Source organism: Paraliobacillus sp. JSM ZJ581 (genome assembly GCF_044383835.1).
GTDB lineage: Bacteria > Bacillota > Bacilli > Bacillales > Amphibacillaceae > Paraliobacillus.
Genome location: NZ_JBISEP010000010.1, coordinates 1 through 57,671 on the forward strand (window position 1 = coordinate 1; position 57,671 = coordinate 57,671).

57 protein-coding genes, 1 pseudogene and 2 other annotated features (1 of these 60 running past the window's edge) are annotated in these 57,671 nt (G+C 34.2%); of the genes and pseudogenes, 50 read left to right on the forward strand and 8 right to left on the reverse strand.

Features of this window, described 5'->3' with window-relative positions; all coding sequences use genetic code 11:
- Window positions 1-83: 83 nt before the first annotated feature.
- The gene (gene rpsD, locus ACH6CY_RS07685) at window positions 84-686 is read right to left on the reverse strand and encodes a 30S ribosomal protein S4 (RefSeq protein ID WP_374066750.1); all 603 of its coding nucleotides are present in this window, start codon (window positions 684-686) and stop codon (window positions 84-86) included.
- Window positions 687-1,082: 396 nt separating this feature from the next.
- Between rpsD and ACH6CY_RS07690 the strand changes: the two genes are divergently transcribed.
- Window positions 1,083-2,954, forward strand: a complete 1,872-nt coding sequence (locus ACH6CY_RS07690) for a sensor domain-containing diguanylate cyclase (protein ID WP_374066751.1) — start codon at window positions 1,083-1,085, stop codon at window positions 2,952-2,954.
- 378 nt (window positions 2,955-3,332) lie between these two features.
- Here the strand turns inward: ACH6CY_RS07690 and ACH6CY_RS07695 are convergent, their stop codons facing one another.
- Window positions 3,333-3,812, reverse strand: a complete 480-nt coding sequence (locus ACH6CY_RS07695) for a GAF domain-containing protein (protein WP_374066752.1) — start codon at window positions 3,810-3,812, stop codon at window positions 3,333-3,335.
- A gap of 365 nt (window positions 3,813-4,177) precedes the next feature.
- On the opposite strand from ACH6CY_RS07695, the gene ezrA reads away from it, so the two are divergent.
- The 5 genes from ezrA (at window position 4,178) to ACH6CY_RS07720 (ending at window position 9,058) form a co-directional block, all read left to right on the forward strand.
- Complete coding sequence (gene ezrA / locus ACH6CY_RS07700) at window positions 4,178-5,872, forward strand: septation ring formation regulator EzrA (protein ID WP_374066753.1); 1,695 nt, start codon at window positions 4,178-4,180, stop codon at window positions 5,870-5,872.
- A gap of 16 nt (window positions 5,873-5,888) precedes the next feature.
- A complete protein-coding gene (locus tag ACH6CY_RS07705) occupies window positions 5,889-6,215 on the forward strand; it encodes a hypothetical protein (protein ID WP_374066754.1) in 327 nt (108 codons plus the stop codon).
- 168 nt (window positions 6,216-6,383) lie between these two features.
- Window positions 6,384-7,523: a cysteine desulfurase family protein gene (locus ACH6CY_RS07710; protein WP_374066755.1), complete on the forward strand. Its 1,140-nt coding sequence runs from the start codon at window positions 6,384-6,386 to the stop codon at window positions 7,521-7,523.
- Window positions 7,524-7,528: 5 nt separating this feature from the next.
- Window positions 7,529-8,728: a tRNA uracil 4-sulfurtransferase ThiI gene (thiI, locus tag ACH6CY_RS07715; protein WP_374066756.1), complete on the forward strand. Its 1,200-nt coding sequence runs from the start codon at window positions 7,529-7,531 to the stop codon at window positions 8,726-8,728.
- 129 nt (window positions 8,729-8,857) lie between these two features.
- Complete coding sequence (locus tag ACH6CY_RS07720) at window positions 8,858-9,058, forward strand: alpha/beta-type small acid-soluble spore protein (RefSeq protein ID WP_374066757.1); 201 nt, start codon at window positions 8,858-8,860, stop codon at window positions 9,056-9,058.
- Between the two features lie 124 nt (window positions 9,059-9,182).
- Here ACH6CY_RS07720 and ACH6CY_RS07725 read toward each other — a convergent pair whose 3' ends face one another.
- A complete protein-coding gene (locus ACH6CY_RS07725) occupies window positions 9,183-9,977 on the reverse strand; it encodes an NAD kinase (RefSeq protein WP_374066758.1) in 795 nt (264 codons plus the stop codon).
- 129 nt (window positions 9,978-10,106) lie between these two features.
- Between ACH6CY_RS07725 and ACH6CY_RS07730 the strand changes: the two genes are divergently transcribed.
- The 4 genes from ACH6CY_RS07730 (at window position 10,107) to ACH6CY_RS07745 (ending at window position 13,557) form a co-directional block, all read left to right on the forward strand.
- On the forward strand, window positions 10,107-10,682 hold the full coding sequence (locus ACH6CY_RS07730; protein WP_374066759.1) for a DUF2953 domain-containing protein: 576 nt from the start codon (window positions 10,107-10,109) through the stop codon (window positions 10,680-10,682).
- Between the two features lie 21 nt (window positions 10,683-10,703).
- On the forward strand, window positions 10,704-11,123 hold the full coding sequence (gene ytfJ, locus ACH6CY_RS07735) for a GerW family sporulation protein (protein ID WP_374066760.1): 420 nt from the start codon (window positions 10,704-10,706) through the stop codon (window positions 11,121-11,123).
- Between the two features lie 126 nt (window positions 11,124-11,249).
- Window positions 11,250-12,233 carry a class I SAM-dependent methyltransferase gene (locus ACH6CY_RS07740; RefSeq protein WP_374066761.1) on the forward strand — a complete coding sequence of 328 codons (984 nt, stop codon included), beginning with the start codon at window positions 11,250-11,252 and terminating at the stop codon, window positions 12,231-12,233.
- 130 nt (window positions 12,234-12,363) lie between these two features.
- Entirely contained in the window at window positions 12,364-13,557 is a 1,194-nt protein-coding gene (locus ACH6CY_RS07745) for an acetate kinase (RefSeq protein ID WP_374066762.1), read from the forward strand.
- A 129-nt stretch (window positions 13,558-13,686) separates the two neighbouring features.
- Here ACH6CY_RS07745 and ACH6CY_RS07750 read toward each other — a convergent pair whose 3' ends face one another.
- The gene (locus ACH6CY_RS07750; protein WP_374066763.1) at window positions 13,687-14,154 is read right to left on the reverse strand and encodes a universal stress protein; all 468 of its coding nucleotides are present in this window, start codon (window positions 14,152-14,154) and stop codon (window positions 13,687-13,689) included.
- A gap of 211 nt (window positions 14,155-14,365) precedes the next feature.
- Between ACH6CY_RS07750 and ACH6CY_RS07755 the strand changes: the two genes are divergently transcribed.
- The 8 genes from ACH6CY_RS07755 to ACH6CY_RS07790 all read left to right on the forward strand — a co-directional run bounded on the left by ACH6CY_RS07755 (window position 14,366) and on the right by ACH6CY_RS07790 (window position 21,124).
- Window positions 14,366-14,872, forward strand: a complete 507-nt coding sequence (locus ACH6CY_RS07755) for a DUF4178 domain-containing protein (protein ID WP_374066764.1) — start codon at window positions 14,366-14,368, stop codon at window positions 14,870-14,872.
- A gap of 21 nt (window positions 14,873-14,893) precedes the next feature.
- A complete protein-coding gene (locus ACH6CY_RS07760) occupies window positions 14,894-15,562 on the forward strand; it encodes a PspA/IM30 family protein (RefSeq protein ID WP_374066765.1) in 669 nt (222 codons plus the stop codon).
- A gap of 119 nt (window positions 15,563-15,681) precedes the next feature.
- Entirely contained in the window at window positions 15,682-16,323 is a 642-nt protein-coding gene (locus ACH6CY_RS07765) for a DUF4247 domain-containing protein (RefSeq protein WP_374066766.1), read from the forward strand.
- A 20-nt stretch (window positions 16,324-16,343) separates the two neighbouring features.
- On the forward strand, window positions 16,344-16,739 hold the full coding sequence (locus tag ACH6CY_RS07770; RefSeq protein ID WP_374066767.1) for a DUF350 domain-containing protein: 396 nt from the start codon (window positions 16,344-16,346) through the stop codon (window positions 16,737-16,739).
- Between the two features lie 75 nt (window positions 16,740-16,814).
- Complete coding sequence (locus tag ACH6CY_RS07775) at window positions 16,815-18,365, forward strand: polyamine aminopropyltransferase (protein WP_374066825.1); 1,551 nt, start codon at window positions 16,815-16,817, stop codon at window positions 18,363-18,365.
- A gap of 168 nt (window positions 18,366-18,533) precedes the next feature.
- Window positions 18,534-18,770, forward strand: coding sequence for a hypothetical protein (locus tag ACH6CY_RS07780; protein ID WP_374066768.1), 237 nt, complete (start codon window positions 18,534-18,536; stop codon window positions 18,768-18,770).
- A gap of 75 nt (window positions 18,771-18,845) precedes the next feature.
- Window positions 18,846-20,162, forward strand: a complete 1,317-nt coding sequence (locus ACH6CY_RS07785) for a DRTGG domain-containing protein (RefSeq protein WP_374066769.1) — start codon at window positions 18,846-18,848, stop codon at window positions 20,160-20,162.
- A 17-nt stretch (window positions 20,163-20,179) separates the two neighbouring features.
- Window positions 20,180-21,124 (forward strand): DHH family phosphoesterase, encoded by a 945-nt coding sequence (locus tag ACH6CY_RS07790; protein ID WP_374066770.1) that lies wholly within the window; start codon window positions 20,180-20,182, stop codon window positions 21,122-21,124.
- A gap of 103 nt (window positions 21,125-21,227) precedes the next feature.
- Here ACH6CY_RS07790 and ytrI read toward each other — a convergent pair whose 3' ends face one another.
- Both ytrI and ytrH read right to left on the reverse strand, forming a co-directional pair.
- Window positions 21,228-21,731 carry a sporulation membrane protein YtrI gene (ytrI, locus tag ACH6CY_RS07795; RefSeq protein ID WP_374066771.1) on the reverse strand — a complete coding sequence of 168 codons (504 nt, stop codon included), beginning with the start codon at window positions 21,729-21,731 and terminating at the stop codon, window positions 21,228-21,230.
- Window positions 21,731-22,063, reverse strand: coding sequence for a sporulation membrane protein YtrH (gene ytrH / locus ACH6CY_RS07800; protein WP_374066772.1), 333 nt, complete (start codon window positions 22,061-22,063; stop codon window positions 21,731-21,733). The genes ytrI and ytrH overlap by 1 nt, the downstream gene beginning before the upstream one ends.
- Window positions 22,064-22,255: 192 nt before the next feature.
- Between ytrH and dnaE the strand changes: the two genes are divergently transcribed.
- The 7 genes from dnaE (at window position 22,256) to ACH6CY_RS07835 (ending at window position 32,378) form a co-directional block, all read left to right on the forward strand.
- Window positions 22,256-25,585 (forward strand): DNA polymerase III subunit alpha, encoded by a 3,330-nt coding sequence (gene dnaE / locus ACH6CY_RS07805; RefSeq protein ID WP_374066773.1) that lies wholly within the window; start codon window positions 22,256-22,258, stop codon window positions 25,583-25,585.
- A gap of 168 nt (window positions 25,586-25,753) precedes the next feature.
- The gene (locus ACH6CY_RS07810; RefSeq protein ID WP_374066774.1) at window positions 25,754-26,932 is read left to right on the forward strand and encodes an NAD(P)-dependent malic enzyme; all 1,179 of its coding nucleotides are present in this window, start codon (window positions 25,754-25,756) and stop codon (window positions 26,930-26,932) included.
- 126 nt (window positions 26,933-27,058) lie between these two features.
- Entirely contained in the window at window positions 27,059-27,922 is an 864-nt protein-coding gene (gene accD, locus ACH6CY_RS07815) for an acetyl-CoA carboxylase, carboxyltransferase subunit beta (protein ID WP_374066775.1), read from the forward strand.
- A complete protein-coding gene (accA, locus tag ACH6CY_RS07820) occupies window positions 27,919-28,869 on the forward strand; it encodes an acetyl-CoA carboxylase carboxyl transferase subunit alpha (RefSeq protein ID WP_374066776.1) in 951 nt (316 codons plus the stop codon). Before accD ends, accA begins: the two co-directional genes overlap by 4 nt.
- 228 nt (window positions 28,870-29,097) lie before the next feature.
- Window positions 29,098-30,057, forward strand: a complete 960-nt coding sequence (gene pfkA, locus ACH6CY_RS07825; protein WP_374066777.1) for a 6-phosphofructokinase — start codon at window positions 29,098-29,100, stop codon at window positions 30,055-30,057.
- Between the two features lie 55 nt (window positions 30,058-30,112).
- Window positions 30,113-31,876, forward strand: coding sequence for a pyruvate kinase (pyk, locus tag ACH6CY_RS07830; protein WP_374066778.1), 1,764 nt, complete (start codon window positions 30,113-30,115; stop codon window positions 31,874-31,876).
- A gap of 109 nt (window positions 31,877-31,985) precedes the next feature.
- Window positions 31,986-32,378 carry an FxsA family protein gene (locus tag ACH6CY_RS07835; RefSeq protein WP_374066779.1) on the forward strand — a complete coding sequence of 131 codons (393 nt, stop codon included), beginning with the start codon at window positions 31,986-31,988 and terminating at the stop codon, window positions 32,376-32,378.
- 6 nt (window positions 32,379-32,384) lie between these two features.
- On the opposite strand, the gene ytvI is transcribed toward ACH6CY_RS07835, so the two are convergent.
- Window positions 32,385-33,533: a sporulation integral membrane protein YtvI gene (gene ytvI / locus ACH6CY_RS07840; RefSeq protein ID WP_374066780.1), complete on the reverse strand. Its 1,149-nt coding sequence runs from the start codon at window positions 33,531-33,533 to the stop codon at window positions 32,385-32,387.
- Window positions 33,534-33,613: 80 nt separating this feature from the next.
- Here ytvI and ACH6CY_RS07845 point away from each other — a divergent pair, with 80 nt between their 5' ends.
- The 23 genes and pseudogenes from ACH6CY_RS07845 (at window position 33,614) to ACH6CY_RS07955 (ending at window position 55,958) form a co-directional block, all read left to right on the forward strand.
- Window positions 33,614-34,078, forward strand: coding sequence for a DUF441 domain-containing protein (locus ACH6CY_RS07845; protein WP_374066781.1), 465 nt, complete (start codon window positions 33,614-33,616; stop codon window positions 34,076-34,078).
- A gap of 169 nt (window positions 34,079-34,247) precedes the next feature.
- Window positions 34,248-35,366: a citrate synthase gene (gene citZ / locus ACH6CY_RS07850; RefSeq protein WP_374066782.1), complete on the forward strand. Its 1,119-nt coding sequence runs from the start codon at window positions 34,248-34,250 to the stop codon at window positions 35,364-35,366.
- 43 nt (window positions 35,367-35,409) lie between these two features.
- A complete protein-coding gene (icd, locus tag ACH6CY_RS07855) occupies window positions 35,410-36,681 on the forward strand; it encodes an NADP-dependent isocitrate dehydrogenase (protein ID WP_374066783.1) in 1,272 nt (423 codons plus the stop codon).
- A gap of 199 nt (window positions 36,682-36,880) precedes the next feature.
- Complete coding sequence (locus ACH6CY_RS07860) at window positions 36,881-37,579, forward strand: response regulator transcription factor (RefSeq protein WP_374066784.1); 699 nt, start codon at window positions 36,881-36,883, stop codon at window positions 37,577-37,579.
- On the forward strand, window positions 37,576-38,964 hold the full coding sequence (pnpS, locus tag ACH6CY_RS07865) for a two-component system histidine kinase PnpS (RefSeq protein WP_374066785.1): 1,389 nt from the start codon (window positions 37,576-37,578) through the stop codon (window positions 38,962-38,964). The genes ACH6CY_RS07860 and pnpS overlap by 4 nt, the downstream gene beginning before the upstream one ends.
- 181 nt (window positions 38,965-39,145) lie before the next feature.
- Entirely contained in the window at window positions 39,146-41,782 is a 2,637-nt protein-coding gene (gene polA, locus ACH6CY_RS07870) for a DNA polymerase I (RefSeq protein ID WP_374066786.1), read from the forward strand.
- Between the two features lie 15 nt (window positions 41,783-41,797).
- Entirely contained in the window at window positions 41,798-42,634 is an 837-nt protein-coding gene (gene mutM / locus ACH6CY_RS07875; RefSeq protein WP_374066787.1) for a DNA-formamidopyrimidine glycosylase, read from the forward strand.
- A gap of 91 nt (window positions 42,635-42,725) precedes the next feature.
- Window positions 42,726-43,358 (forward strand): sporulation membrane protein YtaF, encoded by a 633-nt coding sequence (gene ytaF / locus ACH6CY_RS07880; RefSeq protein WP_374066788.1) that lies wholly within the window; start codon window positions 42,726-42,728, stop codon window positions 43,356-43,358.
- Window positions 43,359-43,385: 27 nt separating this feature from the next.
- Complete coding sequence (coaE, locus tag ACH6CY_RS07885) at window positions 43,386-43,979, forward strand: dephospho-CoA kinase (protein WP_374066789.1); 594 nt, start codon at window positions 43,386-43,388, stop codon at window positions 43,977-43,979.
- A gap of 304 nt (window positions 43,980-44,283) precedes the next feature.
- Complete coding sequence (gene speD, locus ACH6CY_RS07890) at window positions 44,284-44,661, forward strand: adenosylmethionine decarboxylase (RefSeq protein WP_374066790.1); 378 nt, start codon at window positions 44,284-44,286, stop codon at window positions 44,659-44,661.
- Window positions 44,662-44,851: 190 nt separating this feature from the next.
- Window positions 44,852-45,241, forward strand: coding sequence for a cytosolic protein (locus ACH6CY_RS07895; protein WP_374066791.1), 390 nt, complete (start codon window positions 44,852-44,854; stop codon window positions 45,239-45,241).
- 31 nt (window positions 45,242-45,272) lie between these two features.
- Window positions 45,273-45,740, forward strand: coding sequence for a transcriptional regulator NrdR (gene nrdR / locus ACH6CY_RS07900; protein WP_374066792.1), 468 nt, complete (start codon window positions 45,273-45,275; stop codon window positions 45,738-45,740).
- 68 nt (window positions 45,741-45,808) lie between these two features.
- Window positions 45,809-47,173, forward strand: a complete 1,365-nt coding sequence (locus ACH6CY_RS07905) for a replication initiation and membrane attachment family protein (protein ID WP_374066793.1) — start codon at window positions 45,809-45,811, stop codon at window positions 47,171-47,173.
- 13 nt (window positions 47,174-47,186) lie between these two features.
- Window positions 47,187-48,122 (forward strand): primosomal protein DnaI, encoded by a 936-nt coding sequence (dnaI, locus tag ACH6CY_RS07910; protein ID WP_374066794.1) that lies wholly within the window; start codon window positions 47,187-47,189, stop codon window positions 48,120-48,122.
- Window positions 48,123-48,255: 133 nt separating this feature from the next.
- A complete protein-coding gene (gene ytxC / locus ACH6CY_RS07915) occupies window positions 48,256-49,077 on the forward strand; it encodes a sporulation protein YtxC (RefSeq protein WP_374066795.1) in 822 nt (273 codons plus the stop codon).
- Between the two features lie 55 nt (window positions 49,078-49,132).
- Window positions 49,133-49,358, forward strand: a binding site (T-box leader).
- A 93-nt stretch (window positions 49,359-49,451) separates the two neighbouring features.
- Window positions 49,452-51,398, forward strand: a complete 1,947-nt coding sequence (gene thrS, locus ACH6CY_RS07920) for a threonine--tRNA ligase (RefSeq protein WP_374066796.1) — start codon at window positions 49,452-49,454, stop codon at window positions 51,396-51,398.
- Window positions 51,399-51,986: 588 nt separating this feature from the next.
- Window positions 51,987-52,111, forward strand: a sequence feature (ribosomal protein L20 leader region).
- 134 nt (window positions 52,112-52,245) lie between these two features.
- Window positions 52,246-52,749 carry a translation initiation factor IF-3 gene (gene infC / locus ACH6CY_RS07925; RefSeq protein WP_141652146.1) on the forward strand — a complete coding sequence of 168 codons (504 nt, stop codon included), beginning with the start codon at window positions 52,246-52,248 and terminating at the stop codon, window positions 52,747-52,749.
- Window positions 52,750-52,782: 33 nt separating this feature from the next.
- On the forward strand, window positions 52,783-52,980 hold the full coding sequence (rpmI, locus tag ACH6CY_RS07930; RefSeq protein WP_374066797.1) for a 50S ribosomal protein L35: 198 nt from the start codon (window positions 52,783-52,785) through the stop codon (window positions 52,978-52,980).
- A 46-nt stretch (window positions 52,981-53,026) separates the two neighbouring features.
- A complete protein-coding gene (gene rplT / locus ACH6CY_RS07935) occupies window positions 53,027-53,383 on the forward strand; it encodes a 50S ribosomal protein L20 (RefSeq protein ID WP_182201048.1) in 357 nt (118 codons plus the stop codon).
- A gap of 562 nt (window positions 53,384-53,945) precedes the next feature.
- A pseudogene (locus ACH6CY_RS07940) lies at window positions 53,946-54,318 on the forward strand (IS1595 family transposase); the annotation flags it as partial.
- 524 nt (window positions 54,319-54,842) lie between these two features.
- Complete coding sequence (locus ACH6CY_RS07945) at window positions 54,843-55,010, forward strand: hypothetical protein (protein ID WP_374066798.1); 168 nt, start codon at window positions 54,843-54,845, stop codon at window positions 55,008-55,010.
- A gap of 37 nt (window positions 55,011-55,047) precedes the next feature.
- Window positions 55,048-55,311 carry a DUF1294 domain-containing protein gene (locus tag ACH6CY_RS07950; RefSeq protein ID WP_374066799.1) on the forward strand — a complete coding sequence of 88 codons (264 nt, stop codon included), beginning with the start codon at window positions 55,048-55,050 and terminating at the stop codon, window positions 55,309-55,311.
- 56 nt (window positions 55,312-55,367) lie between these two features.
- Window positions 55,368-55,958, forward strand: a complete 591-nt coding sequence (locus ACH6CY_RS07955; protein ID WP_374066800.1) for a TVP38/TMEM64 family protein — start codon at window positions 55,368-55,370, stop codon at window positions 55,956-55,958.
- Between the two features lie 34 nt (window positions 55,959-55,992).
- Here ACH6CY_RS07955 and ACH6CY_RS07960 read toward each other — a convergent pair whose 3' ends face one another.
- Complete coding sequence (locus ACH6CY_RS07960) at window positions 55,993-56,382, reverse strand: protein kinase family protein (protein WP_374066801.1); 390 nt, start codon at window positions 56,380-56,382, stop codon at window positions 55,993-55,995.
- 122 nt (window positions 56,383-56,504) lie between these two features.
- Between ACH6CY_RS07960 and ACH6CY_RS07965 the strand changes: the two genes are divergently transcribed.
- Both ACH6CY_RS07965 and ACH6CY_RS07970 read left to right on the forward strand, forming a co-directional pair.
- Entirely contained in the window at window positions 56,505-56,990 is a 486-nt protein-coding gene (locus ACH6CY_RS07965; RefSeq protein ID WP_374066802.1) for a dUTP diphosphatase, read from the forward strand.
- A 62-nt stretch (window positions 56,991-57,052) separates the two neighbouring features.
- Window positions 57,053-57,671, forward strand: partial view of a M42 family metallopeptidase gene (locus tag ACH6CY_RS07970; RefSeq protein ID WP_374066803.1) — the 5' portion only. It continues 467 nt past the right edge of the window; only the first 619 of its 1,086 coding nucleotides appear in the window; the start codon lies at window positions 57,053-57,055; the stop codon falls past the right edge of the window.

The following is a 57,671-nucleotide window of genomic DNA, read 5'->3' on the forward strand; positions in this document are numbered from 1 at the left end:
CTTAGCTACTTTAGGACGCGAACATAAAATAATTCAGTTGACTATTCTGACTCACCAACGTGATTTGACGTAGAACCTTTTTTTTAACGAGAGTAGAACTCAACGATAAGTGCTTCGTTAATTTCAGCTGGTAGTTCAGAACGCTCTGGCAAGCGAGTATATGAACCTTCTAGCTTTTCTTCATCAAACGAAACATACTCTGGAACAAACGGGTTAGCTTCAACCGCTTCTTTTACAATGTTAAGATTTCTTGATTTTTCACGTAAGCCAATTGCTTGACCAGGCTTTACGCTGTAAGAAGGAATGTCAACACGACTTCCATCTACAGTAATATGCCCGTGATTTACTAGTTGACGAGCTTGTCTACGCGTACGAGCAAGACCTAAGCGGTATACAAGGTTATCTAAACGAGATTCTAATAGAATCATGAATGTTTCACCATGAATACCTTTCATTTTACCAGCTTTATCGAATAGGTTACGGAATTGGCGCTCATTTACACCATACATGAAGCGAAGTTTTTGCTTCTCTTGCAATTGCAACCCATATTCAGATAGCTTTTTACGTTGATTTGGACCGTGTTGTCCAGGTGCGTAAGGACGTTTGTCTAACTCCTTACCAGTACCAGTTAATGAAATTCCGAGACGACGAGACTTTTTCCATACAGAACCTGTATAGCGAGCCATTGTACATCTTCTCCTTTATATAATAGATTTGCATAAAATAAGACAGTGCGTTCCATGATCGTCAGCCATTTTGTTTTCATGTACCATCGCTCCAGCAGCAGAGAGTTACACGATACACCTTACGATTCAATTGAAAAGTAAGGAACAGAATGATCAGCCGGTGGTTCACATAGGCTACCTTTTTTACACAAAGTACATTATATATTTTTTTGGTGTGTAAGTCAATAAGGGAGATAATGAAGTATCATATGTAAGAAAAAAGAACTACAATTTGGTAGAAAGATAACAAACATTGGTATATAATGTGATATAATTAAATCAATATATACACACAAGGAATGTAGTGATCCATTTCACTATGTATCAATAAAATATAAATGCTGGGTGGGGATATTAATGGAATATGATAACCAAGAAAACAATTCAATGGCTACCTTAATTTCCAGTAATGTTTTATCCGTGACAACGAAGAAGCACACTTTATATAATGAAGTAATTCAACAAATAAAAAAAAATACAAATGCAACGTACACAGCCTTATATCTTTATAAACCATCTAAGCAAGATTACGAAATTGTACGTGAGAATGACCAAACGACAAAGGTATACAAACGATTCCTTTTTTCTGATGACGTTCTTAATAGAAAAGATTTAATAAACAAGGACGCACATATTTTCGATGGTAACAAGGCATTACTTAACAAACGACTACCATTAGCATATTTAATACCGATACAACAGTATCAAATCCCAATTGCCTATGTGCTATTGGGGTTTACCAAAGAGGAGCAAAGACTAGCAAATTTTCAGGTATCAATAAAAAAAATAAGTAAAGAAATATATTTTTTGTTAGATAATCAAGATTATCATGTAGAATCAATGGAAACTAAAAATAAGTATGAGCTCATGTATCAAGTGACTAAAAAGATATATTCTACAATGAATCCAAGTGATGTGCTTTCCGAAATAGTATTTACAATTCAGTCTACTTATCCAAATTTTGCATGCCAGCTATTTTTATCAACGAATATTAATAATAAAGATTTACCTGTGACAGAATTAATTTACAATGAAGCGTTTGCTAATAAACTAAGTGTTCAATCATACTCAACCGGTGAAATCAAAATTGATCAAAACAGTAAGAAAAACAGAACAAGTTTATACGCTCCATTACGAGGAAAACAGGGGATTTATGGCGTACTACAAATAAAGGTTAATAACATGATCGAATTTTCTTCAGATACGATTGAGTTTATTAAGTTTCTAGCAGATACTGCTGGGAACGCTTTAGAGAACGCACAATTGTATCAGCAATCAACACAACTGATTTTAGATCTACAGTTGATTAATGAAATCACACATCAATTAAATGCGAGTTTAAGATTATCAGACACTGCTAATTATTTGAAGGAACAGTTAATAAAATTTTTTCAAATAGAAGAGATTGCGTTTATATTATTTGATAAACAAGATGACTTTACATTATTAAAGGAGTCTTCGGCTTACTTTCATGATGCATCACTCACTTGGTTGGCAAAAGAGATATTTCCAACTATTAAAACTGATAAAGAAGCGATTTTCCTTGGTGATTTTTCGGAAAAATATCCGGAATGCACAATTCCGCTTCGTTCTATCATGATTTTACCTATGATACAATCGGATCAAGTAAACGGAGTCATTATTTTAGCACAGCATCAACCTGATTTTTTCTCGTTTAATGATTTCAAACTAATTCAGTCTATCGTACATCACTCGACATTGGCATTTGCTAATTCTAGTTTGCGAGAGCAATTGGAACAATCGGTAATAACAGATTATCTCACTAAATTATATTCCAGAAGATATTTAGATGAAAAATGTGAAGAGCATTTTCAGTCAGGAGAACAGGGTATTTTCTTATTAATTGATATCGATGATTTTAAGCAAGTAAATGATACGTATGGGCATGAAATAGGCGATTCATTAATCATACAAGTTGCAAATGTTATTCGAGAGAATATTAAAGATTCAGGCTTTGCAGCAAGGTGGGGAGGAGAAGAGATAGCAGTTTACTTACCCAATATGAATATAGAAGAGGGGATGCGAATTGCATCACAACTTGTTATTCAAATTGAAGAGAAAACAGACCCTTTGATTACTGTTTCAGTTGGAATTGCTCATTGGCATCAAGATAATAGAGAAAAAATGCAAGCGATATTTGACCGGGCAGATCGTTCGTTATACGAGGCCAAACGTTTAGGGAAAAATGGAGTTGCGAAGGTAACATAATATAAACCTTTTACTAGAAAGAGCTTGTCTCCCAAGCTTTTTCTAGTATTTTTTTATTGAAATGCTTCTTCCTTGTACAATAAATGTAGTAATAACATCTTAAAGGCAATCACGCCAAGCTTCATAACTAATATTACCGATAAAATCGACATATAAGTCAAGTGAAATATCTTCAATTGATAGAATAGGGAATGCGGTGAAGATTGAAGCATTTATAATATTTTGATCGTATTCGTCTTTATCTTCGCTCTCCGAATGAATTCCTGTGATATAGGAAAAAACTAATAAAAACGGTATTAGAAATGATTACTTCAATAAAGAAAGCAGTTCACTTTAATTAGTTAAAGTGAACCGCTATATATTCATGCATATATACGGTTAGATGAATTTTTTTAGTACGTCAACATATTGTTCTAAATATTTCTGGTCGATTTCATCAAACCTATTTCTATTTGGGCTATCGATATCTAATACGCCGAACACTTGATCATTTACAATGATTGGAACGACGATTTCGGATTGACTAGCTGCATCACAAGCAATGTGGCCAGGGAATTGATTAACATCGCCAACAACTTGAGTAGTTTGCTCGCTGACTGCTGTACCACAAACACCTTTACCAAAAGATATACGTACACATGCAGGCAATCCTTGAAAAGGTCCTAGGACTAGTTCATCATTTTTAAATAGATAGAAACCTACCCAATTGATATCACTAAGAAATTGATTTAAAAGAGCAGAAGCGTTTGCAAGGTTTGCTGTTTGATCTGTTTCTCCATGTAAAAGTGCCTCAAGTTGCTTAATAACTAATTGATAATTCCCTTCTTTAGATGATAGATAAGACTCTTTATGAAACATAGGCCTCCTCCTTAAATTCAGGTGTTTTTCCTCATATCGTTTATTATCTAAATACCAACAACGATAATAGATAAAAACCTTATTAAAAGTTTTTATAATTATAAACTAAGAAAAGACAGTATAGCAATCAACTAGGAAATATGAATTTTTTAAAATAATATACATCTAGCAGAAGAAATTTGTCAATCTGTTAATAATTTTGATTTTTTTTAGCAAAAAATTGCTTGAACGTGATATGATAGTAGTAATACATAATAAAATGTAAGAATAAAGTTTTTTAATAAAATAACTACGTCCATTCACTGAAATTTGGTATATGGATGATTACAAATAGAATAGATTGGTTTTGGTTGAGGAGGATTCGCGTGGTTGGCTATATCATTGGTGGAATTCTAATATTAATTGTAGTAATAATTATTGGACTTATCCTGAGAAAAAGAATATATGATGAAGTAGATCAGCACGAAAGCTGGAAGATGGATATCATGAATCGTAATGTATCTGGTGAGCTTCAACGGGTGAAAAGTTTAAATTTATCTGGTGAGACACAAGACAAATTCGAAACTTGGAAAAGTACGTGGGATCAAATTTTAACAAGAGATTTACCTGATATCGAGGAGTACTTATTAGATGCGGAAGAAGCTGCTGATCGCTTTCGTATTTCAATAGCTAAGAAAAATCTTGCTGAAGTAGAAAATATTCTACAGAACATTGAAGAATTAATTGAGCGGATGTTTAAAGAATTAGACGATTTGCTTGATTCAGAAAAGCAAAGTCGAAAACAAATTGAAGATATGCAGCCTAGGATAAAAGAATTACGTCATTCTTTACTTCAAAATCGATATCTTTATGGAAAAGCAGAGCCAATATTTGAAGCTCAAATAATGGATCTCCAACAGCTATTAGATAGATATCAAGAAGAAGTAGGATTAGGAAATTATTATGAAGCAAAAGATTTAGTGACTCAATTAACTGACTCTGTAGAGGAAGTAGCAGAAAAACTAGAAGAATTCCCTTTGATTTATAAAAAAAGTAAAAATGAGATACCAGATCAAATTAAGGATTTGTTAGCAGGTATAGAACAAATGAAAGAAGAAGGGTATCGCATTGAGCATTTAGGTTTAGAAAAGGAATTAAATAACTTTTTAGATCAACTTTCCATTAGTGTAGAACAATTAGAGAATGGAGATATGTTCCAGATTTATGAGCTTATTCAAGCGATTGAAGAAAGACTTATAGAAATTTATGAATTACTTGAAAAAGAAGCCAAAGCTAAAAGTTATATCGAAACCCATATAGCTAGTGTGAAATCAAATCTTACGAGTTCTATTAATGATTTTAATTCGACAAATGAAGAAGTAAAACAATTACAACAGACGTATTACTTAGAAGAAAATGATTTAGAATTGTATGCTAAGCTAGACAAATGGGTTCACCAATTAGAAAAGCAGTTTGCTCAAATTGAAATGGATTTAGAAAGTGAGACACAGACATATGTAACACTAAAAGATCAGTTGAAATCCAGTAAAGATGATTTAGAGCAGTTACATCATTCACATCAAGAGTTTAAAGAGCAGCTCCAAACGATTCGAAAAGACGAAGTAGAATCAAGAGAAAAAGTATTACGCTTAAAAAAAGAACTGTTTGATACAAATAAAAAGTTACAAAGCAGTAATTTACCAGGTACTCCTTCTCATTTGTGGAATTTACTAGATGAAGCAACTGACAGAAGTGATGTTGTTATTGAGAAACTTGAAAAGCAGCCGTTAGATATGGGTGAAGTAATGCATGCTTTATCAGAGGCGGAAAATACGGTAAATGCATTAGTTGATCAAAGTAATGCATTGATTGAACAAGCTTATTTAGTTGAGCGGGTAATACAATATGCAAATCGTTATCGCAGTAAATATCCATTATTAGCAACGAAATTACAAGAGGCTGAGACAAAATTCAGAAATTTTGAATATGAACAAGCATTAGATACAGCTGCAAATGCGCTTGAAGAAATCGAACCTGGTGCATTGCTCCGACTAAAAGAATTTGTGGATATCTCCACTTAAGGTAGGTTGAACGAGAGTGAAAAAAAGTTTGGTAATTAGCTTAGCAGCATTATCGATTACTACATGGTTGTTAGTCTTTTTCTTACTTGTTGATGATCATGAACCAAATAAAGCAGTTAACCATCAAGGGATAGCTTTTCATAAAGATACGTTAGAAAATGGGTCAGAGCAGTTTGTCGATTTGAAAGCCAACAATCGTGAAGAAAGCACATTTACACTTAAGCAAGTGAGACATGAACAAGAAACTGGATTGGCTAACCCAACGCAAACAGTTATGTATGAAATGGAAAAGAAAAATCCAATTTCAATTGATAAATTATTAAACGAATTAAATATTAACTAGTGTTCATTTAGGTCCCTTACTAAAAAATAGTAAGGGATTTTTAACGAAAAGTGATAAAAATGTGATAGGAAAAAGAAATATGTGACTAATTTTGCTTAGATTACTTTTTATTATGCTCGTTCTATGTTAAGATATTGCATTGCATAAACGTGAATAAGGAGATGCAAAATGATCTATTTTGATAATAGCGCAACAACAAAACCGGACCCTACTGTATTACAAAGCTTTCAACAAGTATCTAAGCAATACTATGGCAATCCTTCTTCTGTTCATCGTTTAGGTCTTGAAACAGAAACCTTGCTTAGGAAAGCACATGAGCAAGCAGCAAGTATTTTAGATGTTGATGTAAATGAAGTAGTTTTTACTTCAGGCGGAACAGAAGGGAACAATACAGCAATTAAAGGGATTGCATTAGCACACAAGAACAAGGGAAAACATATTATAACGACTCAGATAGAGCATCCTTCTGTAATTGAAGCGTGTAAAACATTAGAAAATATTGGTTTTAGTGTGACATATTTACCTGTTGATAAAACAGGTGTTGTTGATATAAAAGATGTGCAACAGGCATTGAGAGAGGATACCATTTTGGTTAGCATCATGCATGTTAATAATGAAATCGGTTCGATCCAACCAATTGAAGAAATAGGAGAATTAATGAAGCACCGCAAGAAAACCTACTTTCATGTTGACCACGTTCAAGGATTCGGTAAGGTACCGCTATCACTTAAAAATAGTGGAATAGATTTATGTACAATTTCTGGACATAAAATACATGGATTAAAAGGTACAGGTTTATTGTATATAAGAAATGGAATTAATATTTTTCCATTATTCGATGGTGGTGCACAACAATTTAATTATCGTTCAGGTACTGAAAATGTTGCAGGAATTGTCTCTCTAGTAAAAGCAATGCGCATCATCAATGAAAAGCATAAGAACAATAGAAACTATTTATATGAGTTAAATCAAATATTGCGTAACTCTTTACAGGAATTGTCGTATGTGTGCTTTAATACAACGGAGAAACAAGCACCACATATCTTTAATTTTTCTATACCTGGGTATAAACCAGAAGTCATTATTCATGCATTGGGAGAAAGAGATATTTTTATTTCAACTAAGTCAGCTTGTTCGTCAAAAAAACCTGATGAAAGTGCTGTGTTGCGTGCGATTGGCATGCCAAAAGAAATTGCAAAGTCAGGGTTGCGAGTTAGTTTTTCATATGAAAATACAAGAGAAGAAATTGAATTGTTTTGTCGTTCCTTACGCAAAGTGACACAACAATTAAGTTTAGTGATGGGGTAGATAATATGTTATATGACCATATTTTAATACGTTATGGTGAACTTTCATTGAAAGGTAAAAACCGTAAAATATTTATATATCAATTACATGAAAATGTACGAACGAAATTAAAACAGTATCCAACAATCAAAATTCATCATGCAAGAGATCGTATGACAATTATGTTAAATGGGCAAGAACCCGATCCAATTATTGATGCATGTCGATCGATATTTGGGATTCAAAGTCTTAGCCTAGCAATTAAAGTTGAAAATGATCAAGAAAAAATTAAAGAAGCGGCTCTTGCAGCGTTAAAAGATAATAAAAGTGGGACTACATTTAAAATTACAACACGAAGAGCGGATAAAACTTTTCCAATAGGATCTCAAGAATTCAATCATGTAGTTGGATCACATTTATTAAGAAATACAGAAAATTATACGGTAGATGTTCATTATCCAGATGTGGAATTGCACATTGATATTCGAACACAAGCCACCTATATTACGTCTAAAAGAATAAAAGGTGCAGGTGGTCTTCCTGTTGGTTCAGCTGGAAAAACAGCATTATTACTTTCAGGAGGAATTGACAGTCCTGTAGCAGGTTATTTAATGATGCGAAGAGGAGTGAAATTGGAAGCTGTTCATTTCCATTCACCACCTTATACAAGTGAGGCAGCTAAACAAAAAGTAATTGATTTAGCTAAACAACTAACATATTATGGCAATCATATTAAAGTGCATGTTGTTCCTTTTACTGCACTACAACAAAAGATACATCAAAAAATTCCACACGGTTATTCGATGACAGTTATGCGTCGTATGATGCTTAAAGTAAGTGAAAAAATTGCTGAGAAAGAGAATATTTTATCTTTAACCACAGGTGAAAGCCTAGGACAAGTAGCTAGTCAAACGATGCAAAGTATGCATGCGATAAATGAAGTGACAGCTTATCCAGTATTACGTCCATTAGTTTCAATGGACAAAGATGAAATTATTCGTATCTCAAAAGATATTGATACGTATCATATATCAATAAGACCACATGAGGATTGTTGCACTGTGTTTGTGCCAAAAGCTCCAAAAACGAAGCCGAAACTTGATAAGGTGAAGTATTTTGAAAACTTGATCGATGTGGAAGAAGATATTGAAGAAATAATGAATAACATTGAAACGATAATGTTAACACAAGATTCTGATCCCGATGATTTTGACACACTGTTTTAAAATCCAAACTTCAAGAATTATACGTTAAAAAATATAGGTGTTTATTGAAACAACTACCAGTTTTTTTTTAGTATGACAACACCTCTTCCTGCACATTCTAGAAATGTACCACAGAGGAGGTGAAAAAACATGGCTAACAATTCTTCAAATAACTTAGTAGTACCTGGTGTAAGCCAAGCATTGGATCAAATGAAATATGAGATCGCTCAAGAATTTGGTGTGAATCTTGGTCCTGATACAACTTCTCGTGCTAACGGTTCTGTTGGTGGAGAAATCACTAAACGTCTAGTTCAAATGGCTGAACAACAACTAGGTGGACAACCAAAATAAAATAATACAATGGCTTAGAGTAGTGCTTCATTGAAGCACTACTCTTTTAAATAGCACAAACATTTAATATTGTTGCGTACAAAGGTGAAACCAAATATGTAACTGATTTTACAATTATAAACAATTAAAGGAAAGTACGTTTAATTCGTTCCCAATAATTATTATTAGGGAGTTTAATCATTTGAATATACCGTTCAGACATACTCACACTAATATCAGTGATGTTTCGAATAGAATACGCCTCATTATCCAAACCAATGATCGGATAATCATTTCCGTCTTGTATAATTTCTAATCGAAGCTTCTTATCTTTAGATAAAACAAGAGATGAACCAAGTGTTCGGTAATGATTATTATTAAGTGATGCAATTTCTGTCATTTGAAAACAGGGGATAGAGGGGTCTAAAATTGCCCCTTGGGTAGATTTGTTATACCCTGTACTTCCTGTTGGTGTCGCGACAATTAGCCCATCACCTCGAAATCGCTCAAGATAGGTATCATCTATATATACATCAATTGCGATCGTTTTAATAATGGAAGAACGCACACTTGCCTCATTCAAACAATAGAAAGGTGCTTCATTATTTATAGAAACATCAATAATAGGGAATTTATCTACTTGTAGATTATCTGATGATAGAGCTTCAAACATTTCCTTAGGCTCATCAAAAGAAAAATCACTATATAGTCCCGATTGATTGTCCTTGGTCATGCCTACATAAATACAATCATTTCTGAATCCTGTATTACGGATCCCTTGTAAGTACACCCCATCATCACCTAAACAGACAATAATATCTGCTCGCTTTCGATCCTTACTTACTTCAAATCCACTTGTATTTGCTAATGCTATTAATGTATCTACCTCTTCGTTACTAACGCTTTCTTTTGTGTAATAAAAATAAACCGATAATGCCATTAGAATTCCTCCAATTTAAAAAACTTATTATTAACATATAACCAAAATAAAAACTTGATAAACATTAAAGGAAGAGATAGGTTTATGAAAATTCATTTATTCCCATACTAACAAGGGAGGTGTCATTTTATGCTGGTTATAATAATCATCACTATTTTGTTATTGTGTTTACTCTTGCTTGCTATTTTACTACCGGTCAAACTTAGATGTGAACTTACTTACCATCAAGAATTGCAATTATCAATCAAGTTAACTATCGCACAACTTACTTTGTTTACTTACAATAAAACATGGAATGATCCTTTAGAAGACGAATCAATTGATATTGAATCATTAATAGATAAATTTAAAAAACATATCAATAACTTTACTGAAAAAAAAGCTACAACGAAACACAAGATGAAGGTTATTAAATATTTTAAAAAAATTTCAATAGAAATCGAAGAATGGGAAACAACTATTGGCATGAAAGGTGCAGCAACAACTGGGATGTTAACTGGTATACTCTGGACAATCAAGGGATCAGTATTAGGATTATTAGATCATTTATTTTACTTGAAAAATGCCCCAATTGTGCATGTTTATTCTGACTTTGAAGAACCTGTTTTTCAATCGACATGCTCATGTATCTTTTCTTTACGATTAGGACAAGCTATCAATACATTTAGAAAAATTAATCAGTCAATGAAGGGTTTAAATGTATAAAATACAAAGGAGATATGTAGTATGAACAATAACCATCCTATCGAAGGACTAATGACAACAGCAATGGAAAACCTAAAACAAATTGTTGATGTGAATACAATAATCGGTGATCCCATTCAATCTCCAGACGGAAGTACAATTATTACAGTATCGAGAGTAGGTTTTGGTTTTGCAGCTGGAGGGAGCGAATTCGGGCAAACAAATCAACAAAGTGATAGTGATTCTTCTGAACAATCTTACCCTTTTGGTGGCGGCAGTGGTGGAGGGGTTACTATTACACCGATAGGATTTTTAATTATCAACAAACAAGGAGTACAGATGATTCATTTAGATCAACATGCTAACTTATACGAAAAAATGGTTGAGATAGCGCCACAAGCATTAGATAAAATAAAAGAAATACTGTCTAAAAGTGAAAAAAGTAGTGATTTTAACAAATAAATCGCTAGACATCTATACAGAATGCCTTCATAATATGGATGGCATTCTTTTTCATGTTAAGATACATAATAGCGAGTTTAATAATGGTGTTTCATTTGTTTGTTATTTTGAAAGGTAGGTAGACAGATGCAGCAAAAAAATGTGGAACAAAATTTTGAAAAATTAAATAATATAGTTGAAAACCTTCAAACGAAAGAAAATATAACCTACTTGGAAAGTCTGGTTATTACTTTAGAGTATGCTTATTCACAAACTTCAAGTAGTGAACTGTTACAAGATACAATTGATTATCTTAATAAAACTGTAAAAGTAGTGCGATTAGAGGAGCTAGAGAAGGAAGAAATTCGTAAAATAGTTCAATTAGCAACGTTAAAAGGCATGCGAGGTGCAACACAACAACAGCATCTCATCACACCAGATACAGTTGCGATGTTTATGGGCTACATTGTAAATAAAATTGTAGGGAAAAAAGAAAGCATTCGTATCTTTGATCCTGCAATTGGTTCTGCAAATCTTCTATCATCCATCATCAACCAATTAGAAACGAATTATGAAGCTTATGGTAGTGACGTTGATACGACATTAATTCAATTGGGTTTGGTTAATGCTAACTTTCAAAAAATAAAGATCGATTTATTTCATCAAGACAGTCTTCAACCATTTTTGTTAGAGCCAGTTGACGTAGTCGTATCTGACTTACCTGTTGGCTATTATCCGGATGATTTACGTGCGAAATCGTATGAACTACGTTCTGATGAAGGGCATTCATACGCACATCATCTTTTTATCGAGCAAAGTTTACATTATACAAAAGAAGCAGGATTTTTAGTATTTGTCGTTCCTAATTTTTTATTTAACAGTGATCAATCAAATAAATTACATTTATATTTGCAAAAGCATGCTCATATAGTAGCTTTATTACAATTACCTAATAGTATCTTCACATCTGAACAACAAGCTAAAAGCATTTTGATCTTACAAAAAAAAGGTGAGGGGACAATGCCGCCAAAACAAGCTTTAATTGCACAGTTGCCTTCATTTAAAAATCCGAATGCAACTTTACAAATGGTTGAAAAAATGAATCATTGGTTTAAAGAAGAAGGATTTTAATTATTAGAAAATAAGAACTTTTGTAGGAAAACGTTAACATTGTAGGTTTATGTTGCAATCCGTCGACATACTTGGTTAGAATAGTATTGGATATACTAAATTGGATCTGAATTGAAAGGATTGAATAATTTTGAGTAATGTGTTAGCAATAAACGCTGGTAGTTCTTCTTTAAAATTTCAATTATTTGAAATGCCAAATGAAACTGTATTAGCAAAGGGTTTAGTTGAGCGTATAGGGATTAGTGATTCTGTGTTTACGTTAGAATATGCTGAGAATAAAGATTCAATCACGACAGATATTCCTAACCATGAAGTAGCTGTTAAATTATTATTAGAAAAGCTACAGGCTTCAGGTGTGATTCATTCTCTGGAAGAGATTGATGGAATTGGTCATCGTGTTGTGCATGGTGGAGAGAAGTTTAGCGATTCTGTTTTAGCAACAGATGAAGTTATTCAGGAAATAGAAGAAGTATCTGAATTAGCACCGCTGCATAACCCAGCAAACTTAACTGGTATCCGTGCATTTAAGGAAATTCTACCTAATGTACCATCAGTAGCTGTTTTTGATACGGCATTTCACCAAACAATGCCTGATCAATCTTATTTGTATAGTTTGCCGTATGAATATTATGAAAAATATGGTATTCGTAAATATGGTTTCCATGGTACATCACATAAATATGTGTCAGAGCGTGCAGCAGACTTAATGAGCGTACCACTAGATAAATTACGTTTAATTACATGTCATCTAGGTAACGGTGCAAGTATTGCTGCTGTAGAGAATGGTAAATCAATTGATACATCTATGGGATTCACTCCGCTTGCTGGTGTAACAATGGGGACTCGTTCTGGTAACATTGACCCTGCTCTAATCCCATATATTATGGAAAAAACAGGTAAGACTGTAGCTGAAGTATTACATGTATTGAATAAAGAAAGTGGAATGTTAGCATTATCTGGTTTTTCTAGTGATTTAAGAGATATTCAAGAAAAAGCAGAAAGTGGCGATAGTCGAGCGGAATTATCTCTGAAAATTTTCGCTGAACGTATTCACCAATATATTGGCTCCTATGCAGCTAAAATGCACGGTGTAGATGCAATTGTCTTCACAGCAGGCGTTGGTGAAAACAGTAAAGAGGTAAGAGAACGTGTACTAGAAGGGTTAGAATTTATGGGCGTATATTGGGATCGTGCATTAAATGACGTTCGAGGCAAAGAAGCATTTGTTAACTACCCTCATTCTCCGGTGAAAGTAATCGTCATTCCAACTAATGAAGAAGTAATGATTGCTCGTGATGTACAGCGCTTGGCTTTACATGTCTAATATATTAGTTTAATAAATGAGCCTTTTTCTGAGTGAAGTAAACAGAAAAAGGCTTTTTTGATGTATGAAAAAAGAAAACACGAGAGCTACTCGTATTTTCTAGTGTGAAAATTTATTGACACTGTAATTTTATTCATCATCATCTTCTACTTCATCTTGTTCGGATCGTACAACTAGGACATCGCATGAAGCATATCTTGTAATGTTCTCTGAAACACTTCCAATTAAAAATCGTTCTACAGCATTTAACCCAGTTGCGCCACAAATAATTAAATCGGCTTCGAATTTTTTTGCTACATGTTTCGGAATGCGAATTTTTGGTGAACCATAATCAATGTGTGTTTCGACGTTTGAGACTCCTTCAATCATCGCTTGTTGCTGATAATCTTCAAGTAATTGTGTTGCATAGATCTCGGATCGATTAATTAAAGATTGATCATACGTTTCGGCAGTTGAAATTGTTTTTGTGTCAACAACATGAGCAATAACTAATTGAGCATTATTTCTCTTAGCGATAGCAATTGCTTGCTTAAACGCTTTTTCGGAAGCTTGTGAACCATCTACTGCGACTACAATATGTTTGTAATTTGTTGTCATAGAAAACACTCCCTTAATATTGAGTTACTATTATTGTAACATATTTATCGTTTTACAAGCATATTCGATAATAGTAAAAGTCAGAATGCTATTAGATAAAAATATGATGTTCTACTATTTTGTGTTAAAATAAAAAAAATGAATTAATTTTGAAACCATTATTGTTTTTAAGACGTACATAATAATATAAAGATTAGAGAGAGGTGCAACAATGGGAATATTCTCTAAGCTTTTTCAGAAAAAAGAGAATAAAGAAGTAGTGAAAGAAAGGGATCCATTATCGATTGAAGTAGGAGATATTGTCGTTTATGATTTAGTTGATTATGAAGTAGTCGGAAAAATCACTTATAGACAAGATGCTTATGAATGGATTAGCTATCAGTTGTTAGAAGGTCGGAATACGATCTGGCTATCGGCTGAGATGGATGATGAATTGGAATTAGGTATTTATAAAAGCCTTTCGTTATCCATTCAAAAACCTTATCCCCAACAGTTGAAGCATGAAGGGCGCATCTTTTATTTAGATGAGCAAGGCCAAGCCCGTGTTGTTGGAGAGGGAAGAAGTCGTAACGTCAATGGCAGAATGATTAGCTATGCTGAGTATTATGATGAAGCTGAGAAATCGTTTATCAGCATAGAAGATTGGGGTAGTGAGCTAGAAGCTAGTATTGGTTATGAAATAGAAGAGTATGAAATAAAAGTAATTGCAGGTTCATAATTCTAAAGGAGGAAATAAATAATGTTTAAATTCTTTAATCGTGTAAAAACAGTAGTAAGCTCAGAGTTGAATGCAATGTTGGATAAAGCAGAAGATCCGGTTAAAATGCTCGATCAATTTATGAGAGATATGGAATCAGATATACGTGATGCTGAGAGTGCTGTGGCAAAACAAATTGCAAATGAGAAAATGTTAAAGCGCAAATACGATGATGCACAAGCAATGGTTGAGAAACGTCAATCACAAGCAGAAAAAGCCATTGAGGCAGGAAATGAAGATCTTGCTCGTCGTGCATTAGAAGATAAACAAGACCATACACAACAAGCAGATTTACTGAAAGAATCTTGGGAGCGTGCAAAACAAGACGCTGATCAATTACGCAAAAAATTAGATGAAATGAAAAAAGAATATCAAGATATGAAATTGAAAAAAGATTCATTAAAAGCACGTGCGGAATCTGCTAAGACTAGAACGAAGATCAATCGTACGATGTCTTCTATTGGTAATGATGAATCCAAGCAAGGATTTTCAAGAATGGAAGAGAAAGTATTGCAATATGAAGCAGAAGCTGATACGAGTGATGACATGTCAGCAGCAAGCCGTTCATTAGATGATGAGTTTGACTCACTTGAAACGAACGAAGTCGATGATGAACTAGCAGCTTTAAAAAAGAAAATGGGTAAAGAATAATACATTTACAAGAACAACAAGTAGCCTCTGTAAACACAAGGTACAGAGGCTACTTTCTTGATTAATAATGTAATGTAAACTGTTGCTCATTTAATATAGAAGGGAGGTAAACAAGTATAATGAAAAAATGGCTTTTGCTACTTACTCTCATGCTCCTTACTTTACTTACTGCTTGTGGAGAAGCTGATCCTGCTTCTGTTTCCGAAATCCCAGATGAACCTTCGAAAGCGGATTTGACTGACAGTTTAAATAATCAGTTTTCTGGTGATGTTGAGACTGTTTTAGCTAATGTTTTTTATAAATTAGATACCGTAGTCAGTGATTCAGCAGAAGCAAATATCTATGCAACGAGACAATTCACACTAGATGAGTTAGTGGATGAAGTTGCTAGTGCTATACCACCGAAAGAAACAAGTGAAAAATACGACAATCAACAAATGTTAATCTATCCAAATCATTTTGTTACTTTTAAACAGAGTGAGGAAGATGATCAAGTTATTCTCATGGAAGTTGCACCAGACACCTTTGTTCGAAATAATTATTCTCCTAACTATTTAAATAATTTTTTTGCTTTCGCTATGCTAAATCGAATGTTGTCTGCAGATAATTGGGCTGAAAATAGACGTAATACTTGTGCAAATGGTAGCTGTTATGGAGGCTACTCAACTGGCACGAAATCGTTTGGCGGGGATGTTGTAACAAATCGAACGAACCGAGGCATGTTTTCTACTAGAGGTGGAGGGCCAAGTGCTGGAAAATAATAAAAAGGAGGAACGATAAAATGAACGCTTTTGTAGCAACATTTATATATTTTGTATTGGCAATCATTGTTGTATTAGTGGGTTTAGTTATTTTTGAATGGATTACGACTAAATATAAAGATTGGGATGAGGTATCAGATGGAAATCATGCTGTAGCTTTATCGATTGCGGGTAAAATTATCGGTATTTGCATTATTTTATCTTTTGCTATCTATCATAGTATTTCCATTTGGGAAACAGTGATATGGGGTGGATATGGTGTCGTTTTACAGATGATTGCATACCTTCTATTTGAGCTATTTACACGTAAGTTCTCTGTCCAAGACAAAATCAAGCAAAACAATATTGCGGTAGGAATTATTTCTTTTGCAGTATCACTAGGATTAGCTTTTGTGATTGGTGCATCAATTACATAAAGAAGCTGAATTGTCAAGGGAGGTCTGGCTATACAGTCAGGTCTTCTTTTTTGAAAAAGTGCAATGGAGTGAGACATTTTGAATCAATTAGCAGTTCGACAAAGTCACCTTATTTATTGGGCATCTGGAATAGTTTCCATATGCGGAATTATCTTTGAAGTGTTATTCGGTGCTTTAGGATCATATATACTTGGTGACGGTGTAAAACAATACACACTTACTATTTCATTGTTCCTTACAGGGATGGGGATTGGTGCAAGTGTGAGTGAAAGAGTTATGAAAAACTTAATTGTGGCATTTGTGTATATTGAGTTTTTAGTAGCTTTAATTGGCGGTTTTTCTAGTTTTACCATGTTTGGAATTACTGCTTTTTCACCAGCTGGAACGGATGCATTATTTTTATATATGATTACCTTATCTGTTGGTGCACTTACTGGAGTGGAATTACCTATTTTAATTAGAAAGGCAAATGAAATAGGTGTGTCCTTAAATCGAAGTACCGCAAGAGTGTTGTTCTCTGATTATGCAGGAGGGCTTGTTGGAGGCCTTTTATTCGCTTTCTTTTTAAGGCCACAATTAGGGATGGTTAAGACAGCGTTCTTAGTTGGGTGCATTAATTTAACTGTAGCTATTACCGTATTATTTCTTTTTCGTAAAGAAATGAAGCGATTTGCGTTACATTTGTTAGTTGGAATAATCATTGGAATTTTGTTAATACTTGGTTTACTGTTTGGTGAAGAGATGGCTTTTTCTTTTGAACAAAAATTGTACAAAGATCCCATTATTCATATGGAAGAAACACAATATCAAAAAATAATTATGACACAAAATCAAGATGATGTAAGATTATATTTAAATGGGGCTCTACAATTAAGCTCCATTGATGAACACCGTTATCATGAAACGCTAGTTCATCCCGCCATGGAGCAGGCCAATCCTATTGAGGATGTATTAATTTTAGGTGGCGGTGATGGGGTTGCAGCAAAAGAAGTATTGAAGTATAAGGAAGTAGATTCGATTACATTAGTAGATTTAGACCCTGCAGTTGTTGATTTAGCAAAATCAAATGAAAAGTTAGTAAAATTAAATCAGCAATCACTGGAGAATGAGAAAGTAACTATACTACATCAAGATGCGTATAATTTTTTAGAACAGACAGATAAAATTTTTGATGTAATTATAATCGACTTACCTGACCCAAATGATGAAAGTTTGAATAAACTTTATACTAAGGAATTTTATGCGTTAGCTCGAAATCATATGTCATTAGATGGTGCAATGATGGTTCAAGCAACAAGTCCTTATTTTGCGCCAGAAGTATACTGGACTATTTCAGAAACAGTAGCCTCCAATGAATTGAACGTTGAAAATCTTCATGTCGACATACCTAGTTTTGGGGATTGGGGCTTTGTTTTAGCTAGCAGGAAGTCAATAGATTTAGATCAAATGACAATAAACGTAGCTACCGATTATTTTAGCGAAGATATACTTCCTTCTCTCAATAAATTTGGAAAAGATATTGATAAAGAAATTATAAGGAATGGAGAAAAAGTTGTCATTAAACCTAACACATTAATTGACCCTAGGTTAATTCAAATTTATGAGCGGTCTTGGGAATACTATTAAGCGTAGTTGTGTTTAGCAGTATTTGGCTATAATTACATAGCGACTTTCTTAATTTCATCACTAGTATATGGTGATGTTTTTATTTTTGATATTAGATCATTGAGTCAAACATGTTTCCTTAAGACATTGCATAAAATAATCATAAAATTAGCATGTGGAGGGATTTCAATGAATCAAGAGAAACAATATGCTTTATTACGCCTTTTGTTAGCGTCATTTTTAATCTATATGGCTTATCCTTCGTTAAAATTACAAACCACTAGTACAGCTCATTTATTTTGGTTTAGTTGGTTTGGCTTTTTCTTATTAGTGATTGGATCTAATTTAGCAATTGTATTGAAAATAAATCATCAGTCACACCATTCTACAGCAGAATTGAATGTACCTACAAAAATGAAAAATTGATACTAGCAACACTTATCTGTATAATAACACTAGGGAATCATAATATTAGTACAGATAGAAAGAATGGTGAAAACCTTGGCTACAAAACATGAACAGATTCTATTATTCATAGAATCACTCAAGGTAGGAAATAAAATCTCAGTAAGACAAATCGCTAAAGAACTAAACGTTAGTGAAGGGACAGCTTACCGAGCGATTAAACAAGCAGAAACACAAGGGCTAGTGAGCACGATTGAACGTGTTGGCACCATTCGAATTGAACAGAAGAAAAAAGAAAACTTTGAGCACCTTACGTTTGCCGAAATCGTTGGTATTGTCGATGGTCAAGTATTAGGTGGCAGGGAAGGATTATATAAAACACTACATAAATTTGTTATCGGTGCAATGAAACTAGATGCCATGATGCGCTATACTGAAAAAGACTCACTTTTGATTGTTGGTAACCGTGTAGAAGCACATGAATTGGCTATTAAAGAAGGAGCAGCTGTATTAATAACTGGTGGTTTTGATACAGATGATCATGTAAAACGTTTAGCAGATGAAAAGAAACTTCCTATTATTTCAACTAGCTATGATACCTTCACAGTAGCGACCATGATTAACCGGGCGATTTATGACCAATTAATTAAAAAAGAAATTGTATTAGTTGGAGATATTTTCACTTCTTATGAGGATACGCATTACTTATTTGGTAAGGATACGTTGGAAACGTGGTATCAATTAAATGAGCGTACCACTCATAGCAGGTATCCAGTTATAGATGATCAGAATCGAGTAGTTGGTATTGTAACTTCAAAAGATATTATCGGTAAACAACATCATCTGTTGATTGAAAAAGTGATGACAAAAAATCCAATGACGGTATTAATCGAAACCTCCTTAGCTTATGCGGCACATATGATGGTTTGGGAAGGTATTGAAATTATGCCAGTAGTGGATAATCACAATAAATTACTTGGTCTTATCTCTAGGCAAGATGTATTAAAAGCTTTACAACATGTTCAAAGACAACCACAAATTGGTGAGACGATTGATGATATTGTTACAAATAGGTTAACTGTAGTTTCTGATGACATGCAAGTAATTTCCTTTCGTTCGGATGTCACTCCTCAAATGACAAATGCATTAGGAACACTTTCTTATGGTGTACTTGTTTCGTTCGTGACCGAGGCTGGTAGTAGGTTGATTAGACAATTAAAAAAAGGAGATTTAGTAGTTGAAAATATCTCCGTATATTTTATTAAGCCGGTTCAGATCGATAGCACACTAGAAATACGGCCTCGCTTACTAGAAATCGGGCGAAAATCTGCTAAAATTGACATTGAAGTATATAATGAAAAAGATATTGTAAGTAAAGCTATTCTAATTGCGCAATTAATTGATCGTTACTAGTAAAAAGAGGTGAAGCAATGAACGATAAAGACGCCATTATAAAAAAAATTAAAGAATATAATCGAATTATTATTCATCGACACGTTCGTCCAGATCCAGATGCTTACGGTTCTCAAGTTGGACTAGCTAAGATTATTCAGTCGAGTTTTCCAAAAAAAGAAGTGTTTGTCGTCGGTGATGATGACGCTGGTCTCTCCTTTCTTGCCACTATGGATGACATAGCCGATGATTTATATGAAGATGCATTAGCTATAATATGTGATACTGCTAATATAGCAAGGATTGCAGATCAGCGCTTTAGCAGTGCAAAAGAAATCATTAAGATTGATCATCACCCAGAAGTAGATGTATATGGTGATATTTCATGGGTTGATACGAATGCTAGCTCAACAAGTGAAATGATTGTTGACTTGTTTAAAACATTATCAAATCAAGAGTTGCGTATGCCGGCTGAAGCAGCTAGATTGCTGTATAGTGGTATAATTGGAGATACAGGAAGGTTTTTATTCCCTAGCACAACGGAAAAAACATTTCAATATGCAGCAGAATTAGTTAGTTATGATTTTAATCGAACACAATTATATAACGATTTATACAAAACATCGTTGAATATTGCGCGTCTAAAAGGATATATATTACAACACTTCACGATGTCATCCCAAGGGGTCAGTGCGATAAAAATCACAAAAGAAGTGTTGGATGCACATGGGCTTACAAGTGAACAAACAGGTAGTATTGTTGGTGTTTTAGGTGATATAGAAGGAATAAAAGCTTGGGTGATTTTTGTGGAAGAAGATGATTTAATTCGGGTGCGTTTACGATCAAAAGGCCCTGTAATTAATGAAATTGCAGCGGAATTTAACGGTGGGGGTCACCCCTTAGCAGCAGGAGCAACGATTTATGATTGGAAAGATAGTGAAAAAGTAATAGCAGCATTAGAAAAAGCATGTCAAAATAATTAGTTGTATGATAAACACCTATATCAAACAAGTATGATCGTTTTAAGCTTGTATGATATAGGTTTAAATATATTCTCTAGTTATCTATAGATCACAGGTTATAGCGTTAGTTTGCAAGGTTTAACTTGATGTGAACTTCTAGTGTTTCTTTGATAAATAGATGCTGTACATTAGCTTGGTAGGAAAAGTTATGAATTCTATAGATTTTATTTTCAAGTGTTCGAATTAAAAAAGAATAATTTTTAGATAAATCATCTACTTCTTTTCCAATTGCTTCATTTATTTCCAGTTTAATGATTTCTTCAAATTCGCGAATGATCAAATCATCTAAGTCTAGTTGTTTTTGATTTAATATAGTTATCTCTATAGATGATACAGTTGTTCTTTGTTGATAACGCTGATCCAATTGTTTATTATTTTCTTCTAATGCTTTATAGTTTGATTTGATCTCTTGTAATTGCGCACGAAGCTCTAAGTTTTCTTCAACCCAACCTTCATAGAGTTGTCCATACATATAAACAAAAACAAAGAAAGCAAGGATAGCTCCAACGAATGTTCCAGCTAAAAAGCGTTGCCAGCTCTCTCGTTTGTAAAAAGGTGGGATATGCATTACTCAATTTCCTCTTGAATAAACCATTCTATAACAAGCAGAGCAGTTTGTACTCCGCCCATTGCAGTAATAATAATGATAATTTGTTTTAACATATCGATCGTTGATCCTTCAAAAATGCCTCTCTCAAAATTAGAGATGGCATCAAATGTTCCTCCAATTGCTGCAACAATCGCCCATATACGTAAGCTTTTTGCAATCCTCCCCATTAAGGTAAGAGGAGGTTCTCCAGTTGCGAATGCTCCAATGCTTCCGATAAATGCACCACCGATAACGACACCTAGAGCAATGAAATAGCATTGCATCATCGATCCAAGAAAGCGTTCTTCCATTATTACTGACCCCTTTATTTGAAAAAATAATGTGGCAAGTATAAACTAAAATTAATAGTTTTTTTAAAAAATAATTGCTGTTGTTATAAAATATATGAAACAGATCAACAACGTATGTTATTGATTTTACGTAACGAAGGAATTAGTTATAATAATAGATAATCATGTCTGCAACGGAAAGAAGGGAATACATTGGCATTTTCTCATTTATTTGTTCGTAGTGGTTATAGTTTTATGAAAAGTACAATTAAAATACCACAATTAATAGAAAAAGCAAAACAACATAATATGCAGGCTGTTGCATTAACAGATGAAATGGTGATGTATGGAGCAATTCATTTTTATCAGCTCGCTAAGCAAGCGGGGATAAAACCAGTTCTAGGTATGGTTGTCCATGTACATGAAGAAGATGGGCAGGCTTATTCTTGTATTACACTAGCTCGAAACATTAACGGGTACAAAAATTTACTAAAGCTTAGTTCCTGGATACAGTTAGAAGAAAAAAAATCGATAACATTAGAAGAATTACAGCATTATATAGAAGATATCCGTGTTATTATACCTGTAAGTCATACGCGAATAGCTACAATGCTCGAGACAAATGATCAAGCGTCAATTGTGTTATACATAAAACATTGGAATGAATTATTAGGAACGAATGTGTACGTAGGAGTACAAAGAAATGAACGAAAGCATTTTTCTATTTTAAAACAAGTAATGGAGGACTTACCTAATCAGGCTATTGCAATCAATGATGTGTGTTATTTAGAAGAAGACGATTATCAAGCATATACGTGTTTGCAAGCAATGGATAAAGGCACAAAATGGTCTGTGAACGAAGATGCAACATGGAATAAGCAATATTTTTGCTCAGAAGAGGAACTGAAAACATGGTTTTTAGATTGGCCTGAGATTGTCAATGAGACAGATGAACTTGTTAGGGAATGTAACATCACATTGCCATTGTATGATCCTGTATTACCTAAATATCCTGTCGAAGAAAACCAATCAGCGGTTGAGCAATTAAGGAAGTTATGTGAACAGGCATTGCCGGTAAAATACCCCGATCCAAACGAAATAGTAAAAGCGCGTGTAAATCACGAATTAGCAGTAATTGAACAAATGCAGTTTAGTGATTATTTTTTAATTGTTTGGGATTTTATTGCTTATGCAAAAAACAACGGGATTATGGTTGGTCCAGGTCGTGGCTCAGCAGCAGGTTCAATTGTTGCTTACTTATTAGATATAACAGAAGTTGATCCGATCGAGTATAATTTGCTTTTTGAAAGATTTCTAAATCCTGAGCGTGTGTCAATGCCTGATATAGATATTGATTTTTCTGATCATCGAAGAGATGAAGTGATTTCGTATGTTCGTGATAAATATGGGGAAAATCATGTAGCACAAATCGGAACGTTTGGGACTTTTGCGACTCGATCGATTATAAGAGAATTGGCAAAAATAATGGATATATCAGCGGAAGACATTTCTTTTATTTTAAATGAAATTCCTAAACAAGGCACTTATTCCATAGCGAATAGTGTAAAAGCTTCACCAAATTTAATCAACTATATTAAAGAGTCGTCCAAATTACAACGACTGTTTAAAATTGCCACAAAATTAGAAGGGTTACCACGACATTTATCTACTCATGCTGCAGGCTTAATTATTAGTGAAGAACCTTTAGTTAATCGTGTAGCATTAACGAAAGGGCAGGAGGGCATCCATTTAACGCAATTTGCAATGCATGATGTAGAAGCTATCGGCTTGTTGAAAATTGACTTTTTAGGATTGAGAAACCTTTCATTAATTGAAAAAATTGTACACTCAATCAAAAAATATGAAAACATACAAATTAAATTAAACGAACTCCCACTTCATGATATGAAAACATTTACTTTGTTACAACAGGCATTTACAAATGGAGTGTTTCAATTAGAATCACAAGGTATGCAACAAGTACTTCGTAAATTAAAACCTACAGCATTTGAAGATATTGTTGCAGTAAATGCACTTTATCGTCCAGGTCCTATGGAGTTTATTCCTACTTATATAAATCGTAAACATGGTAAAGACAAAATCGACTATTTACATCCAGATTTAGAACCCATTTTAGCATCTACCTATGGTGTATTAGTTTATCAAGAACAAATAATGCAAATTGCCAATCAATTAGCAGGATTTTCACTTGGACAAGCAGACATTCTTCGTAGAGCAGTAAGTAAAAAGAATAAGGATGAAATGAACCAATTGGAACATGCTTTTGTACAAGGCTGTAAAAATAATGGCTACCGTTCTGATTTAGCACAAAATTTGTTTGCATGGATTGTTCGTTTTTCTAATTATGGCTTTAACCGAAGTCACGCAGTAGCATATAGTAAAATTTCTTATCAATTGGCATATTTGAAAGCCCATTATCCAACTTATTTTATTGCAGAAGTACTAAGCAGTGTAACCGGACATCAGGATAAAATAAGGTTATATATATATGAAGCAAAAATGCTTGATATAAAAGTATTACCACCATCAATTAATAAAAGTTTTGGCAAATTTAGTGTTGCTAAGCATGATATCCGAATGGGATTAGGGGCAATCAAAGGGGTTGGATATCAAGTTGTTAAAGAAATTGTTCACGTTCGGAAGAATAAGCCTTTCACTAGTTTATTTGATTTTTGTATGCGTGTTTCTTTGAAAACAGTGAACCGGTCTGTAATAGAATCTCTTATTTTAGTTGGAGCCTTTGACGAATTGTTAGGTGATCGAGCATCGTTGTTAGCTACAATTGATCAAGCATTGGAACAAGCAGAACTTTTCAATGAATTTGCAGATCAATCCTCTTTTTTCGAGAATGAGCTAGAATTAGATGATGACTATGTTAAGGTAGTACCTTTTACAACGATTCAACAATTAAATGCTGAAAAAGAATTATTAGGCGTGTATGTTTCAAATCATCCACTTTTATCATATCGAAAACAATTAAACAAACAGGGATATTTAGTTTTGACAAACGTGAAAGATCATATAGGTGAAAGAAACAACAAAATGGTTGGAATTGTTCAAAACATTAAGGTAATACGGACAAAAAGAGGAGAGCGTATGGCTTTTTTAACTATATCTGATGAGTCTTATGAATTAGACGCAGTAATATTTCCAGATCAATACCGTCAAGTGAAAAAATGGTTGAGAGAAGAAATGTTTATTGAGATAAAAGGTAAAATTGAATGTCGAAATGGTAAGACGCAAATCCTAATTTCTAAGGCGAATCCTTTTGATTTCTCAACAATAGATAAAGATAATTCCCGAATATATATTAAGGTTGATGCACAAGAGGAAACCGATGCTTTACAAAAGTTAGCGGAAATAGCAAAAAAATATCCAGGGAAATCAGAAGTAATGATTTATCATGCTCCCAAAGGAAGAACATACCAATTAACGTCTTATTATGATTTATCATTAGAAGAAAGTTGTTTGTCGTCATTATACGACATGTTTGGTCGAGAACGTGTTGTAGTAAAAAAATAAAAGGAAATGGGTATTCAGTTAGAACTTTACAGGCATCTTCGATCTGCTATAATGGAATAGTTATTTGTATGATAATATATGAACGATATTGTCTTTATTTTAAACCGTTAGCAAGAAAAAGGTGTGCATGTTTCTTGTGATAAATTTCTTTAAAAGGAGAACGCTAGTATGTCTACGTTAAAAGATCAAGCTTTAGTAATGCATCAAAGATATAAAGGAAAGCTATCCGTTCAATCAAAGGTAGCAATCAAGACTCAAGATGACCTGAGTCTTGCATATTCACCGGGAGTAGCAGAGCCTTGTAAACAAATTGCTGAAAATGATAATTTAGCGTATACCTACACTATGAAATCAAATATGGTAGGTGTAATTACGGATGGTTCAGCTGTTTTAGGCTTAGGAAACATTGGGGCTCAGGCTGCTTTGCCTGTAATGGAAGGTAAAGCAATCTTATTTAAAAATTTTGCGAATGTTGATGCTTTTCCTATTTGCCTTGATACACAAAACGTAGATGAAGTGATACAAACTGTAAAATTAATAGCTCCGACATTTGGAGGAATTAATTTAGAAGATATTTCTGCCCCGAATTGTTTCTATATTGAAGAAACTTTAAAAAAAGAATTAGACATCCCTGTTTTTCATGATGATCAGCATGGTACAGCAATTGTCACCGTTGCAGGTTTATTTAATGCCCTTCGTTTAGTTCAAAAAAGTTTTGAAACCATTAAAGTTGTCGTGAATGGGGCAGGGGCAGCAGGTGTCGCTATTGTGAAATTACTTGATTATTTTGGAGTCAAAGATATTATTCTATGTGACTCAAAAGGTGCGATTTATCAAGGAAGAGAATCAGGTATGAACGCAATCAAAGAAGACATTGCAACTTACACAAATCGCTCCTGTCAAAAAGGTAATCTAGCAAAGGTGATGCAAGGAGCCGATGTATTTATCGGTGTGTCACTCGGAGATCTAGTTTCAGAAACGATGATACAAACGATGAGTGAACAGCCAATTGTGTTTGCGATGGCAAACCCAGATCCTGAAATAAAACCAGAATTGGCAATAAAAGCAGGTGCATATATTGTAGGTACAGGTCGATCTGATTATCCGAACCAAGTAAATAATGTTTTAGCATTCCCTGGGGTATTCAGAGGTGCGCTAGATGTACAAGCATCAGATATAAATGAGGAAATGAAAGTGGCGGCAGTGAAAGCAATTGCCACTCTAATCGATGAGGAAGATTTACACCCCGAATATGTTATCCCAAATCCATTTGACGATCGAGTGTCTTCGAGAGTTGCTCAAGCAGTGGCGGAAGCAGCGATACAATCTGGTGTAGCAAGACAATAAAAAATATTCCTCTATGTCGATTATTTACAGCAGAATTAATAATAAAATTACAAATGATATATATCATTTGAAAACATATACTAAAAAAGACGTTTTGTTAATTTGTATAGATAGGAGGAATTATCCTTGCTAATAAAAAACTTTTTTGTGAAGAAGAAAAAGTATGCCTCTATTCCAAGTGAGAAGGCTAAACAAGAGATTCCACAAGGTTTAATGCAAAAATGTGAAGATTGCCAGAAGATATTTTATATAAAAGAATGGTTGAAACATTTAAATGTATGTCCGGAATGTGGTTACCATCATAAATTACCAGCATATGACCGGATTAATAGTTTAATGGATGAAGGTACATTTGAAGAATGGGAGCAGCATGTCACATCAAAAAATCCACTAAACTTCCCGAGTTATGAAGAAAAGCTAAAAAAAGATAAAGAAAAAACAGATCTAGTAGAAGCAGTTGTCACTGGTAAGGGGAAAATTGATGGCTATTCTACTGCAATTGCAGTAATGGATGCTCGTTTTAGAATGGGGAGCATGGGTTCAGTAGTAGGAGACAAAATTGCTAAAGCAATTGAACGAGCAAGAGAATTACAAATTCCAATTATACTATTTACCGCATCGGGTGGAGCTAGAATGCAAGAAGGAATGATTAGTCTGATGCAGATGGCTAAAACTTCTATTGCTGTTGAACGATTCCACCAATCAGGAGGGTGTATGATTGTAGTAATGACAAATCCAACAACAGGAGGAGTTTCTGCTAGTTTTGCTTCTATAGGTGACTATCAATTTGCAGAACCTGGAGCATTAATAGGTTTTGCAGGAAGAAGAATTATTGAGCAAACAATAAGAGAAAAGCTACCGAAAGATTTTCAAACGGCAGAATTTCAACTTGAGCATGGTCAAATCGATAAAGTAATACCTAGAAGTGAATTAAAGCAAAGTTTGTCTGCTATATTAGATCTTCATCAAGTTAGGGGCGATCAAACTTGAAGCAAGTACTAGAATTTGAAAAACCAATTGTAGAACTTAGAGAAAAAATTAGTGAGCTAAAAAAACTAACAAAAGGTAGTGAAATGGATTTATCTAGTGAAATACAAACATTAGAAAAAAGATTAGAGAAATTAGAATCGGATATCTATAGTAATTTAAACCCATGGGAAAGGGTTCAAATTGCAAGACATGCCAACCGCCCAACAACACTAGATTATGTGAACTTGATTTTTACTGATTTTATTGAATTACATGGGGATCGTTTATTTGGTGATGATCCATCTATTGTAACTGGTATCGCGAAATTCCATGACATGCCAGTAACTATCATTGGACATCAACGAGGGAAGAATACAAAAGATAATATTTATCGGAATTTTGGTAGTCCGCATCCAGAAGGGTATCGAAAGGCATTAAGACAGATGAAGCTAGCTGCGAAATTTAATCGTCCAATCATTACTTTTATTGATACAAAAGGGGCGCATCCTGGTAAAGCGGCAGAAGAAAGGGGACAAAGTGAAGCCATTGCTCGCAATTTGATGGAGATGGGGGCATTACAAGTACCCATTATATCTGTAGTTATTGGAGAAGGTGGTAGTGGAGGAGCGCTAGCAATTGGTGTGGCGGATCAACTGCATATGCTAGAAAACGCTACATATTCTGTTATTTCTCCAGAGGGTGGGGCAAGTATTCTTTGGAAGGATTCAAAATACGCAGAGAAGGCGGCAGAATCTTTAAAAATTACTGCATCAGATTTGAAAAAACTACAAATAATTGATCAAGTTATTCCTGAACCACAAGGTGGTGCGCATCGGGATGAACAAAATCAAGCGGAGCAAATTGCTAAGTACATTAAACAGTCGTTGACGGAATTAAAACAGCTAACACCAGAGGAATTAATTGAAAAAAGATGGGAAAAATATAAAGCAATTGGGTTGACTGAATAATTCTTAATTAGCTATAATCTTTTCTCTATTACGATTTGTGTATCGATTTTTCTAAGTGTTTTTGAATAATTAATGAAAATCCTATAGAAAAGCAGTGAATTGTTGTATTTAGGGGTGAGATTATTCTCTCTTTCATGTATAATTTGATATGGAATCAACCATACTTTTTATTTATGCGTGTCTACATTTGTACAAGTGTACAAGAATTTTTTAGTTGAGGTGATTAAGATGAAAAAAATCGGAATTTTAACTAGTGGAGGTGACGCTCCAGGAATGAATGCCGCTATTCGTGCCGTTGTACGAAAAGCGATTTTTCATGAGATGGAGGTTTACGGAATCTATAATGGCTATCAAGGGTTAATGGAAGGTAACATTAAACAATTAGGCATCGGCTCTGTTGGTGATATTATACAACGAGGTGGGACTATTCTATATTCCGCACGATCTGAAGCATTTAAGACAGAAGCAGGTCAAGAAAAAGCAATTGAACAATTAAACAAATTCGGTATTGAAGGCTTAATTGTTATAGGTGGGGACGGTTCTTTTCAGGGTGCTGTGAAGTTAACTGAAAAGGGATACCCTTGTATTGGTGTGCCTGGTACAATCGATAATGATATTACCGGTACTGATTTCACAATTGGATTTGACACAGCATTAAATACTATCATTGATGCGATTGATAAGATTCGTGACACGGCCACCTCGCATGAGCGTACATACGTCATTGAAGTGATGGGAAGAGATGCTGGCGATTTAGCGCTATGGGCTGGTTTAGCTGATGGTGCAGAGAGTATTCTAATTCCTGAAAAACCTCATGATTTTGATATGGTCATTGACCGTTTACAAAAAGGGCAGCAACGAGGTAAAAAACACAGTATTATTGTTCTTGCTGAAGGTGTCGGCAACGGAATGGACCTTGGAAATAGAATTCAAGAAGCAACGGATATGGAAACAAGAGTGACTGTATTGGGACATATTCAACGTGGTGGTAGACCTACAGGGTTTGACCGCGTTTTAGCAAGTCGTCTTGGTGCTAAAGCAGTTGATCTACTGCTGGATGGGAAAGCAGGACGTATGGTAGGTATTGAAAACAACAAATTGATTGACCATGATATTAAGCATATACTGACAAGCAAACATGAATTAGACATGGACATGGTTCATTTAGCAAATCAATTATCTATCTAATTCATGCCAGACTAAATTGTTATTAGGTTGCATATCTTAAGGAGGAAATTTTACAATGAGAAAAACAAAGATTGTATGTACGATTGGACCAGCTTCAGAATCAGTGGAGCAGTTAGTTCAATTAATTGAGGCTGGAATGAACGTTGCAAGACTTAACTTTTCCCATGGAGACTTTGATGAGCATGGTCAAAGAATTAAAAATATACGAGAAGCTTCGGAGAAAACAGGTAAAACTGTTGCAATTCTCCTGGATACGAAAGGACCTGAAATTAGAACTGGAGTTATGAAAGATGGTCAAGTAGAAATCACTAAAGAAGATAACATTAACATTTCTATGGATGATACAGTACTTGGTACATCTGAAAAATTCGCTGTAACGTATCCTGAACTAATTAACGATGTCCATCCAGGTTCAAAAATATTGTTGGATGACGGGTTAATTGAATTAGAAGTGGAAGAAATTCTTACAGACAAAAATGAATTAAAAACAAAAGCATTGAATTCAGGAATTCTTAAAAATAAAAAAGGTGTTAACGTCCCTAATGTAAGTGTGAACTTGCCAGGAATTACAGATAAAGACGCAGCTGATATTAAATTCGGAATTGAGCAAGGTGTAGATTTTATTGCTGCTTCTTTTGTCCGCCGTGCATCTGATGTATTAGAAATCAAAGAATTATTAGACAAGCATAATGGGTCGTCAATTAATATCATACCAAAAATTGAAAACCAAGAAGGTGTGAATAACTTAGATGCGATTCTTCAAGTCAGTGATGGTTTAATGGTTGCTCGTGGTGATTTAGGGGTAGAAATTCCTCCAGAAGATGTACCATTAGTTCAAAAAGAAATGATTCATAAGTGTAACATTGCTGGTAAGCCAGTTATCACTGCGACACAAATGTTAGATTCAATGCAACGTAATCCAAGACCAACACGTGCGGAAGCTTCTGACGTAGCAAATGCGATTTTTGATGGCACAGATGCAATTATGTTGTCAGGTGAAACGGCAGCTGGAGACTATCCTGTAGAAGCTGTACAAACAATGAGCAATATCGCGATGAAAGCTGAAACAGGAATTGATCATAAAACAATATTAGACAATTTATCAAAATATAGTGATATTACAATCACAGATGCAATTAGTCAATCTGTAAATCACTCCGCGATGAATTTAAATGTTGATGCAATTTTAACACCAACTGTAAGCGGACATACTGCACGGATGATCTCTAAATATCGTCCAGAAGCACCAATTATTGCATTAACATTTGATGAAAAGGTAAGTCGACGTCTTGCGCTTGTTTGGGGAGTTCAATCAATCCATGGTCAACTAGCATATTCTACAGATGATGTTTTGGATCATGCTATTCAAAGAGGGCTTTCAACTGGTCATTTCAAACGTGGGGATCGTGTGATTATTACAGCAGGTGTTCCGGTCGGTGAAAGTGGTACAACTAATCTGATGAAAATACATGTAATCGGTGATGTGCTTACTGACGGTCAAGGTGTTGGAAAAGGTAGTTGTTTTGGAAAAGTAGCTTTAGTCAAAAATGCTGAAGAAGCTAAACAAAAGGTTTCAAATGGTGACATTCTAGTTACTTATGGAACAGATAAAGATATGATGCCTGCTCTAGAGAAAGCAAGTGGAATCATAACAGAAGAAGGCGGTTTAACATCACATGCTGCTTTAGTAGGTCTGGATCTAGGCATTCCTGTCATTGTAGGTGTAAAAAAAGCAATGAATGTTTTAGAAGATGGATCAGAAATTACGATAGACGCCAAAAAAGGTGATATTTATGAAGGACATGCGAGCATACTATAAGGATAAAAAAACTGAAACACTAATTTATTTTGTTTATTAACTAATTCATTTGGAGTTGTCTTTATGACAACTCCTTTTAACCATCTGCTTTAACAGGAGGGAAAGTAAAATGTTTCGTTGGTTATTCCTATTAATTCTTGTAGTACCAGCCTTAGAAATTGGTATTTTTGTTTGGGCAAGTAATATTATTGGTGGCTGGTGGGTTGTTTTTTGCATTTTATTAACTGGAGTGCTTGGAGCATACCTTGCGAAACGAGAAGGTTTACAGACGCTTCGTCTCGCCCAAATTGAAATGAGCAATGGTCGTCTCCCTGCTGAACAGATTTTTGATGGTGTCTGTATTTTAATTGGCGCTGTTGTACTTTTAACACCAGGTTTTATTACTGATACCATTGGTTTTTTCTTATTACTCCCTTTTACAAGAACACCATTTAAACATGGATTGCAACAAGTGTTACGGACATTACTAAACAAAGGTACCATCACAATTTTCCGAAGATAGTTGATTCTACAAGCTCCCGTCCTTAATATATTTCCAAACGCATGTTGTTAAGCCAGATTGATGAAGTATTTGTAACGATATAGTTAATAATGGAGCAATAAGAATACCTATCATTCCGAAAAATCTATAGGATATAAATGTTATCATCAATATAAGTAAAGGATTAACCCCGATATGTGTTGCCATTAATTTCGGTTCTGTTATTTGCCTTTGTATAATGACAACTCCATACAGAATGGCTAATGGAATGGTTAGTGAATAATCTCCAGTTAAAAATAAATATCCAATCCATGGAATGAAGAACAAGCCAGTTCCTACATAAGGAATGAAATCTACTAGACCAATTAATAACGCTAAGGTGAAGGCAAAATCCACTCGAATGATTACAAATCCTAGATAAATAATAGATGTAGAAATAAATGTTAAAAGTAATTGAGCTTTAAAATAACCTAAAAAAGCATGTTTAGTTGCCAAACCAATTGATGGAATGATGTTTTTTAAAAACGAAGGTAAATATAGCTGATACCATTCTTTAAGCTTGTACCATTCTTTACAAATAAAAAATGTTCCAAGTAATATAAACATACAAATAGAAAAAAAAGCAGGTATAGCTTGTAAAGCTTTTATGAAGCTAGTAAACATGGTTTCAATAAAACTTGCACTGGTTTCTGTCAACTGCTGCATAGACTGTTGTAATTGTTGGGTAATTGCTTGTTGTTGTGATTGCTCTAATGCATCAAATTGATTCATTAGTCTGTTGTAAAAAGGAATAATGTGATTTTCTAGTTGCAATTGAACAAATTGCGCTAACGTGTTTATGTGTACAGGGATATGTTTTGATAAATACTTAAAAGCTTGAATTGATTCCATCGTACTACATGCAATGAATAATGTAATAAGTATGAAAATACCAACAATGATAAAAAAACAGGCTACGCCCCGAGAGACTGGTAACGTTTTTTCTATAAAATGAATGGGTTTAATAAGTAATATAGCTAGTAGAAACGCAATGACAAATGGATAAATATAAATGATCGTGAAGTATACAACAGTAATTGTTATTAGAAAAATGATAACGACATGTAACAGACGTAATAATCGAAGAACGGTAGGATGAGAATGCATATTAATCGCTCCAAAAATAGTATCTATCATAAAGATATTTTCCATTTGGACAAAATATGTGATAATATAAAAATTAATCGCCCTTTAAATGATTTCTTGGAGGCGTGTGCATGTTTAATCAGTCAACTGTGTTTTTATTAATTTTATTTGCTTTGGGATACATTGGTAAGAATCAATCAATTATGATTGCAGTTTACATTTTGTTAGGAATTCAATTGTTTAAAATGGATGATAAATTGTTTCCCTATATACAGGATAAAGGGATGTTATGGGGAGTAACAATCATTACGATAGCCGTTCTTGTACCAATTGCCAATGGTGAAATTGGCTTTAGTGATCTTTTATCAAGCATTAAATCTTACTACGGATGGATCGCATTAGGTGCTGGCATGTTTGTTGCCATTGTAGCAAGGGGAGGATTAGATTTACTGGCAAATGATCCACACTTGACTACAGCATTGGTAATGGGGACGATTTTAGCAGTTGTTTTTTTCCAAGGTGTTGCAGTAGGCCCGCTAATTGGAGCAGGTATTGCATATATGGTTATGCGTATGGTTGATTTCTTTATCCCTTAACAGCTTACTTGAAAAAATAAAACATTTTGCATTTCGATTATATGGTCTACTGTATGGACACAAGTAAAAAAGTGTTAACAGGAAGACTTTTTGAAATAGGGCGAATATTCAAAAAACGCTTGACTCCATTTGTTAAGTCGGAAATGCGAAAGTAAAGGAGGGGAATGCAATGTCAACTACCAAGGGGCTAGAAGGAGTCATTGCGACAGAATCATCAATTAGTTCGATCATTGATGATCAACTAACGTATGTTGGCTATCAAATTGATGATTTAGTGAAATATGCTAGTTTTGAAGAAGTTGTTTATCTGCTATGGCATAAAAAGCTTCCAACACAAACTGAGTTAAATACGTTTAAACAAACGATTGCATCTAATATGGAAATTCCGGATGAGATGATTCAACATTTACATATGTATGATCTTTCTAGTGTACATCCTATGGCTGCATTACGTTCGGCAATATCTTTACTTGGCTTGTACGATCCAGAAGTGGAAAATATGAATCATGATACCAATATTCGTAAGGCCATTCGATTACAGGCGAAAATTTCGACTATAATTGCTGCGTTTTCACGGATACGAAATGGAAAAAAGCCAATTCCACCTAGAAAAGATTTGAGTTATGCGTCAAACTTTTTGTATATGCTTCGTGGTATGGAGGGGAATGATCTTGAAATAGAGGCTTTCAATAAAGCTTTAATCCTACATGCAGATCACGAATTAAATGCATCGACTTTCACTGCTCGAGTATGTGTAGCAACGTTATCTGACCTGTATTCAGGTGTAACTGCTGCTATTGGTGCTTTAAAAGGCCCGCTTCACGGTGGGGCTAATGAACAAGTCATGCGAATGTTAACAGAAATTGGCGAAGTAGAATATGCCATTCCTTATATTAAGAAAAAATTAAAGCATAAAGAAAAAATTATGGGAATGGGTCATAGAGTGTATCGAACTGGTGATCCTCGAGCAAAGTATTTGAAAGAGATGTCAAAGCAACTAACAAATAAAACTGGCCAATCTAAATGGTATGATATGTCAATTAAAATCGAGACATACATACAAGAAAAAAAAGGATTGCCGGCTAATGTTGATTTTTATTCTGCATCGGTTTACCATTGCCTTGAAATTCCTCATGATCTATTCACACCAATATTTGCGATGAGTCGTACTTCTGGTTGGTTAGCGCATATTTTAGAGCAATATGACAATAATCGTTTAATTCGTCCGCGAGCAGAGTATGTTGGTCCAATATCCCAACGATTTATTTCTTTGGAAGAACGTCAATAGACGATATATTACAAAAATGATTATACTTAAGGGGGACATAAACATGACTAAAGGTGAAAAAATTACCGTAACAAACGGTGTTGTTCAAACACCAAATAACGCAATTATTCCATACATTGAAGGAGACGGAACCGGACCAGATATTTGGGATGCTGCTAGTAAAGTAATTGAGTCTGCAGTCGAAAAGGCATATAACGGTACGAAATCCATCGTCTGGAAAGAAGTCTATGCTGGCCAAAAAGCTTTCGACAAAACTGGAGAATGGTTACCAGAAGAGACATTAAATACGATTAGAGAATATAAAATTGCCATAAAAGGACCATTGACTACACCAATTGGTGGTGGGATTCGTTCATTAAACGTAGCTCTCCGTCAGCAATTAGATTTATTCACTTGTCTTCGTCCGGTGCGTTACTTTGATGGTGTTCCTTCACCAGTAAAACGTCCAGAAGACACAAATATGGTTATCTTTCGTGAAAATACGGAAGATATTTATGCAGGAATTGAATGGCAAAAAGGTTCAAATGAAGTGAAAAAAGTTATTGACTTTTTGCAAAATGAAATGGGAGTAACGAACATACGATTCCCTGAAACGTCCGGCATTGGTGTAAAGCCTGTGTCAGAAGAAGGAACAAATCGTCTTGTTCGTGCAGCGATTGAATATGCGATTAAAGAAGGTAGAAAAAGTGTGACATTGGTGCATAAAGGGAATATTATGAAATTCACAGAAGGTTCCTTTAAAAACTGGGGTTATGCATTAGCTGAGGCTGAATATGGAGAAAAAGTGTTTACATGGGCTGAATATGATCAAATTGTTGAACAAGAGGGACGTGAAGCTGCTGATAAAGCGCAAGCAGTCGCTGAAGCCTCAGGCAAGATTATCATTAAAGATGCAATTGCAGATATATTCTTGCAACAAATCTTGACACGTCCAAAAGAGTTTGATGTTGTTGCTACAATGAACTTAAACGGTGATTACATTTCAGATGCACTTGCTGCACAAGTTGGTGGAATTGGCATTGCACCTGGAGCGAATATCAATTACGAAACAGGACATGCAATTTTTGAAGCTACACATGGCACTGCACCAAAATATGCAGGATTAGATAAGGTAAATCCATCTTCTGTGATCCTTTCAGGTGTACTAATGCTTGAACATTTGGGTTGGAGAGAAGCTGCTGATTTAATTACAAAAGCAATGGATAAAACCATTGGTTCAAAAGTGGTAACATACGATTTTGCTCGTATGATGGAGAATGCAACAGAAGTAAAAACTTCTGTATTTGGACAAGCATTGATTGATAATATGGATTAATCAAAAAACTGTTACATGGATAAAATGAACCCATGTAACAGTTTTTTTATGAAATAAACAGTTGAATATAAATGCAATGTAAATTCTGTAAAGTATTTTTTACAATGATATTAGCGACTTTATCCGATTACTGTATTCACTTTATTCATGCTTCATTGTATGATAAAAAGAAAGCTAGTTAGAAAAGAGGGAATAATACATGAACGAAAAGGTATTAATAGTAGATGATGAAGATTCGATTGTAACTTTGCTACAATATAACATTGAAAAAGCAGGATTTCAGACGGATGTTGCTTATACAGGAAAAATCGGGTTAGAAAAAGCAATGTCAAATAAGTTTGATATAATTTTACTTGATTTGATGCTTCCAGAGCTAGATGGTACAGAAGTTTGTAAAAAATTAAGACAGAAGCAAATCGACACACCAATCTTAATGCTAACAGCAAAGGACGATGAATTCGATAAAGTGTTAGGACTTGAACTGGGAGCGGATGATTATTTAACAAAACCATTTAGTCCTAAAGAGGTAGTGGCTCGCATTAAAGCAATATTACGTCGGACGAATAAAGAAGATAAAGACAGCCAAACACAAACAATTGAAATAGCAGCATTGACAATCTATCCTGAACAATATGAGGCAGTTGTTCATGGGAAATTATTAACCTTTACTCGAAAAGAGTTTGAATTACTACTATATTTAGCAAAACATAAAGGAAAAGTTTTATCCCGTGATCAATTATTAAGTGCTGTATGGAACTATGATTTTGCTGGTGATACCAGAATTGTAGATGTACATGTGAGCCACTTAAGAGATAAAATTGAGCCTGATACGAAAAACCCTATTTACATAAAAACGATTCGAGGCCTTGGATACAAAATGGAGGAACCTTCTTCATGAAACAGTCAGCATTAAAGCTTTTTTTAAGTTATGCCTTTGTCGTAGCACTTGTATTATTTGGAATGGGCTTTATTATTATACCGTTAGTGATGAACGATGAGAAATGGATTGTTTTATTAGTATTACTTGGCGGGTTTATTATTTTTTTAATTATGATTCATCAAATTATTGATCGGTATATTAAACCAATACACTCTGCTGCTACAGTTGCAGAACAACTTGGTAAAGGTAAGTACCATGTTCGGGCTTATGAATCTTACTATGGTGATGTGGGAAACTTGGGAAATGCATTAAATGTGTTAGCGAGAAACCTTCAGGAAATGACTGTGCAAGAAAAAATTCAAGGGAATCAACTGCGAACTGTTATTGATAACATGGAAAGTGCTGTTATGCTGATTGATGAACGAGGCTATGTTCATTTAGTGAATAGAAAGTTTCTTCAACTTTTCTCTAAATCTAGAAAAGATTATGTTGGTTTTTTATATTACAACGTGTTGGAACAAAAGTCTATTCATCGAGTTGTCCAAGAAGCTTTTTTATATGAAAAAAAAGTGAAAAATGCTTTTACAATAAAAATGGATATCGAAAAAAGATATATTGAAATTGTCAGTGCGCCAATTTTCAATGAATACAAAGCGCTAAAGGGTGCTGTATTAGTTTTTCATGATATTACGGACTTAAAGCGTTTAGAACAAACAAGAAAAGATTTTGTAGCAAATGTTTCGCATGAATTGAAAACACCGATAACATCAATAAAAGGTTTTGCAGAAACGTTATTGGATGATGATTCAAGTGATGTCATGATTCAAGAGAAATTCTTAAAGATTATCTACAAAGAAAGTGATCGGCTTCAAGCATTAGTTCATGATTTATTAGAGTTATCAAAGCTAGAAAAAGAAGAAATGCAATTAAATTACCGTCAAGTTCAGCTGACTGAAAATATTAAACAAGAAATTATTCCAATCATTCAGCATCAAGCTGACAAAAAAATGATTCAGTTTAATGTTGACCTTTCAGAAGGATTAGTAATTGAAGGGGATCTTGATCGACTAAAACAAATTTTTATTAATTTGTTAAATAACGGTATTAATTATACACCTAAAGGTGGTACGGTCAATTTTGAAGTGAAAGAAGAGAATACAATGATCGTAATTGTAGTAAGAGATACTGGGATAGGTATACCAGAAGATAAGTTGAGTCGTATTTTTGAACGATTTTATCGTGTGGATAGAGATAGAAGCCGAAACACCGGTGGTACAGGATTAGGACTTGCTATTGTCAAGCATATTGTTGAAGCACATAAAGGGAAAATACAAGTAGAAAGTAAACTAGATCATGGAACAACTGTTACGATCGAACTTCCTAAATTAAAAGCAGTAAAGTAAAAGAAGAAATTAATATTTCTTTATTAAAATAGTTATTATATTCGGAATAAATTCTTACCTCACCTATACGAAGTTTGTTCATTCGGGGGTGAGGTTTTTTCTATTTTTCGTTAAACATGATAGAATAATAAAGACTATTCATTCGTTTACATACGATCAACTTGAAAAGGAGTTTATTATAATGCGTAATAAATTAGTTTTAATTGATGGAAATAGCATTCTTTATCGTGCGTTCTTTGCTTTACCTCTTTTAAATAATGATAAAGGGGTCTACACAAACGCAGTATACGGTTTTACAACTATGTTAATGAAAATTTTGGAAGATGAAAATCCAACACATATCCTTGTTGCATTTGATGCGGGAAAAACTACTTTTCGCCATGAAACATATAAGGACTATAAAGGGGGAAGGCAGAAAACACCATCAGAATTAGCTGAACAATTCCCACTTGTAAAACAACTGTTAGAAGCTAGTTCTATTAAACATTATGAATTGGAGAATTATGAAGCGGACGATATTATTGGTACGTTGGCTAAAGTAGGAGAGGCGAATGACTTTGATATTCGTGTTATCTCAGGAGATAAGGACTTGTTACAGCTTGTTTCTGACAAGACACAAGTACAATTAACTAAAAAAGGTCTGAGTGACATAGATGCATATACACCCACTTTTATGATGGAAAAAATGGAAGTATCTCCTGATCAAATTATTGATATGAAAGCTCTAATGGGGGATAGCTCAGATAACATTCCTGGCGTGCCGGGTATAGGGCAAAAAACTGCAGTGAAGTTATTGAAACAGTTTGCTACATTAGAAAATGTGTTTGACCATGTCGATGAAGTGAGCGGAAAGAAATTAAAAGAAAAATTAGAGAATCATCAAGACGATGCAATAATGAGTAAACAATTAGTTACAATCAATTGCCATTCGCCGATCGAACTCGAATTGGATGATACACTGTATCCTGGGTATGACCCTGAAAAGTTAAGTGAATTTTTTAAAGGTTTAGGATTTCAATCTTTGTTAACAAGAATTTCTGGAACTACAAACGCAAATGAAAATACGCTAGCCCAATTAGACGATATAGAAGTTGAAATAATGGAGCAAATCTCTGATAGTATATTCAGTGGAACGGTTGCATTAACAGTAGAAATGTTAGCGGATAATTATCATGTAGCACCGATTGAGGGGTTCGGCATTACAAATCAGGATAAAACATATTTTATTCCTACAGATGTAGCATTAAGATCATCTATATTTAAACAATGGGCCGAGGATCCTTCCAAGAAAAAATGGGTCTTTGATGCAAAAAAAGTAACGGTTGCATTGCAACGTGAATCAATTGATATTAGAGGAATCGTTTTTGACTTATTATTAGCTTCGTATTTGATTAACCCTTCTGAAAATCATCATGATATTCCTGCAATTAGTAACAGAAGAGGTTATAATCAAGTTTTGTATGATGAAGAGGTCTATGGTAAAGGCGCAAAACAAAAACTTCCAAATCAAGAACAATTAGCAGATCATGTAGGAAGAAAAACATCCATGTTATTTACTTTAAAAGCTGAAGTAGAAAAAGAATTAGAGGAAAACCAGCAATTAGAATTATTGTATGAATTAGAGCTACCACTTGCATTAATTTTAGGTAGAATGGAAGCTTTAGGTGTTTCTATTGATAGAGCACAATTAGAGACAATGAAAGATGAATTAAAAATACGTTTGGATAAAATTGAAGAAGAAGTGCATGAGTTGGCAGGAGAAACATTTAATTTGAATTCGCCAAAACAACTAGGTCCCATTTTGTTTGAAAAATTAGAGCTACCAGTAATTAAGAAGACTAAAACAGGCTATTCTACTTCTGCTGATGTATTGGAACAATTACAAGAAAAGCATCCGATCATCCCGAAATTACTATTGTATCGTCAATTAGGAAAGCTGCAATCTACTTATATTGAAGGCTTATTAAAAGTTATTCATGAAGATGGAAAGATTCATACACGATTTAATCAAGCGTTAACACAAACAGGCCGATTAAGCTCAACAGATCCCAACATGCAAAACATACCAATACGTTTAGAGGAAGGAAAAAAAATAAGAAAAGCTTTTATTCCATCTAAAGATAATTGGGTTATCTTTGCTGCGGACTATTCTCAAATTGAGTTACGTGTGTTAGCAGACATTGCTAAAGATGAAAAATTACTGCAAGCATTTAAAGACGATATGGATATTCATACACGGACAGCAATGGATGTCTTTCATGTCACAGCTGACCAAGTGGATAGTAACATGCGACGACAAGCAAAAGCAGTAAACTTTGGTATTGTTTATGGTATTAGTGATTATGGATTGTCACAAAACCTTGGAATCACAAGAAAAGAAGCAAAGGCATTTATTGATCGATATTTCGAAAGCTATCCTGGTGTGAAAACGTACATGGATGATACTGTTAGGGAAGCGAAACAAAATGGCTTTGTAACTACAATCATGCACCGTAGACGTTATCTTCCTGATATAACGAGTCGAAATTTTAATATACGCAGTTTTGCAGAACGGACAGCGATGAATACACCTATTCAAGGTAGTGCAGCAGACATTATTAAAAAAGCAATGATTGATTTGGAGCATGCCTTAGAAAGAGAAGGACTGCAGGCTCGTATGCTATTGCAAGTACACGATGAACTAATTCTTGAAGCACCTGATGAAGAAATAGAAGTATTAAAGCAATTAGTACCAAAAATAATGGAAGAAACAGTATCACTATCTGTTCCATTGAAAGTAGATTACACTTATGGAACAACATGGTTTGATGCGAAATAAGAAAGAGGATTCGATATGCCAGAATTACCTGAAGTAGAAACAATCAGAAAAACATTAAAAGAGCTAGTAGTCGGTGAAACCATTCAACAGGCAACAGTGACTTGGCCTAAAATAATTAAGCATCCGGATGATGTACAGCGATTTACTGAGTTAATAAAGGGTGAGTATATTAATGATATTCGTCGCAAAGGTAAATTCTTATTATTTGAATTAACCAATTATACACTTGTTTCTCATCTAAGAATGGAAGGGAAGTATGGTGTGTTTAAACCACATGAGGAAACAAATAAACATGTTCATGTTGTGTTTGACTTTGAAAGTGGAAAACAATTACGTTATCAAGATGTTCGGAAATTTGGTACGATGCATTTGTTTCCTAAAGAGGAAGCAGAGGATCAGAAGCCTTTAAGCCAACTAGGACCTGATCCATTTGAAGAGACATATGCAATGGAAAACATTATTCCAGTCATTCAAAAGAGTGGTCGAGTAATAAAAAATATATTGCTAGATCAACAAGTAATTGCAGGATTAGGAAATATATATGTAGATGAAACTTTATATAGAGCGAAAATACACCCATTACGTAAAGGGAACTCACTTACTGACTTGGAATTGAAAAGCATTTTGAAAGAGGCAAAACAAACTTTAAAAGAAGCAATGGAACAAGGTGGAACAACGATACGATCTTATATCAATAGTCAAGGTCAAATTGGTATGTTTCAACAGCAATTGTTTGCCTACGGTCAAGAAGATACGCCTTGTAAACGCTGTGGATATCCTATTAGCAAAATGAAAGTTTCTAATCGAGGTACACATGTTTGTGAAGTTTGCCAAAGGTTTCCTAATAGTTAACTAGGAGCAAATGATTTGATGCACGCCCAAATACTCCTTCCATATACTATTCATATAGTATAGTTGTAAAGTTAGGAAGGGGTATTTGTTAATGACACCGATACTTATGATGCTATTGCTTACTTTTGCAGTGAGCGTGGATAGTTTTTCTGTTGCTTTAACATATGGCTTGCGGGATGTTTGGCTTTCTGTACGCTCCATTATTATTATTGGCGTGATTTCTGCCACTGTATTTTTCATTGCTATGCTCATAGGTAATGCTATTGCAATTTTTATAACACCGATTGCTGCAAATATAATTGGTGGTCTATTATTAATTTGTATAGGTATTTGGGTATTAACTTCCGTATGTAAATCAAATGATTCACAAGCTAATAAAACGCGAATAGAATGGAAAATTGAAATAAAATCACTCGGTCTAGTTATTCAAATTCTTAAAAAGCCTTTGTTAGCTGATATGGATAAATCCGGTAACATCACTGGGATGGAGGTAATCCTTTTAGGTATCGCATTGTCGCTAGATTCTTTCGCAGCCGGAACGGGATCTGCTTTAGTCGGTTTGCCAATTATACTTTCAGCAATAAGTGTTGGTTTAGCTACAAGTACATTTCTATTTTTAGGGTTGCAAGCTGGAAAGAAACTGGCGAACTACAAGGCGTTTACACGTTTAAATATATTACCAGGAATTCTTTTAATTTTAATTGGAATTATAAAGATGGTGTAAGGATATGAGAAAGGGTGGACGAGTAATATGACAAGAATAATAGGACTGACAGGAGGAATTGCAACAGGAAAAAGCACCGTTTCAAATTTTTTTAAGAAAAATGGTATACCAGTTATAGATGCAGATGGCATTGCTAAAGAAGTAGTAGAACCTAACCAAGAAGCGTACAGACAAATTATCAGTGCTTTTGGAACGTCCATCCTACAACAAAATGGTCAGTTAGATCGACGTAAACTCGGAAATATTGTATTTACTAATGAGAATAAAAGACAGCAATTAAACAGCATTGTTCATCCTCAAGTGAAAAAGGTCATGTTAGCCAGACGTGACCAGTTGATTAATGAAGAACATCCAGTGATTGTTTTAGACATTCCTTTGTTATTTGAAAGTCAGTTAGAGAATTTAGTCGATCTTGTGGTTGTCGTGTATTCGCACGCTGAGGTTCAGTTAGAAAGATTAATGCATAGAAATCAATTAACAAAAGAAGAGGCATCCAACCGAATTCAATCACAACTCCCTATCACTCAAAAAGCCAAAGCTGCGAATATTGTCATTGATAACAATGGATCAATAGCGGACACTCAAAAGCAATGTAGAGAGCTTTTGGATAAATTCGTTTAGCTACACATAAATATTATTTGACTGGTCATAATAAAAAAGATGAATGCTATATTTACATAGTATGTGATTAATGAAGTAGCGCTATATCCATAGTATTTTCACAAAAAAATCTTGCCAAAAATAAAAAAACCATATATACTTTTTTTGCACAAGTAATGAAAAATATTTAACTACTTGTAGTATACTTTTGATGCGTTATACGAATGGTTGCTTAAAGGGTTAGAATATCTTTGGACTAACTTTCCCCCGTGGCAACACATGCATGTTTATTTGAAATGAAATAAGATGTAAGGGGGAGATTCAGTTGGATACAATGGGAAGACACGTTATTGCTGAAATGTGGGATTGTAATATAGATACGTTAAATGACATGGGGCAAATTGAACGAATTTTTGTTAATGCGGCGCTAAAGGCGGGTGCAGAGATTCGCGAAGTAGCTTTTCATAAATTTGCGCCTCAAGGGGTGAGTGGGGTAGTTATTATTTCGGAATCTCATCTAACGATTCACAGTTTTCCTGAGCATGGTTATGCAAGTATAGACGTCTATACATGTGGTGATATTATTGATCCAAATGTTGCTTGTGACTATATATCTGAAGCACTAGAATCAAAAAAATGCGAAAGAGCTGAAGTACCTCGAGGTATGGGAACCATTTCTGTACCGAAACATCGTGCACTTTAACATAAATGAACAAACAAATGAAGTTCCTTTTCAAGATTGTTGCAGAAAAAGGAGCTTTTGTTATAAAATAAACCTATTATATCTCTCATAACGAAATGGAAAATTAAAAAATAAATTCTTGTGACATCGTTTTCTTTAATGAAACATGTTACACTTATACTAGCTATATATAATGATAGAGGTGCATAACATGGGGTTGAGAGAATCATTTGAGAAGTTATTTAACAACCATTCAGAAACGAGAGAACAACATTGGGACAAGCAACTTCAAACACATTATTTTAAAACAACAAAGGATAAAGCGTTTCATACCATTGAAACATACTTTCGCAACAGATCAGGTTGTGATATTATAGCAACATCAAAAGAACACGGTGAAGTCAGTATTAATTTAAAAGGAAAAAGAAAAGCATTTATTATTATAACTGTAATTATGGTAAAACCATTTCAGACTGCAGTTGATTTTTCTGTTACTACAGAATCAACGATCCCGTTTGATCTAGGTTACAGCCATAATTTAATTCCTAAATTATACAATGAATTAAAAAAAGAATTGCCATATATTGAAAGTGTTAAATAATTTTAAGTAATATAGAATAGGATGGGTTATCATGCGTTGTCCAAATTGTAATGACAAGCATACGAGAGTATTAGATTCTAGACCAATAGAAGAAGGGCGCTCCATTCGTAGAAGAAGGGAATGTGAGGCTTGTGAATTTCGATTTACAACCTTCGAGCGAACAGAAGAGATTCCACTTATTGTTGTTAAAAAAGAAGGTATTAGAGAAGCATTTAGTAGAGAGAAGTTAATACGTGGACTAATAAAAGCGTGTGAGAAAAGACCCGTTGCTTTAGAGCAATTAGAAGAATTAGCTTTAGATGTAGAAAAAGAATTACGCAATAATGGTGTATCTGAAATACAAAGCAAAGAAGTGGGCGAGTTAGTTATGGAAAGATTATCTTCTATTGATGAAGTAGCTTATGTTCGTTTTGCTTCTGTATATCGTCAGTTTAAAGATATTAGTGTTTTTTTAGATGAATTAAAAGATATAATAAATAATGCCGATGATAAATCATAAGCCAATGGAGCCAAATTGGCTCTTTTTTCTTTGCTATCTAGAGTAAGTGAGAATAGGGGGGGACAGTAATGGAGCATATAGGAAAATTGTTACCTCACCAAGGGTATCACATCTATTTAAAACAAGAATTTACGTATGCACATTTGCAATCGCTCATGCAATTGTATCAGCCATTGATTGGTAATCATGCTACTTCATTATTCATGACATTTTTAAGTCAGTATTTGACTACCCCTAATCCAAAAAAACTTTACACCCATCATTCGCTCATGCAGCTTGTCAATTTAACTTTGCCGCAAATTCATCAAGCGAAAACGAAACTTGAAGCAATTGGATTATTAGAGACTTATCAATTAGATAATGAAAATGAAACTGTTTTTACGCATCAATTAATTATGCCATGTACTCCGATGCAATTTTTTGCTGATGGTATGTTATCACAATTACTTTTCCATCAAATTGGTACTGAAAAAAGTAATCTGCTATATGAACAATTTGCACAAGGAGTCAATCATGATCAGCTTGTAGGAACTAACATCACAGCTTCATTTGACCAAGTGTTTCACGAAACTCCCATTGCAAAAGATTTAACGGTTAAGGCAATGGATGTAAAAGACAATCAAGGACCTAATGTTCCTGAGACGTCTATTTCTATAAATGAATTATCACAACTGCTGTCTGATCGAATGTTACCAGCAGAAAAGATATTAGTACCTAATAATGTAAAGTTAATCCATCAGATGGCTTTCCTTTATCAATTAACTATCTTAGATATAGAAAAAGCAGTTGTTTGGGCTTTATCCGATCAGCACTTATTAAGTAGGGAGGAATTTAAAGCGGCATGCTTAGATTTATATCAGCAGTTTACTCCTATGAAGGATAAGCCGTTAAAAATAGTTAATCAAAGAGACAAGCTACAAACGAAACAGGCTCAGCCTATTAGTAGACAAGACCAGCTTGTTCGTATGCTAGAAGAAATTTCTCCTAGGGAATTGTTAGAAGATTTATCAAATGGCAATCAGCCGTCAATGCAAGATTTAAAAATGGTCGGAGATGTTATGTCTGAACAAGGTTTAACACCTGGAGTAATGAATGTTCTGATACATTATGTTATGTTGAAAACAGATATGAAATTAACGAAGTCTTATTTAGAAAAAATTGCGAGTCATTGGGCAAGAAAAAATGTTAAAACGGTTAGACAAGCAATGACTTTAGCAAAATCTGAGCATAATAAATATCAAAAATGGTCGACGAATAAAAAGCCATTCTATCAAAAATCAGTAAAAAAAGAAATCGTTCCAGATTGGTTTAAAAAACAAAAACAACAGCAAGAACAAGTTGAAGAAGTGCAGCAGAAACAGCAAACTTCAAAAGCTACTTCAGATGTAAGTGAGTTGTTGCGTAACTATAATAAAAAGAAGAATCACTCATAACGGAGGTGGTTAAATGGAGCCGATTCAGACATCCTTAAAAAAATGGATGAAGGAGAATAGAACGTTTCAAACTGTTTATGTAGAAATGAAACAAGAAATACTAGCTGATCCAGATGTGATAGAAATTTTAGAAAATCACCCTTCGTTGAGGAAAGAATCAATTGATCGCCAATTAATGAAGTTGTATGAATACCATTCTCAAAATAAAAATTGTGATAATTGCTCAAATGGTGGTTGTTCGAACAATGTCTTACCAGGCTATAAACCGCGTATCGAAATTAATGATCAAGAAATTCATATTTATTATGAAAAATGCAAGTACACGATTGAGCATGAGAAACAGCAAAAACGTTCAAAGCTAATAAAAAGCTTGCACATGCCAAAGGAAATTCTACAAGCTTCTATGTGGGAATTAGATGACCAAGATCCAAAAAGACATGATGCGATTCGAAAGGTAATTGCTTATGTAAACACGCTAGATACGGGTAAAACACCAGAAAAAGGATTATATTTTTATGGTCCATTCGGTGTAGGTAAAACGTATTTTTTAGGTGCAATAGCTAATGAATTGGCCGATCATCATATCGCTTGTATGTTGATTTATATGCCTGAATTTGTTCGTGAAATGAAAGCTTCACTTGGTGATGATTCTTTACAAGATAAGATTGAACAGTTTAAAACGATTCCAGTATTAATGATAGATGATATTGGTGCTGAATCGATATCAGCCTGGTTTAGAGATGAAATTCTTGGCTCTATTTTACAGTATCGAATGATGGAACGTTTGCCTGTGTTTTTTAGTTCAAACTATAGTTTATCGCAATTAGAAAAACATCTATCGATCACTTCAAAAGGTGATGTAGAAGAGTTAAAGGCGGGGCGTATTATTGAGCGTATGAAGCAATTAAGTGATCAAGTCCCGCTTTTTTCAGAAAACAGAAGAAAATAAGAGCTATGAATAAACATACTGTAAGTTGTCCATTAGGGCAACTTTTTATTTTTGAAAACAAACTAATATTGAATCATTTTTTTTGATCTTGTCCCATATAATATAACAGTTTGATTGGGATAGGGTGATGTGAATGTTTCAATTATTAATGAACAATGAAGTAGATAGGATGTTCTTTTATAGAAAGTTGGCAAGAGAACAATTAGTATGTGAAGTATGTGAACTAGGAGGGGAGATCATAACCATTACTTCCGCTGAGGAGAAAAATTTTCGTGTGAAACTTGCTAGGTTACTATTAGAGATGTGGGTGATTCATTCAAAGAAAGATAGTCTAACTGATATGATAAAAACGTATTATTATTTTGAGGAAGAACAAGAAGTTCATGCTATTTTAGAAATAATATTTGAACGGGTACTAACGAGGGAGAGTACTAAACATACAGTTGACTTACAGGCAAAGGAGCAATTATTGAATATTATTTTATTAGAAATGGATCAAACGACTCCATTAGACTATCAAGTATGTCTTAGTAATTATGATGATTTATTTCATACGTTAATGATTAATGAAATAGGCTATGCGATTGATGAATGGAAGCAAGAAGAACGGTATCAAGATTTTATTCAATCAATTCGAAATTATATGGAAAATCAGATGGTCAAATCTAATGTACTACATATCGTACAAGGGAAGCAGTTTACTTTTTATCGGGAGGATGGTTACAAATATTCAATTGAGGAACTAAGAAAAGTAATTATCGAAGAACCGTTGTATATTGTAGGACTTGATGAGAATGAACTAAATCTAACACCAATAGTAGCACTTTCCCCATGTTATATTTATATTTATGGTCGTGATCCTAGTGAAGCAAAAACAACAGCAGTTCAGAATATTTTTCATGAACGAGTGACATATAAGCACTTGCAATCATTTCCTTTTGCACATGTAGAATAAATCGCCTTGATTTTTTAGATGAATCATTTTATAATACAAAACATATCCATGATTAAAAAAAGTTATGATGAGGACATGGTGTTTGTATGACGTTCTTAGAGAGGGAAGCATATGCTGAAAGTTTCCTGTCCGCTCTGCACAACATTACCACCTCTGAACTCTGTTTTTGAAATGTTTTAAGTAAAAAACAGCGTATACCTGCGTTAAAGGCTGAATGAAGCTAAATCACAAAATGATTTGGAAATTAAGGGTGGAACCACGAGTCAACGCTCGTCCCTTTGCTAATATAGCAGAGGGATGGGCGTTTTTTTGTATGCAATCACCTCCTCTGTTAATGAACGTATCATTTATCAAATAAAAGGAGCTGAATCAACATGGATGAACAAATCATTATTACATTTCCAGACGGAGCAAAGAAAGAATTTGAGAAAGGAACGACTGGAGAAGATATCGCACAATTTATTTCTCCAGGATTAAAAAAACAGGCACTAGCAATAACGTTAGATGGTAAGTACTTTGACTTACGTACTCCTCTAAAGCATGATGGTGAAATTGCAATTATTACAAACAAACAAGCGGAAGGTATAGAGATTATGCGGCATTCAACAGCGCATGTTATGGCCCAAGCAATTAAACGTTTATATGGTGAAGACGTGAAATTAGGTGTTGGTCCAACGATAGAAGATGGGTTTTATTACGATATTGATATGGAGCAATCCATTATACCTGAGGATTTACCGAAAATCGAGAAAGAGATGCAGCGTATTGTGGATGAGAATCTTGAAATTGTACGTGAGGATATTTCTCGTGAAGAAGCAATTCGTCGCTTTAAGGAAATTGGAGATAATTTAAAGCTAGAACTGATTGATGCTATACCTGAAGGGGAACAAGTTTCTATTTATAAGCAAGGTGAATTTTTTGACTTATGTCGAGGTGTGCATGTTCCTTCAACTAGTAAAATTAAAGTATTTAAATTGTTAAGTATTTCTGGTGCATACTGGCGTGGAGATAGTAAAAATAAAATGCTACAGCGTGTGTATGGAACTGTTTTTGTAAAGAAAGCGGACTTAGATGAATACTTACGCTTGCGTGAAGAAGCAAAAGAAAGAGATCATCGTAAGCTAGGAAAAGAGTTAGAACTATTTACAGTTTCACAAAAAGTCGGTCAAGGCTTGCCGCTGTGGCTACCTAAAGGTGCCAAGATTCGTCGTACAATAGAAAGATATATTGTAGATTTAGAAGAACGATTAGGTTATGATCACGTTTATACTCCAGTATTAGGTAGTGTAGAACTATATAAAACAAGTGGACATTGGGAGCATTACAAAGATGATAACTTCCCTTTATTAGAAATGGATAATGAAGACTTAATGTTACGACCAATGAACTGTCCACATCACATGATGATTTATAAAAATCAATTATATAGTTATCGTCATTTGCCGGTGCGTATTGCTGAATTAGGGATGATGCATCGTCATGAGATGTCCGGAGCTTTGGCAGGATTGCAACGTGTACGAGCAATGACACTTAATGATGCTCATATCTTTGCACGTCCAGATCAACTGAAAGAGGAATTCACACGTGTTGTTGAGTTGATTCAACATGTGTACAAAGATTTTGGAATTGATGATTATTATTTCCGTCTTTCTTATCGTGATCCGGCTGATACAAAGAAATATATTGACAATGATGACATGTGGAATAAGGCACAATCACTGCTAAAAGAAACAATGGAAGATATGCAACTTGAATATGTAGAAGCTGAAGGAGAAGCAGCTTTTTATGGTCCAAAATTAGATGTGCAAGTAAAAACTGCGTTAGGTAAAGACGAAACTTTATCAACCGTTCAATTAGATTTTCATTCGCCAGAACAATTTGATTTGACTTATATTGGTGAAGATGGGAAAGAACATCGTCCAGTTGTTATTCACCGTGGGGTAGTATCAACAATGGAACGTTTTGTAGCCTTCTTAATTGAAGAGTATAAAGGTGCATTTCCAACTTGGTTAGCTCCAATTCAAGCAAGAATTATTCCAGTATCATTGGAGGCGCATGAAGCTTATGCAAAAGAAGTAGAAGATGCACTTCGTCTTGCTGGAGCCCGAGTGGAAGTAGACCAACGTGATGAAAAGCTTGGATATAAAATACGAGAAGCACAAACGAAAAAAATTCCATATGCGCTTGTTATTGGTGATAAAGAAGTGGAAGATCAAGCAGTAAACGTAAGACGTTACGGAGAAAAAGATTCTAAAACTATTGAATTAACTGATTTCATCGAACAAATTACAACTGAAATACGAGAAAGAGCGTTAAGATAATTTAAAAAGAGGCTGGAACATAAGTAAAAGGTGATTATCAAAAGACGAATTTTAATTCTGGAAAGAAGAAAATTAAAGTTCGTCTATTTGTTAGGAGCAACCATTTAGCTGTGGAAATACACGACACTCCTCGAAAATGAAGTGCAATTTTCTTCGTGCGATGTATTGCTGTTGAAGTATTCCTTGTCCTGCAGGAACAGCACGAGCTGAAGATCCACTCCGTAAAGCGCTTTTTGCTTTACGGAGTTAGCTGAAGCAGTTCCTGCGGAAAGGGAGTGCATTTCCACAGCGGCGTTTGTTCTGCTACTTTAAAATAAATTTAGAAGTGATAAATAAAGTGTTAAATCACAGGGATAACTTTATTAACTGAATAAAAAAACTAAGCGGTAATACTTTAAAAAGTATGTTGCATTATCGGTAATTCCAAAAAATATCTGTTAAGGTTTCTAAAACTGCCAGGTCGATCTTGCTTGAAATCCGTAATACCGGGTAAAAAATGCCCAGAAAAATCTTAATATAAACAACAAAAAAAGTTGACAACACTAGATAGCAATGCTATGATAATAAAAGTGTAATTGAATATGATCTGAAGACAAGTAGAGGCACCCGCTTCTCGCCTGATTGACACATGCATATGTAGTTGACAGGTTATCTTTAAGAATATTAACTTGGAGACGTGTGGGTGCAATATGTACCGACACTTTTTTAATGGAATCAACAATGAGGCTCGTCATAGAAACCATTAAGATCGGTCTGATTGCTGTTATATATAATTAGATAATAGTAAAGGATCATAGCTCATCACGCTTTTAAAAATTCACGGAGGTGGCTGATTATTAGCAAAGATATGAATGTCAATGAGAAAATTAGAGCACGAGAGGTTCGACTCATTGATTCAAATGGCGATCAACTTGGTGTTAAATCACGTCAGGAAGCATTAGATATTGCGCAAACAAGAAATCTTGATTTAGTTCTAGTTGCACCGAATGCAAAACCACCGGTATGCCGCATTATGGATTATGGTAAATACCGTTTTGAACAACAAAAGAAAGAAAAAGAAGCGCGTAAAAAACAAAAAGTGATTAATGTCAAAGAAGTTCGATTAAGCCCTGGTATTGAAGAGCATGATTTTAATACCAAATTGCGTAATGCTAGGAAATTTCTTGACAAAGGTGATAAAGTAAAAGTTTCAATCCGTTTTCGCGGACGTGCGATTACTCACAAAGAATTAGGTCAAAAAGTGTTAGAACGTATGGCTGAAGAATGTAAAGATCTTTCTACAGTAGAGCAAAAGCCTAAAATGGAAGGACGTAGTATGTTCTTAATGCTTGGACCAATAAAAGAAAAATAATATTTGTTTATGTTTTAAAAGGAGGAACTACTCATGCCAAAAATGAAAACTCATAAAGGCTCACAAAAACGTTTCAAAAAAACAGGTACTGGGAAGCTTAAACGCTCTCACGCATACACAAGTCACATGTTTGCAAACAAATCACAAAAACAGAAGCGCAAACTACGCAAAAGTGCAGTTGTATCTGCTGGTGACTACAAACGTATTAAACAAATGTTACCAAACAAATAATTTATAAACTAACTGATTTTGTTTAGATATATAGGAGGGAATTACTATGGCACGTGTTAAAGGTGGTACAGTTACACGTAAGCGTCGTAAACGTATATTAAAGCTTGCAAAAGGATATTATGGTTCAAAACATTCGCTTTTTAAAACAGCAAAACAACAAGTATGGAAATCTGGTCAATATGCATATCGTGACCGCAGACAGAAAAAACGTGACTTCCGTAAATTATGGATTGCACGTATTAACGCTGCTGCACGTTTAAATGATCTTTCATATAGCCGTTTAATGCACGGTTTGAAATTAGCAGGTATTGAAGTAAACCGTAAAATGCTTTCTGATTTAGCTATTAATGATGAAAAAGCATTTGCACAATTAGCTGAAAAAGCTAAAGCAGCTTTAAAATAAGTAATTATGCTAAGAGCTACCAACCTTCGTAAGGAAGGCGTAGCTCTTTTTTGTGGACTGTTATTTTCACTTGAATATAAAGATGAAATAAGCAATCCTTTAGAATATTTCTTTTTGTAAAAAAAGAGGTTCCACGAGGCTCGTTATCAACGAGACCGACCATGATGAGGCGTTCAGTTAAACAATGTTACAAGTGGATAGTGTTTATTTTTTATTTAGTAAACACCATAGAATCCAAAAATGAAACTTTTCAACCACTTTTAATCTGAAATAAAGTAAAAGTGATCGATAAATAGAGTTTATCGTTCACTCGTGTTGAGAAATGAAGTGATAGTGATCAATAAATTGAATTTATCGATTATCCAGCTGAAAATTAAAGCTTAAATGTCCATTCAGCAGATTTTATCTTGCATTATACTAAAAAGAAAGTGAAATGTGGTTAAATGTAGCTATTACGTAAAGTTTTTCTGTGAGTGATCTTCAATAAAAATTTTCCGTGAGTGAACTATTGAAATACACTTCCCGCAAAGAAGGCAAGTTCATCTCACTTATGTAGAAGGGCATCGAGTTGGCTATCGGTCATAAACTTTCAAGCGAAAATGTATTATGCACCGATTCTTGGCGTTCCTTTAAAACATATGCTGCTGAAAAAGATACGGATATTTATCAATTCAAGTCTGGTGTCAAGGTTCGTACAAATTGACTAGACGATATTCGAACGTTAACAATTACCACCGAAGACTTAAAGGATGGATACAACGTTTAAATGGGATTGCAACCAAATATCTGAACAATTATCTACATGTTTCCAAATGTAAAAACCCACTTAAAATTAGAGGGATACTGCTACTATGAACGACTTGATAATCAAAAGTAATCTGATGAAAAATATGGAAACGTATGATAGGATTAGGTTATCTAATTTTACTACATAGACAATATCTCTTCTTCAACCAACTAGAAGATTAGTGCAATAAGCAATAAGACAATGAAAAGTGAGGTGTTTATAATTGTGGGAGATTATAAGAGGTAATGAAGATGTTTATATTATCATATACTGCATAATTGTATTAATAATTAACATTGACTACTTAAGGAATTTCAAAAATATAAAAAAAGGACTTAGTAATATATCCTCTGATGATGAGTTGGAAGTGGATCCAAAATCTATTTCTTTGCTCTTTATTGTATTGATTTTTAATTTCTTTCGAAGGTGGTTTATTTATTTATTTATTTGCGGTGTTAATTACAGAGAACATAATTGTAATTATTATTTCATTTATTTTATTTGTAATAAGTCTATACGATAGCATATATAATTTCAGTCTTAAAAAAGTAAAAACATCGAATGTTGGATTCTACCTCGCAGTAATCGATACAATATTCATCTCGATTTTTGTTATTTATCTTTTTGGTTAAAGTAAAGGGCAGGTTAATTGAAGTGAATGAGAAGGAGTAAGTGTGGTATTTACTTGGGTTTTGGGGATTATTGGGACGGTTTTTCTGCTGTTTATCTGAAGGCTTACTACCAATTACAGATATATTATCTGGCTTTATTTTAGGTGCTTTAATTGATTTGTATATTCTTATCAAAAAAAGAAATGTATCATGCTTCATTCAACATTAAACTTTAATAGAGCCTTTAAAAAAGGAAGTGGATGAGGATGGAATTGATTTATTTAGTATATATTATCGTAGTAAATGGCATTGCATTTATAATGATGGGGATAGATAAGCATCGTGCAGAAAAAAGAAAATGGCGTGTACCTGAAAAAAAATTGTGGTTACTTGCTATTATGGGCGGTTCGATTGGTAGCATGATTGGAATGAAAATTTTTCGGCATAAAACAAAACACCCAGCATTTCAATTTGGCATGCCAGTTATATTGACGATACAAGTATTACTTTATATTTTGTTAAAGATATAGTTTGTGTCATAAAGGCTCGTCTCCTGTCATAGAATGAATATGAAGGAGGAGAAGTTATGGAGTATATCGGTGCTTCTATCACAATGATGATGGAAACAGCGGGGGTTTTTGCACCTTTGATATTTATTGCACTGCATTTACTTCGACCATTATTATTTCTTCCCGTCGTTTTTCTATGCATCACTGGCGGACTGTTATTTGGTGTAGTACCCGGTATTGTTTATTCACTAATTGGTGTTACATTATCGAGCTTTTTGTTTTATAAAATGAGTGAAAGAATGCCTAGCACGCTACAACGGTTTATTCGGATGAAACAAAAATTGTTAGGAAAGCAACCTGATTTAACCACTTCTCAGATTACTATTTTAAGATTAATTCCATTTATCCATTTTCATCTATTGTCGCTATGCATCTTAGAAATATCACGTCAACTAAAAGATTACATGCGATCCTCTTTTATAACCAATATACCACTAACAGTAGTCTATACATCTATTGGTGAATCGATTACAAATTTTTCACCAGCCATGAGTGGTAGTATGATGGTAGGGATATTACCTCTTTTATATTTCATGAGAAGAAAAGAAATATACATTAGCTGGCATGACTTCTTTCATCCAAAAACAACAAATAGTGATCCAATTTAAAAATGAAACAGTATGATGCTGTTTCATTTTTAAATTAATAAATATCTAACAATTGGCTAATCGGATGCTTCCATTCTACTTTTGCATGGGGATAGTAAATGAGTATTTCTTTTTCAAGAAAGTATAAGTCATCACGCTCTAACCCCTTTAGCTCGTTTGGCTGCCTCGTGTAAACGATGACGGAAACAACATCAAAAGTACTTTCTGTTGTTCCAATATATTTTTCACCCTCAAATAACATTCCTTTATACGTCATAAAAAAATTTTTTTTAACATGGTCAGGATCATCTAAAAAATAAAATTGCTTTTTATTTTTAGCCATTTCTAGTTTGCGTACCGGACTGCTAATATATTTATACACCGTATACAATAGGAAAAGAATAGCTATAACAATGAGTATTCGAAATAGGTATACAATAAACATTTGCATCGACTCCCTATTAGTATGTTCGCACTACTATACGAATAAGTATACCGTTTGGTTTCACGAAAATAAACTTTTTCATGTTATAATAAAAAAAGTTTGTTATAGAAAGAGGGAGAAATATGAACTGGGAAAAGCTTTTTGTTATGCAAAAGCAATTAGATATGTACATACAATCGAATCATGCATTAGAAACAAGTGTATTATTCGATAAAAAAGTTTTAGCTCTGCTTGTAGAGATAGGGGAGCTTGCAAACGAAACACGTTGTTTTAAATTTTGGAGTAAAAAAGGACCGAGTGAAAGCAATGTTATTTTAGAAGAATACGTGGATGGGCTCCACTTTATTTTATCACTTGGAATTGATCAGGACTTTGAACCTAAACAAATTGATATTTCAACAAGTCAAGCAGACACCACAGCATTGTTTCATCAAGTATATCAAGCGATTATAGTTTTTAAAAATGAGCCAACTAATAAGAATTATCAACATTTATTTGGACTATTTTTACGATTAGGACAAGTACTTGGTTTTTCAGAAACAGCAATTATGGCAGCTTACATAGATAAGAATGAAGTCAACTACAATCGACAAGATCAAAACTATTGAGTGAAACCTTTTCATTTAGACAAGAATAAGTCTATAATAAATATTAGAGGAGGACATACATAATGACACAATTGAATGAAAAACTAATGATGCTTAAAGAATTAACTGATGCAAAAGGGATTTCAGGAAATGAAAAAGAAGCAAGAGAGGTAATGAAAAAATATATTGCTCCTTATGCTACAGAAGTGTATAACGATAATTTGGGTAGCCTAATTGCTAAAAAAGTAGGTAAGGAAGACGGACCAAAAGTAATGGTAGCAGGGCACCTAGATGAGATAGGTTTTATGGTAACACGAATTGATGATAATGGCTTTTTATATTTCCAAACGATTGGTGGTTGGTGGAGCCAAGTCATGTTAGCGCAACGTGTTACGATTCAAACTACAAAGGGTGATGTTACTGGAATTATTGGGTCAAAACCGCCACACATTATGCCTGCTGAAGCTCGCAAAAAGCCATATGAAATAAAAGATATGTTTATTGATATTGGTGCATCTAGCCGTGAGGAGGCAGAGGAATTTGGTGTGAGACCAGGCGATTCAGTAGTGCCATATTTTGAATTTACACAAATGAATAATGAAAAATTACTATTAGCGAAAGCATGGGATAATCGAATTGGCTGTGCAATTGCGATTGAAGTGTTGAAGAAATTAGATGGAGTAGACCACCCGAACGTAGTAT

Excerpts from the sequence above, each read along its gene's own strand:
- rpsD (WP_374066750.1), bottom strand. The coding sequence starts at position 686 with ATGGCTCGCTATACAGGTTCTGTATGGAAAAAGTCTCGTCGTCTCGGA.
- mutM (WP_374066787.1), top strand. The coding sequence starts at position 41,798 with ATGCCAGAATTACCTGAAGTAGAAACAATCAGAAAAACATTAAAAGAG.
- thiI (WP_374066756.1), top strand. The coding sequence starts at position 7,529 with ATGTTATATGACCATATTTTAATACGTTATGGTGAACTTTCATTGAAA.
- ACH6CY_RS07950 (WP_374066799.1), top strand. The coding sequence starts at position 55,048 with ATGGAATTGATTTATTTAGTATATATTATCGTAGTAAATGGCATTGCA.
- ytaF (WP_374066788.1), top strand. The coding sequence starts at position 42,726 with ATGACACCGATACTTATGATGCTATTGCTTACTTTTGCAGTGAGCGTG.
- ACH6CY_RS07955 (WP_374066800.1), top strand. The coding sequence starts at position 55,368 with ATGGAGTATATCGGTGCTTCTATCACAATGATGATGGAAACAGCGGGG.
- dnaI (WP_374066794.1), top strand. The coding sequence starts at position 47,187 with ATGGAGCCGATTCAGACATCCTTAAAAAAATGGATGAAGGAGAATAGA.
- ACH6CY_RS07730 (WP_374066759.1), top strand. The coding sequence starts at position 10,107 with ATGCTGGTTATAATAATCATCACTATTTTGTTATTGTGTTTACTCTTG.
- ACH6CY_RS07780 (WP_374066768.1), top strand. The coding sequence starts at position 18,534 with ATGAATCAAGAGAAACAATATGCTTTATTACGCCTTTTGTTAGCGTCA.
- ACH6CY_RS07740 (WP_374066761.1), top strand. The coding sequence starts at position 11,250 with ATGCAGCAAAAAAATGTGGAACAAAATTTTGAAAAATTAAATAATATA.
- icd (WP_374066783.1), top strand. The coding sequence starts at position 35,410 with ATGACTAAAGGTGAAAAAATTACCGTAACAAACGGTGTTGTTCAAACA.
- ACH6CY_RS07905 (WP_374066793.1), top strand. The coding sequence starts at position 45,809 with ATGGAGCATATAGGAAAATTGTTACCTCACCAAGGGTATCACATCTAT.
- ACH6CY_RS07790 (WP_374066770.1), top strand. The coding sequence starts at position 20,180 with ATGAACGATAAAGACGCCATTATAAAAAAAATTAAAGAATATAATCGA.
- ACH6CY_RS07965 (WP_374066802.1), top strand. The coding sequence starts at position 56,505 with ATGAACTGGGAAAAGCTTTTTGTTATGCAAAAGCAATTAGATATGTAC.
- thrS (WP_374066796.1), top strand. The coding sequence starts at position 49,452 with ATGGATGAACAAATCATTATTACATTTCCAGACGGAGCAAAGAAAGAA.
- rplT (WP_182201048.1), top strand. The coding sequence starts at position 53,027 with ATGGCACGTGTTAAAGGTGGTACAGTTACACGTAAGCGTCGTAAACGT.
- polA (WP_374066786.1), top strand. The coding sequence starts at position 39,146 with ATGCGTAATAAATTAGTTTTAATTGATGGAAATAGCATTCTTTATCGT.
- ACH6CY_RS07895 (WP_374066791.1), top strand. The coding sequence starts at position 44,852 with ATGGGGTTGAGAGAATCATTTGAGAAGTTATTTAACAACCATTCAGAA.
- ACH6CY_RS07760 (WP_374066765.1), top strand. The coding sequence starts at position 14,894 with ATGTTTAAATTCTTTAATCGTGTAAAAACAGTAGTAAGCTCAGAGTTG.
- rpmI (WP_374066797.1), top strand. The coding sequence starts at position 52,783 with ATGCCAAAAATGAAAACTCATAAAGGCTCACAAAAACGTTTCAAAAAA.
- ACH6CY_RS07755 (WP_374066764.1), top strand. The coding sequence starts at position 14,366 with ATGGGAATATTCTCTAAGCTTTTTCAGAAAAAAGAGAATAAAGAAGTA.
- ACH6CY_RS07845 (WP_374066781.1), top strand. The coding sequence starts at position 33,614 with ATGTTTAATCAGTCAACTGTGTTTTTATTAATTTTATTTGCTTTGGGA.
- ACH6CY_RS07960 (WP_374066801.1), bottom strand. The coding sequence starts at position 56,382 with ATGTTTATTGTATACCTATTTCGAATACTCATTGTTATAGCTATTCTT.
- ACH6CY_RS07720 (WP_374066757.1), top strand. The coding sequence starts at position 8,858 with ATGGCTAACAATTCTTCAAATAACTTAGTAGTACCTGGTGTAAGCCAA.
- ACH6CY_RS07835 (WP_374066779.1), top strand. The coding sequence starts at position 31,986 with ATGTTTCGTTGGTTATTCCTATTAATTCTTGTAGTACCAGCCTTAGAA.
- coaE (WP_374066789.1), top strand. The coding sequence starts at position 43,386 with ATGACAAGAATAATAGGACTGACAGGAGGAATTGCAACAGGAAAAAGC.
- ACH6CY_RS07725 (WP_374066758.1), bottom strand. The coding sequence starts at position 9,977 with ATGGCATTATCGGTTTATTTTTATTACACAAAAGAAAGCGTTAGTAAC.
- pfkA (WP_374066777.1), top strand. The coding sequence starts at position 29,098 with ATGAAAAAAATCGGAATTTTAACTAGTGGAGGTGACGCTCCAGGAATG.
- ACH6CY_RS07810 (WP_374066774.1), top strand. The coding sequence starts at position 25,754 with ATGTCTACGTTAAAAGATCAAGCTTTAGTAATGCATCAAAGATATAAA.
- ytrI (WP_374066771.1), bottom strand. The coding sequence starts at position 21,731 with ATGCATATCCCACCTTTTTACAAACGAGAGAGCTGGCAACGCTTTTTA.
- ytxC (WP_374066795.1), top strand. The coding sequence starts at position 48,256 with ATGTTTCAATTATTAATGAACAATGAAGTAGATAGGATGTTCTTTTAT.
- pyk (WP_374066778.1), top strand. The coding sequence starts at position 30,113 with ATGAGAAAAACAAAGATTGTATGTACGATTGGACCAGCTTCAGAATCA.
- nrdR (WP_374066792.1), top strand. The coding sequence starts at position 45,273 with ATGCGTTGTCCAAATTGTAATGACAAGCATACGAGAGTATTAGATTCT.
- infC (WP_141652146.1), top strand. The coding sequence starts at position 52,246 with ATGAATGTCAATGAGAAAATTAGAGCACGAGAGGTTCGACTCATTGAT.
- ACH6CY_RS07690 (WP_374066751.1), top strand. The coding sequence starts at position 1,083 with ATGGAATATGATAACCAAGAAAACAATTCAATGGCTACCTTAATTTCC.
- ytrH (WP_374066772.1), bottom strand. The coding sequence starts at position 22,063 with ATGGAAGAACGCTTTCTTGGATCGATGATGCAATGCTATTTCATTGCT.
- citZ (WP_374066782.1), top strand. The coding sequence starts at position 34,248 with ATGTCAACTACCAAGGGGCTAGAAGGAGTCATTGCGACAGAATCATCA.
- pnpS (WP_374066785.1), top strand. The coding sequence starts at position 37,576 with ATGAAACAGTCAGCATTAAAGCTTTTTTTAAGTTATGCCTTTGTCGTA.
- ACH6CY_RS07765 (WP_374066766.1), top strand. The coding sequence starts at position 15,682 with ATGAAAAAATGGCTTTTGCTACTTACTCTCATGCTCCTTACTTTACTT.
- ACH6CY_RS07860 (WP_374066784.1), top strand. The coding sequence starts at position 36,881 with ATGAACGAAAAGGTATTAATAGTAGATGATGAAGATTCGATTGTAACT.
- ACH6CY_RS07750 (WP_374066763.1), bottom strand. The coding sequence starts at position 14,154 with ATGACAACAAATTACAAACATATTGTAGTCGCAGTAGATGGTTCACAA.
- ytvI (WP_374066780.1), bottom strand. The coding sequence starts at position 33,533 with ATGATAGATACTATTTTTGGAGCGATTAATATGCATTCTCATCCTACC.
- ACH6CY_RS07710 (WP_374066755.1), top strand. The coding sequence starts at position 6,384 with ATGATCTATTTTGATAATAGCGCAACAACAAAACCGGACCCTACTGTA.
- ACH6CY_RS07695 (WP_374066752.1), bottom strand. The coding sequence starts at position 3,812 with ATGTTTCATAAAGAGTCTTATCTATCATCTAAAGAAGGGAATTATCAA.
- ytfJ (WP_374066760.1), top strand. The coding sequence starts at position 10,704 with ATGAACAATAACCATCCTATCGAAGGACTAATGACAACAGCAATGGAA.
- ACH6CY_RS07770 (WP_374066767.1), top strand. The coding sequence starts at position 16,344 with ATGAACGCTTTTGTAGCAACATTTATATATTTTGTATTGGCAATCATT.